Annotated in this window: 55 protein-coding genes and 1 other annotated feature (2 of these 56 running past the window's edge); of the genes, 34 read left to right on the top strand and 21 right to left on the bottom strand. The window is 37.9% G+C overall.

What is annotated here, in order from left to right; translation table 11 throughout:
• Both ACFSCX_RS00805 and ACFSCX_RS00810 read right to left on the bottom strand, forming a co-directional pair.
• Positions 1-28, bottom strand: the 5' end (the start) of a protein-coding gene (locus tag ACFSCX_RS00805; RefSeq protein WP_377926177.1) for a hypothetical protein. It extends 1517 nt beyond the left edge of the window; 28 of the gene's 1545 nt are visible here — the first part of the coding sequence; its start codon is at positions 26-28; its stop codon lies beyond the left edge, outside the window.
• Positions 29-128: 100 nt separating this feature from the next.
• Positions 129-1361, bottom strand: coding sequence for an aminopeptidase (locus ACFSCX_RS00810; protein WP_377926178.1), 1233 nt, complete (start codon positions 1359-1361; stop codon positions 129-131).
• Between the two features lie 134 nt (positions 1362-1495).
• Between ACFSCX_RS00810 and ACFSCX_RS00815 the strand changes: the two genes are divergently transcribed.
• A complete protein-coding gene (locus ACFSCX_RS00815; RefSeq protein WP_377926179.1) occupies positions 1496-1894 on the top strand; it encodes a thiol-disulfide oxidoreductase DCC family protein in 399 nt (132 codons plus the stop codon).
• Positions 1895-2029: 135 nt separating this feature from the next.
• Here ACFSCX_RS00815 and ACFSCX_RS00820 read toward each other — a convergent pair whose 3' ends face one another.
• From ACFSCX_RS00820 to zwf, 4 genes are all read right to left on the bottom strand, one after another.
• Complete coding sequence (locus ACFSCX_RS00820) at positions 2030-3289, bottom strand: MFS transporter (protein WP_377926180.1); 1260 nt, start codon at positions 3287-3289, stop codon at positions 2030-2032.
• Positions 3286-3915 carry a PadR family transcriptional regulator gene (locus tag ACFSCX_RS00825; protein WP_377926181.1) on the bottom strand — a complete coding sequence of 210 codons (630 nt, stop codon included), beginning with the start codon at positions 3913-3915 and terminating at the stop codon, positions 3286-3288. The genes ACFSCX_RS00820 and ACFSCX_RS00825 overlap by 4 nt, the downstream gene beginning before the upstream one ends.
• Before the next feature lie 148 nt (positions 3916-4063).
• Positions 4064-4678, bottom strand: coding sequence for a cyclase family protein (locus ACFSCX_RS00830; protein WP_377926182.1), 615 nt, complete (start codon positions 4676-4678; stop codon positions 4064-4066).
• Between the two features lie 130 nt (positions 4679-4808).
• Positions 4809-6299 (bottom strand): glucose-6-phosphate dehydrogenase, encoded by a 1491-nt coding sequence (zwf, locus tag ACFSCX_RS00835; RefSeq protein ID WP_377926183.1) that lies wholly within the window; start codon positions 6297-6299, stop codon positions 4809-4811.
• Between the two features lie 230 nt (positions 6300-6529).
• Between zwf and ACFSCX_RS00840 the strand changes: the two genes are divergently transcribed.
• Positions 6530-7549, top strand: a complete 1020-nt coding sequence (locus tag ACFSCX_RS00840; RefSeq protein WP_377926184.1) for a YkvI family membrane protein — start codon at positions 6530-6532, stop codon at positions 7547-7549.
• Positions 7550-7615: 66 nt separating this feature from the next.
• Positions 7616-7821 (top strand) — a binding site (T-box leader).
• Positions 7822-7876: 55 nt separating this feature from the next.
• Complete coding sequence (gene proS, locus ACFSCX_RS00845) at positions 7877-9307, top strand: proline--tRNA ligase (protein WP_377926185.1); 1431 nt, start codon at positions 7877-7879, stop codon at positions 9305-9307.
• A 128-nt stretch (positions 9308-9435) separates the two neighbouring features.
• Here the strand turns inward: proS and ACFSCX_RS00850 are convergent, their stop codons facing one another.
• Positions 9436-9930, bottom strand: coding sequence for an Hsp20/alpha crystallin family protein (locus tag ACFSCX_RS00850; RefSeq protein WP_377926186.1), 495 nt, complete (start codon positions 9928-9930; stop codon positions 9436-9438).
• A 485-nt stretch (positions 9931-10415) separates the two neighbouring features.
• Between ACFSCX_RS00850 and ACFSCX_RS00855 the strand changes: the two genes are divergently transcribed.
• Complete coding sequence (locus tag ACFSCX_RS00855) at positions 10416-11627, top strand: MDR family MFS transporter (RefSeq protein ID WP_377926187.1); 1212 nt, start codon at positions 10416-10418, stop codon at positions 11625-11627.
• A 122-nt stretch (positions 11628-11749) separates the two neighbouring features.
• Entirely contained in the window at positions 11750-12409 is a 660-nt protein-coding gene (sleB, locus tag ACFSCX_RS00860; RefSeq protein ID WP_377926318.1) for a spore cortex-lytic enzyme, read from the top strand.
• Positions 12410-12446: 37 nt separating this feature from the next.
• Here the strand turns inward: sleB and ACFSCX_RS00865 are convergent, their stop codons facing one another.
• The gene (locus ACFSCX_RS00865; RefSeq protein WP_377926189.1) at positions 12447-13274 is read right to left on the bottom strand and encodes an HAD family hydrolase; all 828 of its coding nucleotides are present in this window, start codon (positions 13272-13274) and stop codon (positions 12447-12449) included.
• 140 nt (positions 13275-13414) lie between these two features.
• On the opposite strand from ACFSCX_RS00865, the gene ACFSCX_RS00870 reads away from it, so the two are divergent.
• Positions 13415-13675 (top strand): YwdI family protein, encoded by a 261-nt coding sequence (locus ACFSCX_RS00870; RefSeq protein WP_377926190.1) that lies wholly within the window; start codon positions 13415-13417, stop codon positions 13673-13675.
• A gap of 97 nt (positions 13676-13772) precedes the next feature.
• Entirely contained in the window at positions 13773-14066 is a 294-nt protein-coding gene (locus tag ACFSCX_RS00875) for a hypothetical protein (RefSeq protein ID WP_377926191.1), read from the top strand.
• Between the two features lie 36 nt (positions 14067-14102).
• On the opposite strand, the gene ACFSCX_RS00880 is transcribed toward ACFSCX_RS00875, so the two are convergent.
• The 3 genes from ACFSCX_RS00880 to pxpB are packed head-to-tail and all read right to left on the bottom strand — an operon-like array spanning position 14103 to position 16457.
• Entirely contained in the window at positions 14103-15017 is a 915-nt protein-coding gene (locus ACFSCX_RS00880) for a 5-oxoprolinase subunit C family protein (RefSeq protein ID WP_377926192.1), read from the bottom strand.
• Positions 15014-15781, bottom strand: coding sequence for a 5-oxoprolinase subunit PxpA (locus ACFSCX_RS00885; RefSeq protein ID WP_377926193.1), 768 nt, complete (start codon positions 15779-15781; stop codon positions 15014-15016). Before ACFSCX_RS00885 ends, ACFSCX_RS00880 begins: the two co-directional genes overlap by 4 nt.
• 1 nt (position 15782) lies before the next feature.
• The gene (gene pxpB / locus ACFSCX_RS00890; RefSeq protein ID WP_377926194.1) at positions 15783-16457 is read right to left on the bottom strand and encodes a 5-oxoprolinase subunit PxpB; all 675 of its coding nucleotides are present in this window, start codon (positions 16455-16457) and stop codon (positions 15783-15785) included.
• Between the two features lie 132 nt (positions 16458-16589).
• Here pxpB and ACFSCX_RS00895 point away from each other — a divergent pair, with 132 nt between their 5' ends.
• Positions 16590-16961 carry a DUF423 domain-containing protein gene (locus ACFSCX_RS00895; RefSeq protein ID WP_377926195.1) on the top strand — a complete coding sequence of 124 codons (372 nt, stop codon included), beginning with the start codon at positions 16590-16592 and terminating at the stop codon, positions 16959-16961.
• A gap of 369 nt (positions 16962-17330) precedes the next feature.
• On the opposite strand, the gene gerQ is transcribed toward ACFSCX_RS00895, so the two are convergent.
• The 3 genes from gerQ to hemQ form a co-directional block, all read right to left on the bottom strand.
• Entirely contained in the window at positions 17331-17831 is a 501-nt protein-coding gene (gene gerQ / locus ACFSCX_RS00900; protein ID WP_377926196.1) for a spore coat protein GerQ, read from the bottom strand.
• Positions 17832-17858: 27 nt separating this feature from the next.
• Positions 17859-18284, bottom strand: a complete 426-nt coding sequence (locus tag ACFSCX_RS00905; protein ID WP_377926319.1) for a cell wall hydrolase — start codon at positions 18282-18284, stop codon at positions 17859-17861.
• Between the two features lie 223 nt (positions 18285-18507).
• Entirely contained in the window at positions 18508-19251 is a 744-nt protein-coding gene (gene hemQ / locus ACFSCX_RS00910) for a hydrogen peroxide-dependent heme synthase (protein ID WP_377926197.1), read from the bottom strand.
• Positions 19252-19451: 200 nt separating this feature from the next.
• On the opposite strand from hemQ, the gene pta reads away from it, so the two are divergent.
• The gene (pta, locus tag ACFSCX_RS00915) at positions 19452-20423 is read left to right on the top strand and encodes a phosphate acetyltransferase (RefSeq protein WP_377926198.1); all 972 of its coding nucleotides are present in this window, start codon (positions 19452-19454) and stop codon (positions 20421-20423) included.
• A 21-nt stretch (positions 20424-20444) separates the two neighbouring features.
• Here pta and lipL read toward each other — a convergent pair whose 3' ends face one another.
• Both lipL and ACFSCX_RS00925 read right to left on the bottom strand, forming a co-directional pair.
• A complete protein-coding gene (gene lipL / locus ACFSCX_RS00920) occupies positions 20445-21284 on the bottom strand; it encodes an octanoyl-[GcvH]:protein N-octanoyltransferase (RefSeq protein WP_377926199.1) in 840 nt (279 codons plus the stop codon).
• A gap of 206 nt (positions 21285-21490) precedes the next feature.
• Positions 21491-22216, bottom strand: a complete 726-nt coding sequence (locus tag ACFSCX_RS00925) for an RsfA family transcriptional regulator (protein ID WP_377926200.1) — start codon at positions 22214-22216, stop codon at positions 21491-21493.
• A 326-nt stretch (positions 22217-22542) separates the two neighbouring features.
• Between ACFSCX_RS00925 and ACFSCX_RS00930 the strand changes: the two genes are divergently transcribed.
• The 4 genes from ACFSCX_RS00930 to ACFSCX_RS00945 all read left to right on the top strand — a co-directional run bounded on the left by ACFSCX_RS00930 (position 22543) and on the right by ACFSCX_RS00945 (position 25642).
• Positions 22543-22764 carry a YuzB family protein gene (locus ACFSCX_RS00930; RefSeq protein ID WP_377926202.1) on the top strand — a complete coding sequence of 74 codons (222 nt, stop codon included), beginning with the start codon at positions 22543-22545 and terminating at the stop codon, positions 22762-22764.
• A 106-nt stretch (positions 22765-22870) separates the two neighbouring features.
• Complete coding sequence (locus ACFSCX_RS00935; RefSeq protein WP_377926203.1) at positions 22871-23434, top strand: hypothetical protein; 564 nt, start codon at positions 22871-22873, stop codon at positions 23432-23434.
• 289 nt (positions 23435-23723) lie between these two features.
• Complete coding sequence (locus ACFSCX_RS00940; protein ID WP_377926204.1) at positions 23724-25028, top strand: HD domain-containing protein; 1305 nt, start codon at positions 23724-23726, stop codon at positions 25026-25028.
• Positions 25029-25135: 107 nt separating this feature from the next.
• Positions 25136-25642, top strand: a complete 507-nt coding sequence (locus tag ACFSCX_RS00945) for a YwgA family protein (protein ID WP_377926205.1) — start codon at positions 25136-25138, stop codon at positions 25640-25642.
• Between the two features lie 193 nt (positions 25643-25835).
• Here ACFSCX_RS00945 and ACFSCX_RS00950 read toward each other — a convergent pair whose 3' ends face one another.
• Positions 25836-26021 carry a 2-hydroxymuconate tautomerase gene (locus ACFSCX_RS00950; RefSeq protein WP_377926206.1) on the bottom strand — a complete coding sequence of 62 codons (186 nt, stop codon included), beginning with the start codon at positions 26019-26021 and terminating at the stop codon, positions 25836-25838.
• A gap of 399 nt (positions 26022-26420) precedes the next feature.
• Here ACFSCX_RS00950 and ACFSCX_RS00955 point away from each other — a divergent pair, with 399 nt between their 5' ends.
• From ACFSCX_RS00955 to ACFSCX_RS00965, 3 genes are all read left to right on the top strand, one after another.
• Positions 26421-27098, top strand: coding sequence for a site-2 protease family protein (locus ACFSCX_RS00955; RefSeq protein ID WP_377926207.1), 678 nt, complete (start codon positions 26421-26423; stop codon positions 27096-27098).
• Positions 27099-27178: 80 nt separating this feature from the next.
• On the top strand, positions 27179-28294 hold the full coding sequence (locus ACFSCX_RS00960; protein WP_377926208.1) for an alpha-hydroxy-acid oxidizing protein: 1116 nt from the start codon (positions 27179-27181) through the stop codon (positions 28292-28294).
• A 72-nt stretch (positions 28295-28366) separates the two neighbouring features.
• Positions 28367-28885, top strand: coding sequence for a YwhD family protein (locus ACFSCX_RS00965; protein WP_377926209.1), 519 nt, complete (start codon positions 28367-28369; stop codon positions 28883-28885).
• Between the two features lie 646 nt (positions 28886-29531).
• Here the strand turns inward: ACFSCX_RS00965 and ACFSCX_RS00970 are convergent.
• Positions 29532-31616 (bottom strand): transglycosylase domain-containing protein, encoded by a 2085-nt coding sequence (locus ACFSCX_RS00970; RefSeq protein WP_377926210.1) that lies wholly within the window; start codon positions 31614-31616, stop codon positions 29532-29534.
• A 457-nt stretch (positions 31617-32073) separates the two neighbouring features.
• Here ACFSCX_RS00970 and speE point away from each other — a divergent pair, with 457 nt between their 5' ends.
• Both speE and speB read left to right on the top strand, forming a co-directional pair.
• Positions 32074-32904, top strand: a complete 831-nt coding sequence (gene speE, locus ACFSCX_RS00975) for a spermidine synthase (RefSeq protein WP_377926211.1) — start codon at positions 32074-32076, stop codon at positions 32902-32904.
• 50 nt (positions 32905-32954) lie between these two features.
• Positions 32955-33833 carry an agmatinase gene (speB, locus tag ACFSCX_RS00980; RefSeq protein ID WP_377926212.1) on the top strand — a complete coding sequence of 293 codons (879 nt, stop codon included), beginning with the start codon at positions 32955-32957 and terminating at the stop codon, positions 33831-33833.
• Positions 33834-33931: 98 nt separating this feature from the next.
• Here speB and ACFSCX_RS00985 read toward each other — a convergent pair whose 3' ends face one another.
• Entirely contained in the window at positions 33932-34654 is a 723-nt protein-coding gene (locus ACFSCX_RS00985) for a DUF421 domain-containing protein (protein WP_377926213.1), read from the bottom strand.
• 140 nt (positions 34655-34794) lie between these two features.
• Between ACFSCX_RS00985 and ACFSCX_RS00990 the strand changes: the two genes are divergently transcribed.
• The 5 genes from ACFSCX_RS00990 to ACFSCX_RS01010 all read left to right on the top strand — a co-directional run bounded on the left by ACFSCX_RS00990 (position 34795) and on the right by ACFSCX_RS01010 (position 39294).
• On the top strand, positions 34795-35664 hold the full coding sequence (locus ACFSCX_RS00990; protein WP_377926214.1) for an ABC transporter permease subunit: 870 nt from the start codon (positions 34795-34797) through the stop codon (positions 35662-35664).
• Complete coding sequence (locus tag ACFSCX_RS00995) at positions 35661-36701, top strand: ABC transporter permease (protein ID WP_377926215.1); 1041 nt, start codon at positions 35661-35663, stop codon at positions 36699-36701. Before ACFSCX_RS00990 ends, ACFSCX_RS00995 begins: the two co-directional genes overlap by 4 nt.
• A gap of 219 nt (positions 36702-36920) precedes the next feature.
• Positions 36921-37364, top strand: a complete 444-nt coding sequence (locus ACFSCX_RS01000) for a YwiB family protein (protein WP_377926216.1) — start codon at positions 36921-36923, stop codon at positions 37362-37364.
• Positions 37361-39031: an arginine--tRNA ligase gene (argS, locus tag ACFSCX_RS01005; RefSeq protein WP_377926217.1), complete on the top strand. Its 1671-nt coding sequence runs from the start codon at positions 37361-37363 to the stop codon at positions 39029-39031. Before ACFSCX_RS01000 ends, argS begins: the two co-directional genes overlap by 4 nt.
• An 86-nt stretch (positions 39032-39117) precedes the next feature.
• On the top strand, positions 39118-39294 hold the full coding sequence (locus ACFSCX_RS01010) for a XapX domain-containing protein (RefSeq protein ID WP_377926218.1): 177 nt from the start codon (positions 39118-39120) through the stop codon (positions 39292-39294).
• 35 nt (positions 39295-39329) lie between these two features.
• Here the strand turns inward: ACFSCX_RS01010 and uvsE are convergent, their stop codons facing one another.
• Together uvsE and cls are read right to left on the bottom strand one after the other, a co-directional pair.
• The gene (gene uvsE, locus ACFSCX_RS01015; protein WP_377926219.1) at positions 39330-40286 is read right to left on the bottom strand and encodes a UV DNA damage repair endonuclease UvsE; all 957 of its coding nucleotides are present in this window, start codon (positions 40284-40286) and stop codon (positions 39330-39332) included.
• A 33-nt stretch (positions 40287-40319) separates the two neighbouring features.
• Positions 40320-41510, bottom strand: a complete 1191-nt coding sequence (gene cls / locus ACFSCX_RS01020; protein WP_377926220.1) for a cardiolipin synthase — start codon at positions 41508-41510, stop codon at positions 40320-40322.
• Between the two features lie 367 nt (positions 41511-41877).
• On the opposite strand from cls, the gene ACFSCX_RS01025 reads away from it, so the two are divergent.
• From ACFSCX_RS01025 to pelF, 11 genes are all read left to right on the top strand, one after another.
• Complete coding sequence (locus ACFSCX_RS01025; RefSeq protein WP_377926221.1) at positions 41878-43992, top strand: (Fe-S)-binding protein; 2115 nt, start codon at positions 41878-41880, stop codon at positions 43990-43992.
• 201 nt (positions 43993-44193) lie between these two features.
• On the top strand, positions 44194-45378 hold the full coding sequence (locus ACFSCX_RS01030; RefSeq protein WP_377926222.1) for an acetyl-CoA C-acetyltransferase: 1185 nt from the start codon (positions 44194-44196) through the stop codon (positions 45376-45378).
• 91 nt (positions 45379-45469) lie between these two features.
• Complete coding sequence (locus tag ACFSCX_RS01035; protein WP_377926223.1) at positions 45470-46321, top strand: 3-hydroxybutyryl-CoA dehydrogenase; 852 nt, start codon at positions 45470-45472, stop codon at positions 46319-46321.
• Between the two features lie 45 nt (positions 46322-46366).
• On the top strand, positions 46367-47497 hold the full coding sequence (locus ACFSCX_RS01040) for an acyl-CoA dehydrogenase (RefSeq protein WP_377926224.1): 1131 nt from the start codon (positions 46367-46369) through the stop codon (positions 47495-47497).
• Positions 47498-47662: 165 nt separating this feature from the next.
• Positions 47663-48802 carry an acyl-CoA dehydrogenase gene (locus tag ACFSCX_RS01045; RefSeq protein ID WP_377926225.1) on the top strand — a complete coding sequence of 380 codons (1140 nt, stop codon included), beginning with the start codon at positions 47663-47665 and terminating at the stop codon, positions 48800-48802.
• A 113-nt stretch (positions 48803-48915) separates the two neighbouring features.
• The gene (locus ACFSCX_RS01050) at positions 48916-49566 is read left to right on the top strand and encodes a TetR/AcrR family transcriptional regulator (RefSeq protein WP_377926226.1); all 651 of its coding nucleotides are present in this window, start codon (positions 48916-48918) and stop codon (positions 49564-49566) included.
• Positions 49563-52817 (top strand): fused isobutyryl-CoA mutase/GTPase IcmF, encoded by a 3255-nt coding sequence (gene icmF / locus ACFSCX_RS01055; RefSeq protein WP_377926227.1) that lies wholly within the window; start codon positions 49563-49565, stop codon positions 52815-52817. The genes ACFSCX_RS01050 and icmF overlap by 4 nt, the downstream gene beginning before the upstream one ends.
• Positions 52818-53175: 358 nt before the next feature.
• Entirely contained in the window at positions 53176-54411 is a 1236-nt protein-coding gene (locus ACFSCX_RS01060; RefSeq protein ID WP_377926228.1) for a hypothetical protein, read from the top strand.
• Positions 54401-55333 carry a tetratricopeptide repeat protein gene (locus ACFSCX_RS01065; protein WP_377926229.1) on the top strand — a complete coding sequence of 311 codons (933 nt, stop codon included), beginning with the start codon at positions 54401-54403 and terminating at the stop codon, positions 55331-55333. The genes ACFSCX_RS01060 and ACFSCX_RS01065 overlap by 11 nt, the downstream gene beginning before the upstream one ends.
• Positions 55320-57173: a DUF2194 domain-containing protein gene (locus ACFSCX_RS01070; protein WP_377926230.1), complete on the top strand. Its 1854-nt coding sequence runs from the start codon at positions 55320-55322 to the stop codon at positions 57171-57173. The genes ACFSCX_RS01065 and ACFSCX_RS01070 overlap by 14 nt, the downstream gene beginning before the upstream one ends.
• Positions 57170-57671: the beginning of a GT4 family glycosyltransferase PelF gene (gene pelF, locus ACFSCX_RS01075; RefSeq protein ID WP_377926231.1), read on the top strand. The gene runs 923 nt beyond the window's last position; 502 of the gene's 1425 nt are visible here — the first part of the coding sequence; its start codon is at positions 57170-57172; its stop codon lies off the right edge, out of view. Before ACFSCX_RS01070 ends, pelF begins: the two co-directional genes overlap by 4 nt.

Raw genomic sequence — 57671 nt, forward strand, 5'->3', positions numbered from 1 at the left:
TAGTTAGTTTTGATAATTTTTCTTTCATCAGTACCCCCTGTATAATAGGTATATAGTTGGAAAATAATTCAATATTTTATATAGTAGCATGAATGGTAAAAAAAATACACCTGAAAAAATTTCAGGTGTTAATTTGCCCAGTTTCCATTTCTGAATAACGGTTCAATGACTCCATCAGCTGTTTCTGCGTCAATATCCATTTCGGCAGAGCCAATCATGAAGTCAACATGAACTAAGCTCGAGTTAGAACCGTTTTGCTTTAGTTCTTCGGCATTCATGTTTGTTCCGCCTTCAATACAAATTGGGTAGGCATTACCGATAGCTAAATGATTTGATGCATTTTCGTCAAAAAGTGTGTTATAAAAGAGTACATTTGTATTTGAAATAGGTGAGTGATGAGGAACTAATGCAATCTCACCAAGAAAATGGGAACCCTCATCTGTTTCGATCAATTGTTTTAGTGCGTCATATCCTTCTTTTGCTTGAAAATCAATGATTCTTCCCTTTTCAAACGTTAAAGAGAACTCATCAACAACGTTTCCAGCAAGTATTAATGGCTTTGTACTGCTAACGGTACCATTGACACCTTCCATTAAAGGTGTTGTAAACACTTCCTCAGTTGGCATATTCGGAATAAAAGGAACTCCCTTCGCATTCGTTCCACCTCCACCGACCCAAATGTGCTTTTCGGGAAGTTCGATGAAAAGGTCTGTGCCAGGTCCTCTATAATGGAGTTTTTTATACTTTTTACTATTCAAGAATTCGACCTTATTAAGCAGTTGCTTACTATGCTCTTCCCATGCCTTAATTGGATCATCGAGTGTAGCCCTTGTGCATGCGAAAATACTTTCCCAAAGTGCTGGTACCTGTTTCTCTTCGGACAGATGTGGAAATACTTTAGCCGCCCATTCAGGTGTTGGAACCGATACGACACACCAGCTGATTTGGTTGGAACGTGTCATGCTACGGAAAGATCCCATTGCTTCTGCTTGAGCTTTTCTTGTCATCGCAACACGCTCTGCACTTACACCCTTTAAAAGGTCTGGATTTGAGGCAGATATAGCTAGATAAGCACAACCGTCCTTGGCCATTTCTTCATAACCTTTTGCTTTCCATGATGGAAAATGCATTAGTGATTCTTCTGGAGCCTGCTCATATTTGATTTTAGAAAGCTCTTCATCGACCCATTCAACATGCACATTTTTAGCGCCTGCGTCATACGCTGCTTTTGCCACTTCTCTTACATATTCAGCGGATACAATCGGTGCATTGATTAATAATATTTGTCCCTTTTGAATATTTAACCCAATTTTAACCGTAATTTCTGCATATTTCTTTAGCTTTTCTTGAAATGTACTCAAGTCATTAGCCCCCTATTATCAGTTCTTCCAATTATTGTATCAAATTATTTTAAAAAAGGTGTAGTACACATTTTTATCTCTTCGCGCTTATGATAGTTTATAATAGTATTAACGGAGAGAGGGGTTGAAATAAGTTGAAAAACCCAATTGTATTATTTGATGGTGTGTGTAATTTATGTAATGGAGCTGTTCAGTTCTTACTCAAGCACGACAAAAAAGAGAAGTTACGGTTCGCTTCCCTTCAGTCTCCTAAAGGGCAAGAGCTACTTCAATCGTTTCATCTTCCAACAGCTGATTTCAATAGCTTTGTATTAATAAAAAATGAAAAATATTATGTTAAATCAAATGCTGCCCTTCAAATATGTAAGGAGCTAGGAGGCTTGTACTCACTTCTCACCATACTTTGGATCATACCTAGTCCAATCCGAAATGTACTCTATGATGGGATAGCTAGAAATCGTTACAAATGGTTTGGAAAAAAAGATCAATGTATGCTTCCTACCCCAGAATTAAAAAAGAGATTCTTAGAATAAATAAAAAGATTCCCACTTCTTCGTGTGGAATCTTTATTTTTTAAAAGTTGAACCAGTTTTTTGCGCTTATCAGACCTTAAAGCCCTTTGAACCTAGCGGTGCATGTTCGATAATTTCGTTAATCGGAAACGTGTATTACATGCCTCTTTGCTCGGTCACTATGATTAGTTTTTGTTTTAACTTTACAATGATAGGTAGACCTAATAATCCGATAAAAATAGTAATGGCCCCTGCTATGGCAATTAAAAAACCAACACCAATTATTTCTGCTATTCCAGCTCCGATAGCTGGAGCTATTAACATAGCGAAAGTTTGCGTGGATTGTGCAACAGAAGAGACTCTTCCCATCATACTTGAAGGAGTTTGGCTTTGAAGGATATATCCAAATGGAATTGTTGCCCCTGCCCCTATCGCCCCTAGTAAAAATGCCAGGGCTAGCCATACCATCAATGGTCCTAGAAGAAATTTCATACCTCCTAGTCCAATTAGAAAGGTAGTCGTACCGCTGAATATCATGGAAGTACACATGAATAATAGTGGATGTTTTTTCCATCGGGGGATATAGCCAACTAGTAGAGAGCCCAGCACGCTTCCTAAGCCGACCGCACTTATCAATAACCCGTATCCAGCTTCATTAAATCCTAAATCTTGTGATAGGAAAACAAGTAAACCGTCATATAGAAAAATAATGAACATTACAAGAGCAGTACTAAGGATGGATATTTTCAGAATAAAGTTATGATGAATATGATGTAACCCCTGCATGAAATCCGACCAAAACCTTTGATTACCTTTACGATTTATAGTCTCTATCTCACTCTCACTTTTTAAGCTTGGTAACCGTAAAAGTAAAAAGGTGGCGATGATAAATCCGATAGCCTCAATGATGAAGGGGCTTGTAGGACCTAAAATTGCTATTAACGTACCACCAATGGCTGGACCAATAACCTTCATAGAATTCATTGACAGCTGACTTAATGTTACTGCTTGTGGTAAATTTTTCTCTGAAACAGTTAGACGTATCGCCCCTTGTCTAGCTGGGTCGAAGAGCGCTCCACATGTAGATTTTACTAGAACGATTAGTAATAAAAGGTGAATATTAGGAACAAAGATAAGCGATAAGGCTAACATGGCTCGGATTATTGTGCAAATGTACATAACCTTCTTTCTTGACCATCGATCCACAAATACACTTGCAAATGGACCTACAAGTACCCAAGGAAGCCCAAGCGATATCGTTAAAGCTGCAATCCACATTTCACTTAATTCCCATGAAAATACAACTAATGTATAGATGGCTGTAAAATCAAGCCAGTTCCCTAAATCTGATAATAATTGTGCTGAAAATAGCTTACGATAGGATCTTTCCCGCAACGGAATAATTATCTGTTTCATTCATTATTCCTCATATTCTTATCCAATTCAGATAAGGCCAGTTCTCTACGCTCATTCATTTTAGGATAAAGAGAGAATTGATCTTGTTTAGGGGATTTTGCAGGTCCTTGTAACTGTTCAATTGCTTCCTCTATCCAGTCCAATTCAACCTTTAACATTTTCTGACCATATTTAATAGCCAGCATTCCATATTCGCTAATAAATGAATAATCATTCTCAGGCCATTGCTCGAGATACTTTAGCATTTCCTCCGTTTCATATTTTCGTACCCTTAAATGTTCAATAAAGGTTTGTCTTTCATCAGGAAGAGTACTTTCCCAAGAAATCATTTTTACTAACAATTCATCCCTGACTACCTTTTGAGCGGACGGTTTCCTGAGCCAATTCTCAAGTTCGAGCCATCCCTTACCAGTGAGATCGTATAGCTTTTTTTGTCGACCTCCTGATTCCTCATTTATAGTTTTAATGAGTCCTTCTTGTTCCAGCTTCTTTAATCTTGGATATATACTTCCAAAACTCATTCCCCAATAAAGGCTAGCTGCTTTATGCTCAAATTCTGCTTTAATATCGTAACCAGAACAAGGCCTTGAACTTAATACAGATAATATAGAATACTCGACTGACATATTATCCTCTCCTTAAAAACCGACTTAATATATCGGTTTGATATATCGTAATGATATATTATTTTGGAGTTGATTTCAATTATATTCCAAAAAAAAGAAAAACTGTTGATTGTATCATCAACAGTTTAAAGATATTTATTTATTTAACTTATAGTCCTTCAAATAATAGTACCCGTGCCGGGGCAGCATCTGTCCCGATAAGTTTGAGCGGAGCAGCAACCATAAAGTACTCTCCCGCTGGAACTTCTTTTAGACGAAGCCCTTCGATAACAATGATATCTTTTGAAAATAAGGCTTTATGAGTAGGGTGGCCAGGCTGACTTCTTTCAACACCGAGTGCATCAATTCCGACTCCGCGAATCGATAAATCAGCTAAATAGGTTGCTGCATCTTCTTTAATGTAAATGAAATCAAAGTTGAATTCTTCATCAAAGGAATTAGACGTTTTGAAAAGGACAAAATCATTTTTTTCGATAGTGAGTCCTTGTAAGTCATCCTTTGTAATTCCATCCTCTACTTTTGTTAAGTCAAACACCTTACAAGAACCCACAATCTTTTCTAATGGAATGGTTTCGATTGTGTCTGCGTCATTGATCATATGCAGAGGGGCATCCATGTGTGTTCCAGTATGAACATCTAAAGAAAGTCTAGACTCTGTCACGTGAGCATTGGTTACTCGGTTGAAAGTCGGCTGTTTTTCGGGTTTATTTTTATAAACAGGCATCCCTTCATAAATAGGGGCAGTTACATCATACATTTTCATCTACATCAACTCCTCATCTTAAGCTCAAAAGAAAGAATAAAATTTTCTCAATATATGTTCTTACTCAAAATTCCTCATAAAAAACGAAGCTTCTCCGGCGTCCAAAGACCTGTCACTAGCTAAATTTTTTCTAATGATCCAATGGCCACCAATGGAAACCATCTTTTTCAAGTAACATATCAGATTGAGTAGGACCCATAGAACCAGCAGCATAATTTGGGAAATCATTGGCTTTTCTCATTGCCCAAGCTTCTGAGATTGAGTCAATAAACTTCCAAGATAGTGCTACTTCATCCCAATGCGTGAAATTGGTTGCATCACCGCGTAAACAATCATATAAAAGTCGCTCATAAGCCTCAGGTGTGTTCATGCTATTGACGCTATTATTACTATAGTCCATTTTGATTGGTATCGTTCCACTTGAAGGGCCAGAGCTTTTCGCATTGATATGTAGAGTAATTCCTTCATCTGGCTGAATATGAATAACTAAAACATTAGGTCTTCTTTCTTCACCGGCAGGAAAATAAAGGTTCATCGGCATATCTTTAAATTCAATCACAATCTTTGTGGACTTTACAGTCATTCGCTTTCCTGTACGAATATAAAAAGGGACACCAGCCCAGCGGAAGTTATCAATTAGTAATTTTCCTGCAACAAAGGTTTCAGTATTTGATTCAGGTTCTGTACCATTCTCTTCACGATATCCGATCGTTTCTTTTCCGTTTATTGTCCCTCGATCGTATTGTCCACGTACAAAGTAATCATCTACTTCATCTATATGAATTCTGCGTAGAGAACGTAATACCTTAACCTTTTCACTTCTTACTTCCTCTGTTTGTAACCTACTTGGTGGTTCCATGGCGAGCAGTGCAACCATTTGAAGCATATGGTTTTGAACCATATCCCTTAGTGCCCCTGACTTTTCATAGTAGCTCGCCCGATCACCAACCCCAAGAGTTTCGCTCGAGGTAATTTGGATATTTGATATATATCGATTATTCCAAAGTGGCTCAAAAAGTGCGTTAGCAAAACGAATAACCTCTATGTTTTGAACCATTTCTTTTCCTAAGTAATGATCAATTCGATAGATTTCATCTTCTGAGAATGCATCTCTAATTTTTTCATTTAATTCCTCTGCCGAAGGGGAGTTATGCCCAAATGGTTTTTCGATTACTAATCGCTTCCATCCGGCTGTATCTGTTAATCCCTCTGACTTTAGCTTAGAAGCAATGGTACCAAAGAATTCAGGTGCCATTGCTAAATAAAAGATGCGATTTCCTCCCACTTGAAATTGTTCGTCAAGTGAGGAAAGAAGCTGATTTAAGCTTTGATAGGAATCTTTGTTTGTCACATCAAACGGATGATAGAAAAAGTGACGACAAAACTCATCTATTATTGCTTCATCTGAAACAGGGATAGATGCCTCTTGTAAGGCTTCTTTTACATTGGTACGAAACTCATCATTCGTTTTAGGTCTTCTCGCTACTCCTATAACACCAAAGTGTTTGGAGAGTTTACCGCCGATAAATAAGCGGTAAATGGATGGAAACAGCTTACGGTTCGCAAGATCACCAGTTGCACCAAATATAACAATGAGTGATTTAGGGTTTTCTATGTTCATTGAAAAGTACCTCACTTTATAAATAAATGCTATATGTACACTTTCCTTACACCTACAGCCAACTTGTAAGTATAAAGAGTATTATTTTAAAACAAACCTCCATTATTGTAACAGATTTCTACAATTAATGACATTTGTATCCTACTAATCATACCAAAAAAGCTCGTCTTTTCACCATGATTTCTTCATATAGTATATCAAATAACATTTTAAGAGAAGAAGGTGAGTAGATGAAAAATACAAAAGCGATATTACAGGTTGCAGCTACTTATATTGGTACAATTGTAGGTGCAGGATTTGCAACAGGAAGAGAGGTTGTTCAATTCTTCTCTCAATATGGCATGATTGGACTCATTGGTATCCTCATTTGTGGATATTTATTTATATGGATTGGAATTAAAATCATGCTAATCGCCAAGCGGATACAAGCAAACTCCTATCAAGAGGTTAATGAATATTTATTTGGCGAACGAACAGGCAAATATGTGAATATTATTTTTATTATCATGCTCTTTGGTGTTACTTCCGTTATGCTCTCTGGGACTGGTGCGGTATTTCGTGAGCAGCTAGGTCTACCGGCTCAACTAGGTATCTTATTAACCCTTACACTCTGTTACGTAGCGGTTATTAAAGGGATGAAGGGCTTATTATTTGTGAACTCTCTTATTGTTCCCTTAATGATCATCTTTAGCCTGATTGTATTAACAGCCTTTCCAAGTGCAACAGAATTTTACGGTGAACAGACCAGTTTGTGGAAGGTTTTACTGAGTGCCATTGCCTATGCCTCCTATAATTTAGCTCTCTGTCAAGCCGTTCTTGTACCGTTAGGTCGTGATAGTGAAAATGAATCCGTTATCAGATGGGGAGGTTTTCTAGGGGGACTTGGGTTAACCTTTATCTTGATTACAAGCCACCTAGCTTTATTAACAATAGATAACATGACCGCCTATAGTATTCCAATGGCTGAAATTATCAAGACGATTGGTACAGTTTTACATATCATGTTTGTGTTCGTAATATACGGAGAAATCTACACAACATTAATAGGTAATGTGTATGGAATTTCCCGGAAGCTTTCAGGCTCTACTAAGCCCAAAAGGTCCATTACAATAGGAATTCTTATGACTTGTTACTTTATTAGCTTAATAGGCTTTGATTCATTAGTTCGTTACATGTATCCTATCTTTGGCTATATTGGATTTGTCATATTGCTTTCATTTATGTTGAAAAAGCTGCCTAATCCTAAATAGATGGTTACCAGGTACTTGACAAGTATATAGAGATATCATTATATTTCTAGTTAATAACATCATATTTAAGAGACGATGAGAAGGATTAGTAAAGTGATAGTGTCTTTTAAGAGAGGGAACTGTTTGGTGAAAGGTTCCTATTGACACCCATTTGAACCTGCCTTTGAGTTCTGTATTGAAAAATACACGCGGACAATTCCGTTATCCATGTAGAGAGTTTAAAGCCTTGCTTTATAAATAAGGGTGGTACCGCCAAGTAATTGGTCCCTTTTATAAAGTGGGCTTTTTTGTTTATCAAATGAGAATAAGAATATGAGGTGCTTGTACATGCAAAAGGATTTTGTAAGAGAAATAACGGCAATGGATGAAGATTTTGCACAGTGGTATACAGATGTAGTAAAGAAAGCAGATTTAGTCGATTACTCAAGTGTTCGAGGTTCCATGATTATTCGTCCTTACGGGTATGCTTTATGGGAGATGATTAAGGATGAATTGGATACCCAAATTAAAAAAACTGGGCATCAAAATGTGTATATGCCACTCTTCATTCCGGAGAGTCTTCTTCAAAGAGAAAAAGACCATATTGAAGGATTTGCCCCAGAAGTAGCTTGGGTGACACATGGTGGTTCGGAAGAGCTAACTGAACGACTTTGTGTCCGTCCAACCTCGGAAGTGCTGTTCTGTGAGCATTATAAAAACATTATTCACTCCTATCGTGATCTGCCAAAGCTCTACAATCAATGGGGAAATGTCGTAAGATGGGAAAAAACAACTCGTCCATTTCTTCGTACTTTAGAGTTTCTATGGCAAGAAGGTCATACGTGTCATGCAACAGATGAAGAGGCACATGAAGAGACAACAAAAATGCTGAATGTTTATGGTGATTTATTAGAGAATATTTTAGCGATTCCAGTTATTAAAGGCCAAAAAACAGAAAAAGAAAAATTTGCAGGAGCCAAATTCACCTATACAGTGGAAAGCCTAATGCATGATGGAAAAGCACTTCAATCCGGAACATCTCATCATTTTGGAGATGGCTTTGCAAAGGCATTTGGGATCCAATATACCGATAAAGAAGGAAAGCTCCAATATGTACATCAAACATCTTGGGGTTTAACCACCCGTGTGATTGGCGCAATGATTATGGTTCATGGTGATGATCGAGGCCTTGTCATTCCTCCAAAGGCAGCACCAATTCAAGTTATGATTGTTCCAGTTGCTCAGCATAAAGAAGGGGTATTAGATTTTGCGTATGACCTAAAAGAAACCATTTCAACATATGCTCGAGTTGATCTTGATGCAAGTGATAAAAAGCCAGGCTGGAAGTTTAACGAGTATGAAATGAAGGGAATTCCAATTCGATTAGAGGTAGGTCCGAAAGACATTGAAAAAGGTCAGGTTGTGCTCGCGCGTCGTGACACGGGAGAGAAAATCTTCACACCAATTGAAGATATCGAATCAGCCATAATAAAATTATTAGATGAAATCCAGCATAATCTTTATCAAAAAGCGCTGCAACTTCGTGAAGAGAAGACAACGAAAGCAATAAATATGAAGGAGTTTAAAGAAACGCTCGAAAAAAGATCAGGGTTTATTAAAGCAATGTGGTGTGGAGACCTAGAATGTGAAGAAAAAATTAAAGAAGAAACAGGAGCAACCTCTCGATGTATTCCTTTTGAACAAGAGGAAATAACAAAAGAGTGTGTGTGCTGCGGAAAAAAAGCGGAGTCCATGGTTTATTGGGCGAAAGCATATTAAAAAAGAACGAAAGCAGGGAGCTCCCTGCTTTTTACATTGTGAAAAGAAAGACGAAGAAATAATGTGACACCAACATATAAAAAACAAGGTAGCTGCTATTTCTAGGGCTTCTGGACGCCTTAATTTTTCTATTCATCTATTTGAATACGACTTTTTCTTCTTTGTCCTCTCGGGGCACGAATCTTTAAAACGCCATTTTGATAGGAAGCTTTTACTTGTTTCTCATTAACTGGATAGGGTAAATGAACGGTTCTTTCTAAACGGTTGTATGACCGTTCGCGACGATAATAGTTATGACTATCATATTTTTCTTCACTTTCCTCATTATGTTCAACAGAGATTTTCAACACATTTCCAACGATGTCTAGAAAGATTTGTTCTCGCTTAACTCCTGGGATTTCAGCATGTACGACTAACTCGTTTTTTGTTTCATATAGATCGATAGGAATACTACCTACGAATGAACGATGGAAGAACTCATCAATTGAATCCATGACTCCTTTCAATGGTTTTGCATTAAAAAAATCATCCATTGATTTCATGAAATGATTAATGGGTTCATGACGAAAAGGAGTCAAGTGTTGTGAGTTATTCTCTTGGTGTTTGTCTTCCTTATGTGCCATCTCAATAATCTCCTTTCAGGCTAATTTCCATCTTGTTTTCCTTTTAATGTTCAAGATATTATATATAATTATTTTATTGTCTTTAAAAAAATTGGTTATAGGGATAAATGCGGATTTTTTTGGAATTCATCCACATAAAGGGTTGAACAAGAGATATAGAAAAAATCAGGGGATATCCACAATTTTTTCAATATATCCAGAAAAAATCAGGATATATCCACAAAAAATTTAAGATATCCAGAAAAATGACCGATATATCGAGAAAACTTCAATTAGAAGGGGTGAAAGGTTATGAAACGGGTGGATTGTTTTAAATGTAAGCATTTTTATACAACTTGGGATGCCAGATTTCCAAGAGGCTGCAAGGCGTTTAACTTTAAAACACCACATTTACCTTCAGTATCTGTATTCCAATCTTCAGGGCAACCATGTATGAAATTTGAAAAGAAGCAGATAAGAGGTTAACAACGAAGGGAAAATCAAAAATGAGAAAAATAGTTCAAGAGTACCATCCTATAGTTTGGACGCTATTAGCAGGAACTGTGTTTGCAAGAGGCGCAAGCTTTGCGGCGATGCCTTTTCTAGCTTTATATTTATCTAAAACAACCGATATAAGCCCGATCCTTATAGGAATTACGATCGGGATTGGTCCCTTGACAGGAACGGTAGGAGGATTTGTTGGGGGACATTTATCAGATCGGTATGGACGGAAAATTGTCATGCTGTCGACAATTTTCGTTTGGGCGTCAGTGTTTATCGGTTTTGCTCTGTCTTCGCACGTGATAGCGTTTATGCTGTTAAATGCTCTAAATGGTTTATGCCGCTCATTCTTCGAGCCGACAAGTCAAGCTTTAATGTCGGACGTAACACCAAAGGATAGACGTCTGAAGGTATTTGCAATGAGATACACGGCCATTAATATTGGGGCTGCGGTTGGACCTTTATTAGGAGCGTATTTGGCCCTGGTTTCAGCTAATTTAACGTTCATTATTACGGGCTCGCTATATTTTGTATATGGCCTTGTTCTACTCCTATTATTGAATAAATATGAGACGAAAAATGTAAATGAAGGAAAAGCGGTTGTTACAATCAAAGCTGCTTTTACCGTGATACGTAAAGATGTTTCACTGCGTTACTTTCTACTCGGTGGAATTCTTGTGAACATCGGCTATTCTCAAATCGAATCATCCTTGCCTCAACATTTAGAGTCCATTATCCTAGATGGGGTTATTCTTTATTCTGTTTTGTTATCGATAAATGCGGTAACCGTTGTCATTTTGCAAATACCATTAAGCAAATGGGTTGAAAAGTGGAAAATTATGCATGTAATGATGCTTGGAGCGATTCTCTTTACGGCCGGATTTTTCGGTTTTGCGCTTTTTACAAATTGGACGGGCCTTATTGTAGCTATGATCGTAATAACCATTGGAGAAATATTTCTGTTTCCGTCAGGTAGTGTGTTTATTGATCGAATTGCACCAGAGGAGCTTAGAGGAACATATTTCGGTGCTGCGCAACTCCGCTCCATTGGTCATTCAACAGGTCCAATATTTGGTGGATGGGTATTAAGTCAATTTAATGGTCATGTGCTATTTTTAATTATTGGCTGTGTTGTTGCAAGTAGTATCGTATTTTATCATTATGGAAATGCACGCTATGAAAAGTCATTGATAGAGAGGCCGGTCGTATCGGTTTAATATAATAAATTGAAATATGAATAATGTGGTTTCCCTTACAGAAAATAATAGTATGACATGACAAAACTGAGGGGATAAAATTGAAAAAAAACCACATAATTCTTTGTTTCGTAATAGTAATGATGGTCTGTGTCTTATCCGAAAGTCATCCAGAGGCTTTTTCGAATCAAGTAATCCAAAGGGGAGCCGTGGGCGAAGATGTCATTGAGCTTCAATCACGCCTCCAATATATTGGGTTCTATAAAGGAAAGATAGATGGCGTTTTTGGCTGGGGAACCTATTGGGCATTAAGAAATTTCCAAAAAGAATTTGGATTGCGGTCAGTCGATGGTGTTGCTGGTACCAAAACGAAACAAGCACTTGAGAGGGTTACGAAATATAATAGGCCAAATGAGGGAGCTTCAGCCTCAAACATGCCAAAAGGTTATTCACAAAATGACATACAGTTAATGGCGAATGCTGTTTATGGAGAGGCACGAGGAGAGCCATATATTGGGCAAGTGGCAGTAGCGGCCGTCATTTTAAACCGTGTAAACAGCCCTACCTTTCCGAATACTGTCTCTGGTGTTATTTTTGAACCAAGAGCTTTTACCGCTGTTGCAGATGGTCAAATATGGCTAAAGCCGAACGAAACAGCAAAAAAAGCTGTCCTAGACGCCATTAACGGCTGGGATCCGTCTGGAAATGCAATTTACTACTTTAACCCAAATACCGCTACAAGTGGATGGATATGGTCACGGCCTCAGATAAAGAAAATTGGACAACATATTTTTTGTAAATAAAAAGCAGACCTTTGTGAAGGTCTGCTTTTCCTATTTATTATTTCCATGCGTTTGCAAGTGTAGGAATAACTAACAAATTTGCCGATTCTTCATCACGATATGTTGGATGAATATATACTGCCTTCATTCCAAGTTTTAGAGCAGGAGCAATTTCATTAATGAAGTTATCTCCAATTGATACAGCCTCATCAGCTTTCACGTTATATTGTTTTAATAACTTTTCAAAGTGTGAGGATGTTTGAGTTGGTTTCATCGCAGATGGCAGAATGTGTGTGAAAATTTTATCAAGTTCAAGCTCTCTTAAAAGTCGCCCTACATCATCAATATCACTGTTTGTACATAATACAATTTGTTTTGTTTCCTTTAATTCATTTAAAAACGGGATGAGCCCAGCTGTTTTAGTTAATTGAAATTGTTCGGTGACCATATACTCTTTAGTTTTATTGTAGTTAGTGTATGTATCTTTAACCCCATAATGTTTTGCTGCAGCAAAGGGGAGCCACCATCCATCTCCAATGGCAATCATGTTCTCAAAGTTAAACTGAAGCGGGTCCTTATATAAATCTTTCACATCCAAAGGATCTACAAGTGTACCATCCCAACCATGCACTTCCGTTACTTGCAATGTCATTGGATCTAATGTGAGTACATAGTCGCGCTCCACATCATAGGCCTTTCCAATCTTTACAATATGTGAGCCTTCCTTCATTTCTGCATAGTCTTGCTCAAATCTGGCTTGTAACTCTGGGCTGTTTAGCTCATCCTTCAAAAGTTGAGCATAATAATCAAAGTGATCAGTATCTTCATAGAGTGTCCCGTCTAAATCAAAAATGACTAATTTTGCTGCCTTTAAAAAAGATCTCATACAATAAGCTCCTTTTTCTTTTCAAGTATGTACATTATTTTTCCAGTATATCATCTACATGATACCACAGATGTTTGATTCTTATGAATCCATACGATAACATTAATACGACAAAGCTTTTGGGGAAGAGGGAAAGGAAAATGGATATACCATTGCAACGTATTTTAAAAAAGATTGAACATGAGATACAGTTATCCTTAAAGGAGAGCAACCAACATCAAATAAGAGATCATCTTTTATCCATCCGAACATTATGCAATATCGTTTTGGAGCAACCTATTGAGAAAAGTGAAGAAATGATAACTACATCAAAGGCAATTACACCTATGTTCACCAAAAAGAAAGAGCCCGTTGAAACAGAAGACGAGGATGGCAACGGAGAGTCTCTATTTGATTTCTAAGCTTCCATAAAGCGTTCTGTACAACATTACCAACCATAAAACAAGGGTGTCAAGGAAACAATGAGGGTACAGAGGCTTCGCTTTAGGAGGTGAAGATATGCCGCTAATAAACGGTTCTTATGGGGATATGTTTTTAGTTAATTTAACTCAACATGCTAATTCAAAGATATCGCATGATCGTTATGATGTTTATGTAAATGGTGATTTTGTAGGTCATAAAACATTACTGACGCAGACTGAGGATATAACCGATGTTAATGATTTCTTACACTCACAAGGCTATAATCGATATGAGGCGAGTCTTAACGGTGATCATTTTGAAATAAGGGCTGAAGATGAAACAGCAACTGACTTGGCTGAAGCTCTTCAAATATATTTACAAACAAGATAAATTAACCCGCCCTCATTTATGGGCGGGTTAATTTATCTAGAAGAAGAAATTCCTTTTGACATTGAACATTTTCTTTTGAGCCTGTTCAATCGTAACCTGCTTAAAATAAACGGTTCCAAACCTTGGCAGCTGAGCAAATCTAGGAATATCAACGGATATGATGGTTCCAATTCTAGGGTATCCTCCTGTTGTTTGTCGATCAGCTAGTAAAACAATCGGATGGCCGTTTGGGGGAATTTGAATAGCTCCAAATGGGATCGGATCAGAAGGTAACTGATTGGTATTTAGAAATTTTAGAGGCTGAGACGACTGTAATCGACTTCCCATCCGGTCCCCCTGCTTGAAGGTAAATGATTGATTTTCAAAATTTGTAATAGATTCACTTTCAAAGTATTGGAGATGAGGGCCAGGAATGTAGCGAATGGTTACGGTTTCAGGAAAATTACGGATATACCTGGTTGAAAGTCCACGATTTCGTTTTAAGACAGAGGGGCTACCATATATTAAGTCACCGTTATGTAAGGTAGAGCCAAGTTCAGCTTTTGTATAGGTTGAGAAACTACCCATACTTTGTTTAAGATCAAATCCACCTGAAACAGCTAGATAAGCATATACTCCTTCGATTGGCTTGCCAAAGTTTAGAATATCCCCTTTATGAGCGGTATACGTTTTCCACGTCCGTATGGGCACATCATTTAATGTTGGTGAAAGATTGGCACCACAGATGGCAAAAGTAGCCGAGGCAGTAAATAAAAGCATAGGCCCTACTAATGTCACCTCTAAAACAGCCGAATATAAAGGGTTACCCACTAATAAATTTGCCATATTAAATGAATAACGATCCATCGCACCAGAAGTAACAACACCATATTTTTGGTAGCCATAACGCCCTAAATCTTGGAAAGTTGTATATAAACAGGATTTCTTTATTTCAAAAATGGGTGTACTCATGATTGTTCCCCTAATCCTCTTATGATGATATCGTGGTCAATCAATGTTTTTCTAAGAGCAGAAGCAAGCTCTACAGAATTTTCATGGTCACCATGGATACAAAATGTATCGGCCTCAAGCGGAATCATCTTGCCAGATGCTGTCTTTACTTTTTTATGTATGATGATTGATAAAGCTTGATTTACAGATTCTTCAATACTATGGATGGTAGCAAAAGGCAAGCTTCTAGGAGTTAGCGTCCCGTCTTCTTGATAGGTTCTATCTACAAATGCTTCAATTGCATACGGCATGTTCAAATCAATACAAGCTTGAATAAGCTCACTGTTTGCTAGTCCGTATATAATAAGTGACGAATGAAACGATTTTGTCGCTTCTACAATGGCACGGGCTATGGACGGATCTGTCGCAGCCATATTATATAGAGCACCGTGTGGTTTCATATGGTTCAGAGGTACCTGGTGATAATCACAGAATGCCTTAATAGCACCTAATTGATAGAACATTAGACTTTTTACTTCATCAATATCTACTTTCATTTCTCTTCGGCCAAACCCGTGCAAATCATCAAAGCCTGGATGGGCTCCGATTTTAACCCTTTTCTTTTTTGCCTTTTTGATGGTAGCGTTCATAATCATTGGATCACCTGCATGAAAACCGCAAGCGATATTAGCACTTGAAATAAAGCTTAATAGTTCATCATCCTGCCCCATTTTATATAATCCAAATCCTTCGCCTAAGTCACAGTTAATATCTATTGTTATCATATCAACTTCCTCCGAATTCATTACTTGTGATTGGATAAAATCTGATGAGATCTCCTGGCTGTAAAAAAAAGGGATTATCTTGGTTTCTATTAAAAATAGAAATAGGTGTTTGCCCGATAATATTCCACCCACCAGGAGACGAGAATGGATAAATTCCGGTGAAGCTTCCTCCAATTCCAATAGCCCCTCTAGGCACAGAGGTTCTTGGTGTGGATTTACGTGGTGTATAGAGCCTCTCGTGTAAACCTGTTAAATAAGGAAAACCGGGTAAAAACCCCATGAAAGCAATTGAATAGGTAGGAGTACTGTGCATGGATACAAGTTTATGTATTGATATCTCATGCAATTGACTAACTTCTTCAATATCTAATCCAAAGGGAGGATCATAGCAAACTGGGAGCTCAATGACCTTTTGCATCTTTTTCTCTATATTAGTTTTTGATTCAAGTATTGGTTTAATAAGAGAGATCATTTCTTGATAAGAATAGAAAAGAGGATTGTAATAGACAGCTATGGTTTCAAACCCTGGAACAACCTCAGCAATTTTTCCACTAAGTATATCTGTCATCTTTTCAGTAAAGAAGTGAATGATCGGTATCATTTTTTCATGATGATTGTGATGAAATTGAATTAAAAGAGCCTCATCACCTATGGGTGCAAATGAAAAGGTAAACAAAAAGAAACCACCTCGATGTTTTCAGAACATTATAAATTTATCATAACACAGATCTTGATAGGTGCTAAGCGTTGTTTTTTTTTGAAAAGTAAGGTTATGATTAGAGTAACAAAATGAAAATAGGGTGATGGAATGAAGCTGTTTATTTTACTAGGAGCACTTAATGCATTTATCGCTGTAGCACTAGGAGCATTTGGAGCACATGGATTAGAAGGTAAACTTTCAGAGCGAATGCTAGAGGTTTGGAAGACAGGGGTTACCTATCATATGTTTCATGCTATAGGTTTAGTTATCATAGGACTTTTGATTGCAAAATTCCCAAATGTCCCATCCTTTACAGTAGCCGGATGGGCAATGTTTATCGGAATTATTCTCTTTTCTGGTAGCCTTTATGCATTAAGCACAACTGGCATCAAATTTTTTGGCCCCATTACACCGCTTGGCGGAGTAGCCTTTTTGATCGCTTGGGTATTTGTGATAATTGGAGCTTTACGTTATTTATAAAAGGGAAGTGACATCTCATTTTCTGTTGGTAGTAAATCAACATCCAAGGCGAACAGAGTCTATAAAAAAGCGGAGCGTCCGAAAAGACACTCCGCTTTTTGTACATTATTAAGAAAGTATAAAAGTTTTCAGCAAGAGAATGGGCTAGTGACTTGGAATCCAGCTCCAACACCCAGATACTCGAGGGAAAGAGAAAAATCACTTTTTCCTTGGTCAAATAACCCTAAATGAGTAAAAGAGGAAAGCATCCTTTTTTCTCATTTAGGAACATTTGCTCTGCCTTAGGCTAAACGGGGTGCGTGCACCTTTTGTTCATAATAATTACTTGTTGGTAATAAGTTTGATACGGAATAATCCTGTAGTATCAGTTTATCTTGGAGGATAAGCAGCAAGTTGTGATCCTGCACCTGGGTAATTTGGATATTCATACTCTAATTCCTCATCAAATGTAACATAATCTAAATAAACCATTAATAATAAGTATCGCATTCCTGTTTGTGGGTCACTTAAAATTAGATGGTCCCGACCAGCTGCCTCAACAATGCCAGTGAATGATTTCTGGTTGCGATCACCGAAAGTTAAATAGGCAGTAGCTAATTTCCCTTTGTTTAACCGTAATATGTTTTCAATATAGGATTCTTCTAGTGGTAGCATTCCAGGAACAAACTGAGCTGGGTTTTGGATACCCACATTTGGTGCTCCGGGAGATACAAGTGGACCACCTAAAGGAGTTGAATATAATGGGTTATAGCTACTTGGATCCGTATAGGCAGGTGTAGAACCATAACCAGTTGTAGCAGGTGCGGGATAACCTGGTGCCTGTGTCCCATAATACGCATATGGATTTGCTTGTGAATACTTTTGAGCCATAAAAAAAACCTCCCTAATTTCTAAAGTTTACCTATAAACATCAGGGCAATCAGCAGATGTAGGTTTGTAGAAGCAATGGGCCTTAAATCTACCAACATTCCACTGATTAAACCACTGAGGCGGGCAATTTGCCTCTGGGCGGAAAAACCATAGAGAGAATTCCGCTGGATGAAACCGCTCTCCTTTCAATACGCGTCGAGCAAGTTCAATATCAACATCCCTTGCCGCTTGGTAAAAGTAACCCTTTTGAGTTGCCTCAAACCCACCGGGACTTTGGTAGACCATCTTTCGAATGGAATCGATTTGTTTGAAATCCAGACAAGCTGCACGGGCACGGTTTACCCCTGTGTTACCTACCATCAACATTCCTAACTTACCATCTCCTTCGGCCTCGGCACGCATTAACCTCGCTAACAACTTAACATCCTCTTCGGTATGTCTGACAACAGCCATTTTCTCCACCTCTCTTGTTAATAGAAGCATTACTAGCAAATGGGCTAGGGCCGAAAATGGTGCGAATGATTATAGGTAGAATGAATTTCATAATCTGCTACTTGATACTATGTACGAGAAAAAAAGAATATGACAAAAAAAACTCCTTGCTTAATCAGCAAGGAATTTCTTTGTCATTACGAAAGTACATGTATGTATATGAACCATATACGTTATAGACCTGTTAATTTACATGTAAAAATTTTGATATTTTTTCGGTTGGAAGAATGTTACCAACGAAAAAAGTACCAAATTCTCCGAAACGAGCACTTACTTCGTCAAATCGCATTTCATAAACAAGCTTTTTAAATTGAAGTACATCGTCAGAAAATAACGTAACGCCCCATTCATAATCATCTAATCCAACAGAACCTGTAATGATTTGTTTTACTTTACCTGCATATTGTCTTCCAATCATTCCGTGACTTCTCATCATGCTACGGCGCTCTTCCATTGGAAGCATATACCAGTTGTCTTGACCTTGGCGGCGCTTATCCATTGGATAGAAACAAATGTGGTTTGCTTTTGGTAATGCTGGGTAAAGTCGTGCTAATATTTCAGGGTTTTGATAAGGATCTTCGCCAGCTGGAAGATAGTTACTTAACTCTACAACTGAAACGTATGAATATGTAGGAACGGTATATTCAGCTAATAGCGTTTTGTTAAATTCCAATTCCATTTCATTTAACTCTTCTAGTGTAGGACGAAGTAGCATTAACATAAAATCTGCTTTCTGACCGACTATTGAATACAATGCTTGGCTTCCAGCTTTTTTGGTTTCTGCCACGCCCCATTTTTCTAATAAGCCTTGAAATTCAGATATAGCTGCTTGTCTTTCATCACTACTTAACGTTTTCCAAGCTGTCCAATTCATAGCTCGGAATTCATGTAAGGAATACCAACCATCTAATGTTTGTGCTGCTTCCATATGTAACACTCCTTTATAAGCTCTATTATGTAATCCATTACTACTATAACATAGTTTGACCAACTCTATTATTCATAAACCCATATGATTCGTTTACAATTTTGTGTCATAGAGTGTTATTATTTTCTCGTATGGGAAGGATATAGTAGATTAGAATGAATAACGAAAAGCGTATACAAAATAGCAAGGAGGAAAGAACATTGACTAATTTGTTTACAACTTTAAAAGAGACTATAAAATCAAAAGATGTAAAAATTGTTTTTCCAGAAGGACTTGATGAAAGAATCATAACAGCAGCAAGTCGATTATCTAGCGAAAACGTACTGACTCCAATCTTACTAGGACGTGAAGAAGAGATTCTAGCAAAGGCGGAAACACTTGAATTATCACTAGATGGGGTAACGATTATGAGTCCGGCTAGTTATAAATATATAGAGGATGTTATCCAAGCATTTGTCGAAAGAAGAAAAGGAAAAGTTACGAGTGAGCAAGCAAAAGAAATTCTCCAGGATGAAAACTATTTTGGAACGATGCTCGTTTTTATGGGTAAGGCTGATGGACTTGTAAGCGGTGCGGTTCACTCTACTGCTGACACAGTAAGACCAGCTCTTCAGATAATAAAAACAAAAGATGGTATTAAAAAAACATCAGGTGTTTTTATCATGGTAAGAGAAGAGGAGAAGTATGTATTTGCTGATTGTGCCATTAATATATCTCCGGATAGCCAAGACTTAGCTGAAATTGCAGTAGAAAGCGCAAAAACAGCTAAGTTGTTCGGATTGGATCCAAGAGTTGCTATGCTTAGCTTTTCAACAAAGGGATCAGCAAACTCTCCAGAAACGGAAAAGGTATCAAAGGCCCTTCAAAGCGCAAAAGAAATGGATCCATCTTTAGTCATAGATGGTGAGTTTCAGTTTGATGCTGCATTTGTCCCGTCTGTTGCAGCCAAAAAAGCGCCTGATTCTATCATTCAAGGAGATGCCAATGTATTTATTTTTCCTAGCTTAGAGGCTGGGAATATCGGATATAAAATTGCACAGCGGCTCGGTAATTTTGAAGCGGTAGGCCCCATACTTCAAGGACTGAATAAGCCAGTGAATGATTTGTCACGAGGGTGTAATGCTGAGGATGTTTATAAGCTTGCCTTAATTACAGCTGGGCAATCGTTATAAATAAAGGAAGCACTTGGATCTTCATCGTCCAAGTGCTTTTTCGTTTCGTTCAATCATTCTAGAAAGGTTCTGTTCATAGATAAGAGCCTCTTCGTCTGATAAGTGAGAGTTTACTAGTGAACCACCATGGTGCTTAATTGCTAATAGAGTATTGAACATCAAATCAGGAATGGATAGATCCACCTGGAGCAATTCGGATAACGAAGCCATGGTATTAGGAACAATCGTAGGAAAGACAACTTTCGTTTCAGTTTTTTTAAGGCTTATACTATAAAAATCCTTTATTAATTGAGCACGATTTGAACCACTGTCTGTAACACATATATATATTTGTACGGCGACTCCCCCGCGTAAACGGCGTTGTGAAATCCCAGCAAATTTTTTACCTCTTATACTTAAATCATAGCTTCCTGGGCAATACGAACCTACAATCTCTCTTGCTTCAATAATAGCAGAATAAGGAGAAAGAACTGTCTTTATGAGGTCGACCATTGCGTCATAGCCACGATTAATATCAATACCTTTTTCTGTATCGGGAAAAATAACTGATAAATTTAAGACTCCTTCGTCTAATACAACGGCTAGTCCGCCTGAGTTTCGAACGATGGTATGAAAGCCTCTTGATTGAAGAAAGGATACACCTTCTGGTAAATGAGGTAATTTAGTATCCTGAATACCAAGAACTACAGTACGGTGATGAACCCATGATCGTAAGACAGGCAAGGAATCTCCTTTGCCAACAGAAGTACAAAGTGTATCATCCATTGCGAAGGATTGCTTTGCCTCAAATGAAGAGCCTAGAGAAGATTGATCAATCAGTCTCCATTGCTTTTGTTTTAATAGACTATCTTGCTGTAGCATGAATGGGCTCTCCTTCAAAATCAAATTCACTTCACTATTATATCATACTATTTGTTACACAAATCATCTCCAGATTTGATTTATTCTATTTAAGATATACCTAATTTGAAATATGGAGAAGTTAGATTTTTTACAAACTGTCCTAACGTTCAAATTGGTCAAAAGAAAAGCAATGGCAAAGGCCATTGCTTTCATTTTGAATGTGTTTATTCAGCTAATCTTTCTAGGTTTCCATTTCTGTCCATTTTAAATTTATTGGCAGGACGTTCTTCTTCCTCAAATAGCGCTAGCTTTCTTGCTCTGTTCATAATGTTCATTAAGGTCTGATAATCTTCTTCAATTGTTTTTGAATCGTTTTCTAATTGAATAATTTGTTTTTCTAATTCCTCGTTTTTAGTTAAAAGCTTTGAATTTTCGTTACGAAGCAGTTCATTTTCTTGTTGTAATCTTGATGTTTGATAGCGATCGCCACTCATAGAAGATAGGAACTGAATGACATCATCGATTGTTATCGTTGACGAACTTGTTTCTCTTTGCGTTTGCGTCTTATTTAAATTCGGATAAGTTACTGGCGCTTGTTCATGTTTTGTCTCTAGAATACTAGTTGGCTCAATAGCGGCTTCCGTTTTGCTAGTTTCAACAAAGGTCGGAGTTGGAGGTGAATATAGCAGCTGTTTTTTTGCTGGCTTTCCATCTCCGAGACTTCTAAGACGTTGTTTTCTTTGTTTTTTAGCTAAATCTAGGGCTTTTTCATATTGCTCTCTAACAACTGCATTCCACCTAAAGCCACAAGCAGAGGCGGTACGATTTAACTTATCTCCGACTTCTTCAAATGCGTTTAATTGTGTACTACCCTCTCTTACATGACGTAATACTGTTTCTGCTAGTAATAAATCATTTTCATCTGTCCAAGCATCTTGTCTTACCTTCATCACATTCATCTCCTATAATTAATATGGTATAAGAACATCGGCTCTATTTGGTGAACGACGACCAATATCCGAGTTTTGTTTACTAGAAGTATGGACAAGATTATTTACCTTTATACTTTTTTTTATAAGGATAGTAGATTACTATTGATAAATGTTTTAACAAAGAATTAGAAGCAGTATCACTTGCTTTTCTTATATAGTGTTAAATCTGTTTTCTTTTGAGAAAGAACATGTTTTCTAGGAGTTAGAAAAGTTCGTTAACTTGCATTGTATGTAGGTAGAAGGTAAAATACCGATAGTAATTAGTGAGAGAAAGGATTGTCTTCATGGCAAACGAATTTCGTATATGTGATGATTGCCAGGCAACCAATATCAAGACATTGGTACCGCGCCTGAAGAAAATAGATCCAAATGCTAGCATCGATATTGGGTGCCAATCCTACTGTGGACCTGGTCGAAAAAAATCGTTTGCATTTGTCAATAATCGTCCTGTTTCAGCACCAACTGAGGATGAGTTAATCGAAAAAATTGAAAAGAAGATTAAATAAAGACAAAGAAGTGGTAGCACTTCTTTGTCTTTATTTATGAGAATTTAAGCAAAACTAAAAATTTTTACTACGGAATGGTGCCCAGTAATTAAGGAGTATGTACACGTTGAAATATGGCGAAAATTGTAAAGAGGTGATAAAGGTGTTGAAAAAGACATTTTGCATACTTATTTTAATGGAGCTAGGTGTTTTTGCATGGCTATTTTTGGGAAAAGGTCAAGAAGAAGCTAAAACCGAAGATCCTGCTTATTCTATGTTACAAGTTGAAGAAGTGAATGACGTTAAGGCAGAAGAATCCAAGCAGCTAGCTGTATTTAATCTAGATGGATTATTAGGAATCGATCATCTAGAGGGCAATATTCTCTCAATTATTCCGGAAATGATTAAGGAATTCCAACAGTTTGCTGTCATTCAAAAAGAATTGGTGAATAGTGACATCTTAGAAGAATTAAGTCACTATCAATTATCTGATGTTGAAGGGACCATTGGAAATATAGATGTTGTATTGGAACTGCTCAAGCAATTACAAGAAGACTCCACTAACGATCCGCAAATATCTAAGCTTTATGAGTGGCTAGAGAAGGAGTTACAAGAAAATTCAAATTCTTGGAATCGTACATTAAATGGTGAAGACTCGTTCAAAGAAGAAAGAGTATATGATATTTATTAATGCCAGGACCTCACTTTTTTTGTGGGGGTTTTTTAAAAAAATTTCCGATTCTTTCTGTAACGGTTGAACCATAGAGCAATGCTTATTCTCCTCGTTGTTTGAAAATATTTTCCACTAGGATAGTTAGAAGAAACAACGTAAAATGTCAAAAGTCGGGTTTTTTTATCGAAAAAAAGAAGCTATAATAGATTTCATACACAGAAAATAGACTACATAGTTGCATATTAAATAGTTGGAAATTAGTAGGTTTACGCTTTAGTTTAAGTAGGTAGACGGAAGGGGTAATGGAATGACCTATCCCAATGGACAGTTAAGTGAAGAAAAGGTATTTAAAGATCCTGTTCATCGCTATATTCATGTGCGTGATAAACTAATATGGGATTTAATTGGAACACCTGAGTTCCAAAGACTTAGGAGAATTCGGCAATTAGGCACTACGTACCTAACCTTTCATGGTGCAGAGCATAGTCGATTTAACCATTCTCTAGGGGTATATGAAATCATCAGGCGTATTATTGATGACGTTTTTAAAGATCGAGAGCATTGGGATAATGGAGAACGTCTACTTTGTCTTTGTGCTGCACTTTTGCATGATTTGGGGCATGGACCCTTTTCACATTCCTTTGAGAAAGTCTTCCATTTAGACCATGAGGATTTTACAAGAGCGATTATTTTAGGAGATACAGAAATTAATAAAGTACTACGTCTGATGGGGAAAGATTTCCCTAAAAAAGTGGCAGAGGTAATCGCGAAAACGTACGAAAATAAACTAGTTGTTAGTTTAATCTCAAGTCAAATTGATGCTGATCGAATGGACTACTTACAGCGTGATGCCTATTTTACCGGTGTTAGCTATGGTCATTTTGATATGGAACGAATTTTACGTGTAATGAGGCCAAGGGAAGATCAAGTGGTCATTAAACACAGTGGAATGCATGCGGTTGAAGACTATATCATGAGCCGATATCAAATGTATTGGCAGGTTTATTTCCACCCTGTTTCAAGAAGTGCTGAAGTCATTTTGACGAAGATCTTACATCGTGCAAAACACTTGCATGAAGAAAACTTTCCATTTAAAACGCAACCAGAACACTTCTATTCACTTTTCAAAGAAGAGATCAATGTAAAAGACTACTTAAAGCTAGATGAATCTGTCATCCTCTATTATTTCCAAACTTGGATGGAAGAGGAAGACGATATTTTAGCAGACCTTTGTCGCCGTTTTGTGAATCGAAACCTGTTTCAGTATGTTGAGTTTAATCCTCACTTGCAAATGCAACAATGGATGGAATTGATACAGCTATTTAAAAAAGCAGGGATAGACCCAGACTATTACTTAGTGTTAGATTCTTCCTCGGATTTACCATATGATTTTTATAGACCAGGTGAAGAGGAAGAACGTCTTCCCATTCATTTGTTAATGCCTAGCGGGGAATTACGTGAACTTTCAAGAGAATCAGAGATAGTCGAAGCAGTATCTGGAAAGCGTAGAACGGATCATAAGCTGTACTTCCCACAGGATTTAATAGAGGATGTTTCCACTAGAAAGAAAGTTAAGGAACAAATCCAAGAAATATTAAAAAAATCATACTAAAGATAATAGGATTTTAGATCAGAAACAAGAATCTTTAATCTAGTACAAAGACATAGATACAGATAAATAAATCAGATTTTTTTGAGGAGTTAGGAGATGAGGGTGGCTTGTTAAAGGATCATGTAAAAGTATTAAAGGTATTCTCAGAAGCTGGAGAAGTGATCGGACGAAAAAAACTTCAAAAGATGATATATATTGCAAAAAAATTAAACTTCCCATTTTATGAGCGTTATGACTTTCATTTTTATGGGCCTTATTCAGAGGAATTAACGCTTAGGGTTGAGGAGCTTTGTAATTTAGGGTTTGTAGAGGAAGTGAAAGAGAAAAAAGGTGGTTATAACCAATATCGCTACTTACTAACGGAGATTGGAGAGCAGTTTTTAGCTCAATCCGAAACAGATCTACCACCATTTAACGGCTGTATGGTAGAAATGAACGACCAAAGTTCTCGTTTCTTAGAGCTTGTTTCAACCGTGCTCTATTTTGAAGGTTTAGACAAGGAAGAAGTAAAGGAAAAGGTCTTCACCTTGAAAAGTAAACAGCGCTATACGGAGGAAGAAATAGAAGAGGCATACCAGTATATAGAAAAGCTGAGAAATAAAGTAACTCACTAATAGTGACAGAGAAGCACTAATAAGGTGGACTCGGAAAATCAGCAGACATGATTTCTGGATTGATGAAAGAAATAAATGCCGATTCTTCCATTTGCAATGGACGATATGGTGTTAGGATCTAAAAGACGTACAAAATGAATAAAAAAGCCTGTTGATGTATCATCAACAGGCTTTTAGTTATTATATACTGATATTATTCGTCACTCAGTCTCTTTCCACCAACAGCATAATGGTTTTTACTCATTTCCTCAATGAAAACAACAATTTTTTCAGCCGGTGCCCCAGTCGTTTCAGCAACAGCAGCGGTTACCTTCTCAGCTAAGAGCTTTTTTTGTTCTTCACTTCGACCTTCAAGCATTTTGACTGTAACATATGGCATATGTATTCCTCACTTTCACATTCTAAGTTACGAAGTAGATATAGTATACTAGTGTTAGAGTGAAACTTCAATCAGTGGTGGGTTTTTATCACTGATTGTTAGTAGAACCAATCGGGTGATTACAGGCGCTTAGCCCCCGGTATGCACCAGCAGCTAATTAATGAAGCTAAGGGCCTTCCTCGTAAGGGAAAGTAAGAGAGGGCTTAGCGCCAGTTAGAGCGGGATAAGCTGAAACTTCAATCAGTGGAGGGTTTTTACAACTGATTGTTCGTTGGGACCGACTGGATGAAGGTCACACAGACGTTGCCACAGAAGCGGCGGTTTTAGTCTGTGTTCATTTGCCGAGGTTCTGATTCGTAAGTTAGGATTTCCCTAAATTAAATGAATAAGGAGACAATAATGGAACAGTTTTTAGCCTTTTCATTAGAAGAATTCCCCTATGTATTAATTACATTACTAATTGCTTTTTCTGTACATGAATTTGCGCATGCTTTTGTTGCATACAAGTTTGGTGACTCAACAGCGAAGAATCAGGGGAGATTGACTTTATCCCCTTTAAAGCACTTAGATCCAGTTGGTACAATTGCATTGTTTTTACTTGGATTTGGGTGGGCGAGACCTGTTCCAGTCAATCGATTCTTTTTTAAAAATCCCAGGTTAGCAGGTGTATTGGTTTCAATTGCAGGACCGATGAGTAATTTTATACTTGCTTTCTTAGCGTTTGTGATTTGGTTTAGTCTAGAAGCATTGGGTGTCACAGACGGATTTTCAATCGGTATGATAGAAATGATAAGTCAGTTCTTTAATATTTTTATTTCACTTAATATCGTATTATTTGTGTTTAATTTACTACCTTTTCCACCATTGGATGGATACCGAATAGTTGAAGACCTTTCACCACCATCAGTAAGAGCTAGATTAACCCAATATGAAAATTATGGTGTCATCATTTTCTTGATTTTAGTCATTACACCGCTTGATCAATACACGATTCATCCCATTTTCCATACAGTCGTTCCATTTTTTGGTGATTTGTTATATAAGCTAGCATCTCCTATTTTGTGGATGGGGAATTAAGATATATTAAAAGAAATCACATTAACATAATAGGATTGCTTTTCAGTTGTAAATGAAAGCTAGACTAGGAGTGTGAAATCATGTCTGTTTTGAGAAGGAAACATCTATATCATTTCGAGGATCTAGAAAGTGAAGCGGCAAAAGCCATGGATCCCCATCCGTTTAGTTACGTTCAAAGTGGAGCAGGGCATGAAGAGACCTTGCAGGATAACACGCGAGATTTTAGAAAGTGGAAAATTAGGCCGAAGTTTTTAAATGATGTTTCAAAACGGGACTTATCCATTTCCATATTTGGGGAGACGTTTGACACTCCCTATTTCCTGGCTCCAATTGGAAACCTTGGTATTGTACATCCTGAGGCGGAGCTAGCTGTAGCAAGAGCCGCTAAACGATTTAATTTGCCTTATATAGCAAGTACGGTTACCACTTTTTCACTTGAAGAAATTGCAAAAGAGCTTGGCACAAATCCCAGATGGTTTCAGTTATATTGCAGTCAAGACCGCAATATAACTCAAAGTTTTATCCAAAGAGCTGAGCTAGCAGGGTATACAGCTATTGTCGTTACAATTGATACTCCGACAGCAGGATGGAGGACAGCTGATTTATCCAATCAATATTTTCCTTTAAAGCTCGGAACAGCCTCTGGAAACTACTTTGCAGATCCTGTTTTTCGATCATCTCTTATACAACCTCCAGAAAAAGATTTTGATACTGCCATCGAAAAGCAAATGGATGTATTCTTTTCCCCGTCCTTTACGTGGGAGGATATACAATTTATTCAAAATGTCACAAAGCTACCTGTCCTTTTGAAAGGAATTTTGCACCCAATTGATGCTCAGAAGGCTATGGAATACGGAGTAGATGGAATTGTGGTGTCAAATCACGGGGGAAGACAACTAGATGGATGTATTTCAACCATTGCTGCTTTGCCTGAAATAATAGAAGTGATACAGGGGAAAATTCCTGTGTTGTTTGATAGTGGAATTAGAAAGGGAGCAGATGCCTTTAAGGCATTAGCACTTGGAGCAGATGCCGTACTTCTTGGCCGTCCATATGTGTATGGTCTTGCTGTAAATGGTGAAGAGGGTGTTTCAGAAGTGCTTGGGCACTTTATTCAGGATTTAGATGTTTCCTTAGCAACAGCAGGAGTAGCTTCCGTTAATTCTCTCAATCGTTCCTTACTAGTCAAAGTATAATAAAAAAGTGTCCATTTCTTGAACTTAGGTCCTTTTGTTAGATAAAATGGAATAAATAAGAGGAGGTCGCATATGGAACAAGAAAAAAAGAAAAAAACCATTGGCTTCAACATTATAAAAAATGATCCAACAGACGGACACGGAGGCTTTGGTGCCGGAGGGGCCCTAAGTCTTGACAATATTTCACCTGTATTCGTTGATCCTGAAGCAGGGGAGGCTTTTGTTGATATTGGAGCGATGCATGCAAGAAGTGTAGTAGAGAAAGGAATTAAATTTCTTGCAAATAAAGAAGAGGTTCCGAATGGTAAGTTATATTGGTTAGTATGGGTTACGATAGAACGTGGACAACAAGGATCTTTTTACGCAGGGGTAACTAGCTGTGAAATGACCGTAGACCGCGAAATTCGACGAGGATATAAGTCTTTACCAGATCATGTTAATAAAATGGATAAGTCATTAAAGCGTCATATAATCGTTGACCATATGGATGAGCCATCCAAAAAGATATTAGCCGATTTTTTAAAGCACCACGATGCAGACATGTGGGAAAGGTCATCGGAAAAGCTAAAAATTGATTTGAATACCTTGTGAAAATCGACAGAATGACTTATCTGATCATCTATATTTTCACTTTATGACATTTTCTTGAACGTTTGTAATAAGGGTTGAGCTTTTTCTTGAAAAAAAGTAAACTATTGTATACAGTCTTACTACACTGTAAGACTAGGACACAAAGAACCGTAGGGGATATTCCTCTACGGTTTTTTGCTGGCTAAAAGAAGTCAATGTAGGTTCTGATAAATATGGAATATGTTCTGTGAAGATTAAATAGGATTCCTCTTAAAACAACAAGTGATGAGGGAAAGTTTAGCAAGGTATGTAGCGATTACTTCAAAAAGTCGATTAAATCCTGTTATTCAACTTTTCACACCGCAAACCACTTCAAAAAGTCGATTAAATCCTGTTATTCGACTTTTCACTCCGCAAACCACTTCAAAAAGTCGATTAAATCCTGTTATTCGACTTTTCACTCCGCAAACCACTTCGAAATGTCGATTAAATCCTGTTATTCAACTTTTCACATCGCAAACCACTTCGAAATGTCGATTATTAGAACCCAAACCTCAATCCTCATCAAATTCCTATAGAATCATAATGGTGGAACATAAAAAAAGACTGCCCGAGATCGTTCTCGACAGCCTGACTAGGAAAGCTTCCTAGTGTTTTTATTATCACTTTAAGGTGAGATCCACTTCATTAGTTTATCGATCCAACCTTCATCTTCTGGAACAATATCTATTTGTATAGGTGGTCCCTCGTTATTATATTGATGCGGTAAATGGTCTGTACAATATTCATCTGGTTCTGATCCTCGGAGATAATAAGTGAGTCTAGCAACGGGACATGCTTCTGTTGCTAGAAGGCCGTTATGAGGATTTACATACACTCCTACTACACCAGAGGTAGGTTTAAAGGCTTGAACTGGTTCCTCCTTCAGTGCTTCCTCCATGATATCAGCCCAAATGGTTTTAGCATATCTCTTTTCAGCTGCTAAATCCAACGTATGATCACGGTCATATCCTATCCAAACTCCTGTAACAAGATTAGGCGAGTATCCTATCATCCAGCTATCTGTACTCGTTGTTCCTGATTTCCCAGCATACACTCGAGTAAGTTTATCTTTTATTGTTCGACCAGTCACCTTCGTGTAATCGTTGAGCTTTTCATCAAACATACCTGTCATCATATGAGTCGTTACAAATGCAGCATCCTTATCTAGAATCTGCTCTTTATGTACTTTATTCTCATAGATGATTTCTCCGTGATGATTGACGATTTTTTGAATAAAGGTAGGCTCTATCCTTTTTCCGCCGTTAGCAAGAATACCATAAGCATTGACCATATCGATCATTTTGACCGTAGATGTTCCCAGTGCTAAAGATGGTACTTCAGGTAGCTTACCGGAAATACCAATCCGGCGACTTGTATCAATAAGTGCTTGCTGACCAAGTGAAAGATGAGTTTTAACCGCAAATACATTATCGGAGAGAGCAATAGCTTGTGCTAAGGTAATCGTATCATTGGCATAATAATCGTTAAAATTACTGGGAGAATATGTCAGTTCCTCTTTTTCTCCAAATCTGAAGGTCGTATACTCACTTCTAAGCTGGGTAGAAGGAGTAAAGCCTTGTTCGATTGCCGAGTAGTAAAGAAATGGCTTAAATGTTGACCCAGGCTGCCTTTTTGCTTGTGTTGCTCGGTTAAACTGACTTATTGAATAATCTCTCCCGCCTACCAGTGCCTTGACATGTCCGGTAGAAGGGTCTGTTACCATTACTGCTGCTTGAATCTCAGATTTAGGATCGATGGTAGAGGCTATTTTTTCCTCGACAATTTGTTGAACCTTCGGATCAAGGGTTGTATATACTTTTAATCCTCCCATTTGAATCGTTCGATCTGTAATCGTTGTTAAGGAACGAAGTACTTGTTTAACTGCATCTTGGAAATAAGGAGCAATATCTTGATGCTTGTTATCAAACTTTGCATAAAAGGATAGTGGCACAGCCTCAGCAATAGCCGCTTCTTCACTCGATAATAGCTTGTTTTGGACCATTGATTGGAGAATGAGTTTTTGTCTTAATTTAGCTTGTTCAAAATTTGTTAGCGGAGAATAGCTACTTGGTCCTTTAGGGATACCAGCTAGCATAGTGGCTTCACTTAGCGTGAGATCTTTTGCTTGTTTATTAAAATAAAAATTGGCAGCCGCTTCGATTCCGTATGCACCATGACCATAATAGATCGTATTTAAATAACCTTCTAAAATTTGTTCTTTAGAATAATTGATTTCTAGACGTAATGTATAAAGGGCTTCTAACACTTTTCGCTTCCATGTTTTGTCATGTTCTAAAAAGAGATTACGGGCATATTGCTGAGAAATCGTGCTAGCCCCCTGCACCTTGGCCATTGCCTTGATATCTGCAATGGCTGCACCGGCAATACGCTTATAATCAAAGCCGTTATGCTCAAAAAAACGTCTATCTTCTATAGATATGGTTGCATTGATAAGATCAGGTGAAATCTCTTGTAACTCCACCCAATACCTTGTTTGACCTTGGCTACTTTCACCAATTACTTGACCATCTGCACTATAGTAGACGGTGGATTGAGGTACAGCAAGTGGAGGGGGGCCTTGAATTTTTGCATATATTAATACACTTACCCACCCCATCATAAAAAAAATGGACATGATTAAGCTAATAAAAAATAGAGCACGTATATATTTTAACGTTTGGCGAAATCGCTGATTTGTGATGATTTCCATTAATGACCACCTACACACTATGGCATGGTTCAAAATACTCCTCAACAGTATTGAAGAAAAATCAACATTTTAAACATACAGCTACTAATTTTGTGTAAAATCATGGAGTGTGAAAATGTAAATCCAATATTTAAGAAATGATCGTTGTGGGAAATTGTGGTGTTTTGAAATGAAGAACCTTCATATTTTATTGCGGAAGAAAATGAAAGAAGGAATCATATTTTTTTCGACATTCTTTTACTTTTTACTATGCATTTTGTGTTAGTTGTTTTATACTTTGAACTGCTGTACATTATTTACTCGTTTTGTTAATTTTTCTTTTGTGTAAAAAATTTACCATTTGAATAGAAGAGGCAGAGATTTTCTATTCAATGGTTTTTAATTGTTCTAAAAGGGAACGATAGTATAGTGTAATTAAGACCAGATGTGGGAACTAGTAGAAAGGTGTGATGAACAAATGGAATTATGGTTTACAGAGAAACAAACTGAAAAATTTGGAATTACAATGAAAATTAAACAAACCTTACATACGGAACAAACTGATTTTCAGAAGCTTGATATGGTTGAGACTGAAGAATTTGGAAACATGTTGATTTTAGATGGAATGGTCATGACAACTCAAAAGGACGAGTTTGTATACCACGAAATGGTTGCACACGTTCCTTTATTTACTCATCCAAATCCAGAAAACGTTCTAGTCGTTGGTGGCGGTGATGGTGGCGTCATTCGCGAAGTATTAAAGCACCCTAGCGTAAAGAAAGCAACGTTAGTTGAAATCGATGGGAAAGTTATTGAATACTCTAAAAAGTATTTACCTGAGATTGCTGGTAAGCTTGAAGACTCTCGTGTAGAGGTAAAGGTAGATGACGGTTTTATGCACATCGCTCAAAGTGAAAATGTGTATGACGTTATTATGGTTGACTCAACAGAGCCAGTTGGTCCAGCGGTTAATCTATTCACAAAAGGTTTTTATGCAGGTATCTCAAAAGCACTAAAAGAAGATGGGGTATTTGTTGCTCAAACGGATAACCCTTGGTTTACACCTGAATTAATTACGAACGTTCAACGTGATGTAAAAGAGATTTTCCCTATTACAAGACTTTATATTGCAAACATCCCTACTTATCCAAGTGGAATGTGGACATTTACAATCGGTTCAAAGAAACATGATCCTCTGGAAGTGTCAGAAGATCGTTTCCATGAAATTGATACAAAATATTACACGAAAGAACTACATAAGGCAGCTTTCGTATTACCGAAGTTTGTAGCAGACCTAGTTAAAGAATAGTTATGGAATGGGACAGGATATCCTGTTCCTTTTTAAAAGGAGGTAAAATTATGCGCTTTGATGAAGCTTATTCTGGTAACGTATTTATTAAGAGTCATCCTAATTATGAAGAAAGTGAAGCTGTACTTTACGGTATGCCGATGGATTGGACCGTGTCCTATCGACCAGGTTCACGCTTTGGTCCAACACGTATTCGTGAGGTGTCAATCGGGCTTGAGGAATATAGTGCCTACTTAGATCGTGAATTAGAAGAAGTGAAATACTTTGATGCTGGCGATATCCCATTACCATTCGGTAATCCAGGTAAAAGCCTTGATATGATTGAAGATTATGTTGACAATCTTTTAGCTGATGGAAAGTTTCCATTAGGGATGGGCGGTGAACATTTAGTATCTTGGCCTGTCATGAAAGCAATGTATAAAAAGTACCCTGACTTAGCCATCATTCACATGGATGCTCATACAGACCTACGTGAGCATTATGAAGGGGAGCCTTTCTCTCACTCTACGCCAATTCGAAAAGTAGCCGAGCTTATAGGACCACAAAACGTGTATTCATTTGGTATTCGCTCGGGAATGAAGGAAGAATTTGAGTGGGCAAAGAAGGTGGGTATGCATATCTCGAAATTTGATGTACATCAGCCATTAAAAGAGATCTTACCGAAGCTTGCGGGACGTCCGGTTTATGTAACCATTGATATTGATGTACTAGACCCTGCTCATGCACCTGGTACAGGTACTGTAGATGCTGGTGGTATTACATCAAAGGAGCTACTTGCTTCCATTCATGAAATTGCTCATTCTAATGTAAAAGTTGTCGGAGCAGATTTAGTAGAGGTAGCTCCAATTTATGATCCATCTGAACAAACAGCTAATACGGCAAGTAAATTAATTCGTGAAATGATTTTAGGATGGGTTCCTAAAAAATAGTCTAAAAAGCTGAGACAAAACAGTCTCAGCTTTTTTAATAGAAATCAACTGGAGACATAATTTTTTCTATATAACTGGAGGACACATAGCTAATGTATTTAATGATATATAGAAGGAGTAGATAAGGATTGCTGTTTCATTGTAATGTGAATATTCTTATTTGTATCAATCGAAGCAAAAAAAATATCATCCAATCGGTTTATTCCTCTGTTGACTAATTGGTTTCGGAGCCACTCTTCGGTTAATGAGAAATCCAGTAGCACGCTCTCGTAAAGTGTTCCTTCAACAACGACGGGAAACCCAATGGTAACTGATTGGTCAGAGATCCCCAAATCTTTTCTAGTTACGGACGATGCCGCACCTTTTTTCAAAATGGATAAATTTCCACTTCCCTCGATAATCCCAAGGTGAACCTCATTAATATCAAATATATCCTTTTCCCTTAGTAACGAAAGAATATTATCAAGCGAATACCGTATTCTTTTGATATTCTTTACGACAAACTGACCGTCCTGAATCACAACTACAGGCTCAAATGTAATGGCCCTACCCAGTTTTCGATGTCGGATTTTTAAATATGCAGTAAATCTGGAAAATAGGGCAATAACGACAATGGCAAAGGCAGTGTGTAAGTGCTCAATTTTAGGATCAGCAATATCGGCACCAACAACTGCTGAGAGTGTAATGATTGTAAGGAAATCAAAAACAGGGAGTTCCCCAATTGATCTCCTTCCCATAAATAAAGTCATAACTAAAACGAGTGGCAATATCGAAACAATTCTTCCAAGAACAATTGCTAATTCTCGTAATGTATCTGTCATAAAAACTCCTCTAAAATGAAATATTTGTAAAAATTTTATTATTTTACTTCCTATTTTTCTCAAATTGTGTGATATTATTTAAAGATAAAAAAGATAGAAAAGTCACAACTTTTAGGAAACTGTTTTTAGGGGGAGCATCAATGCCACGTATTTTCGAAATTAGCATTCAATTCTTAGTGGCGTGTGTGGGGATTATCTTTGTAGGTGCCATACCGTCTTTGTTTAATACAGTTAATGGAAGCTTTGTTAACTCTACTAGCTACTATGAAACCATTAAGGAAATCATCCAAGGAATATCACAATATAAAAGCTTAACCTATGATTGGAACGGAGTAGAACGTGATCTATTCCCTTTTCTATTTGAGCCTGTTTTCTACTCTATCACGATTTTAATCTGTGCATTATTATTGGCTTATCTAGTTTCAACGCTATTTACATTTTTAACGATGCTATTACCAGCCAAACATAGAGGAAAATCCAAACTATTTATATACTTATTTGAATCGTTGCCAGACATTTTGATCGTCTTCTTAATGCAGTTTTTTATTATCTATTTTTATAAGAAAACAAATATCTTATTGTTAAACTTCGTGTCCTTACAAGAGGAAAGGGCGTACCTTTTACCTATCCTCTGTTTAGCAATCTTTCCAACCATTCAGTTATATAGGTTAAGTATGTTGTTATTTGAACAAGAGCTAACTAAAGATTACGTCTATTTAGCGAAAATGAAGGGTGTTTCATACTATAGTGTTTTACTTGTTCATATCCTTCGAAATGCAACGGTTAGCTTATTTTTCCAATCGAAGAAAGCAGTTTGGTTTATGTTATCGAATTTATTTATATTAGAATACTTATTTAATATTTTTGGAATTACACGCTTCTTAACCCAATACATGACACCAACGATTTTTACAATCGGGTTACTCTTATTTTTTATACCAATCTTTATCCTATATAACATTGCTGAATCAATAGTTAAAAATGTTGTGAGTGGAGGGGAGTCTTTATGATAAAAAGGCTGTTAACCCAACCTTTGTTCTTAATTGGATTTCTTGTTATTGTTGGACTGGTCCTTTCAAGTTTTCTGTATACCGCAATTTATCATAATGAAATTCCACAGGACCGCTATTTATATGATGATAATGGTAGGATTGTTGATTCCTCTCCCTTATCTCCAAGTAAAGAGATTTGGTTTGGAACGGATCGAGATGGATTCCACATGCTACACAAGGTTATTATCGGAGCAAAGTTTACGATCTTAGCAGCTCTTGGAATTGCCTTTTTACGAGTATTAGTTGCTATTCCAATTGGAATGATTTTAAGTTCCTATTTAACGAAATCACGAAAATATATTAATGGGTTTGTCGATTCATTTCACTATATTCCATTAAGCTTGATTGCCTATTACATTTTATACCCGGTCCTTTGGATGGGACCAGCTGGCTATCAACATACGCTTACAGAACGTGTTGTTATTGAGGTAGTGGTATTAACTGTATTAACACTCCCCATTTTAAGTGTTCTGATTGGAAATGAAGGGTCTTTCATTATGAAAAAGGACTATATCATCAGTGCTCAAACGTTAGGGGCAAGCAGGTGGCATATTATTAGAAAACATATCCTTCCTTCAATGAAGGAGAAATTTATGATTATGTTTGGGCAACAAGTTGTTCAGGTTCTACTCATTTTCTCCCATTTAGGTCTATTAAAACTATTTTTCGGAGGGACGGTCGTTTCCTATGATCCGTTATTCAGAGATCCACCGTCATCTTCAACGTTAGAATGGTCAGGTTTAATCGGTGACGCACAGCAACACTTATATACAGCTATTTGGATTCCTTTTACTCCTATCTTGTTCTTTGCGATAACGATATTTGCTGTTAACTTAATGATTGAAGGCTTTACGAAGGTTAGTACAGGAGAAACAAGATCGAAAAAGAAGAAAGAGAAAGTAAACCACAGCAAAAATCAAGAAACCGATACTACGGATGAAACAATTCATAAAAAGAGCTTTGAATTAGAGAAACAACAATCGATAGCGGGTTAATACCAGTGGAAACACTGGTTTTTTTGTTGTTATATATAAAGGATACGTTATGTTCCAATTAGGACATTGCATAAAAATTAAATAATTATTGGTTCCTGCACTAGAATGAAACAAAGTCATTCTGATTTCCCACATCTCTTATCCTTATAAGTGCGATGTTGAACTTTTCCAAAGAAATCTATATACTTATTAAGTTATAAAGGATAAGGGTGTGAAATAATGGGGCAATCGGAAGGGGTAGCAGTTCAAATCACCTTTTCTAGTGAAATAAATGATCAAGGTGAAAAAGCTCATTTTTCATTTGCGACAACAGGCTTATACTACATAAAAGGAAGAAATTCTTATCTCCGATTTGACGAAAAGTTACATAATGGGGAGTCTGTTAAAACGACAGTAAGATGGTCCAATCATGAGGCTTGGATTAAACGGACAGGGACTGTTACGATGAAGCTACCTTTTATAGTAGGTGAAACAACAAAAGGTATGTATGAAAACGTACAGGGAAAAATGGAAATGACCGCAAATACAGATAAAATACAGAGTAGCTGGAATCCGAGAGATAAACAAGGGGATTTTGAACTACAATATAGACTTAGCATGTTAGGGAATAAATTAGGCATATACCAAATAGTCATACAATTTAAGGAGGAGAACCATTCATGAATATTGTCGATCAAGTAAAAGAACGGTTAAAGGATGAAATCAAAAATGCTGTTATAAAATCGGGATTAGCCCATGAAGATCAACTACCAGATGTAGTGTTAGAGCTGCCAAAGGAAAAGGCGCACGGCGACTATGCAACAAACATGGCCATGCAGCTGGCTCGTGTAGCTAAAAAGCCACCTCGAACTATTGCAGAGGAGATTGTAGCAAATTTTGATAAGTCAAAAGGGTCAATCGAAAAGCTAGAGATCGCAGGTCCTGGATTTATCAACTTCTACATGGACAATAGCTACTTAACTGAATTAATTCCAACAATTATTAAAGCAGGGGATTCATATGGCGAAACGGCTACAGGGAATAACGAAAAAGTAAACGTAGAATTTGTTTCAGCTAATCCAACTGGAGATCTACATTTAGGACATGCCCGCGGAGCAGCTGTTGGGGATTCACTTTGTAACATATTAGAGAAAGCAGGGTTTCAAGTAACAAGGGAATATTACATAAATGATGCAGGGAACCAAATAAATAATTTAGCCCTGTCAGTGGAAGCACGCTACTTCCAAGCGTTAGGTCATGATAAACCGATGCCAGAGGACGGATACCACGGTGCAGATATAATCGAAATAGGGAACCAGCTAGCAAAAGAATATGGGGATCGTTATATCAATGTAAGTGAAACAGAACGTTTTGATTTTTTCCGACAGTATGGATTAAAGGTTGAATTAGAAAAGTTAAAGAAGGATTTAGAAAGCTTCCGCGTTCCATTTAATGTATGGTACTCAGAAACATCCCTTTATGAGAGCGGAAAAATTGATACAGCACTTCAAAAATTAAAAGAACAAGGAATGATTTTTGAAGAAGATGGTGCAACATGGCTACGTTCTACTCAATATGGGGACGATAAAGACCGTGTGCTTATTAAACAGGACGGCACTTACACATACTTAACTCCAGATATTGCCTACCACCAGGATAAACTTATCCGTGGTCATGAGAAGCTAATAAATATTTGGGGCGCCGATCACCACGGATATATACCACGTATGAAAGCTGCCATACAATCTCTTGGCTACCCTGGTGACATTCTAGATGTTGAGATTATCCAAATGGTGCAGCTTTACCAAAATGGTGAGAAAATTAAGATGTCTAAGCGTACAGGGAAGGCAGTAACTTTACGAGAACTAATGGAAGAGGTTGGAGTCGATGCCATGCGTTACTTCTTTGCGATGAGAAGTGCTGACACACAAATGGATTTTGACTTAGACCTTGCAGTCTCTAAATCAAATGAAAACCCAGTTTATTATTCTCAATATGCCCATGCACGAATTTGTAGTATTTTACGTCAGGGAGAAGAAATGAACTTGAGTTATGAGGATGAGTTAGATTTTTCTCTAATACAATCAGAAAAAGAAATCGAGCTTCTTAAAAAGCTAGGTGAGTTTCCAGCAGCCGTTGCAGAAGCAGCCATCAAACGTATGCCACACCGTATCACAAACTACGTATTTGAATTATCGTCTGCTCTGCATAGTTTCTATAATGCGGAGAAGGTATTAGATGTTGAGAAGCTTGAAGTAAGTAAAGTGCGATTTGCACTTATGAAAGCTGTTCAATCGACGCTTAGAAATGCCTTATCGTTAATTGGCGTTTCGGCTCCGGAAAAAATGTAGGTGGACAATAGTGGCAACTACAAATTGTAGTTGCCTGTTTTGTGCATACTGAACAGTAAAGAATCAGAAAGAAAGGATTGAAACGGATGAAAGAAGTAATTTTAGCATTACTAACAGGAATTATCGTAGGATTTTTATTTGCCTTACTGAGGCTACCTATTCCAGCACCTCCAGCTCTAGCAGGAGTAACAGGAATAGTAGGAGTATATTTGGGCTTCAAGCTTTTCAGCTGGATTGGTCCATTGCTCCCTTGGGTAAAATAACAATAGCTCCTTCTCATAGTATGAGAAGGAGTTTTTTACTTCCAAAAAACGGTTGCTCCTCCTATTCGTTTTACTCCCCGAATTGAAGAAATATCATCCACAAGCTTTAGCATTGCTCGATCCTTTTCCTTTGCCTCAACCATAATATCAAAATCATCCCCAATGGATTTAGCAGCCTTTAAAAATGGCATGATAAAATCTAGATCAACGTTGTCTGCGTGATGACGAAAGTTAGAAGCGGATTTGGGCGATGAAAGGTGTACCTTTGGAACCAGACCAAAATGCTCCCAAGTTTTATACACTTCAGGAAGAAGTTCCTCGAGCGGCTCTCCTGAGCAATTTGCCATGTGATGATGGTAATCAAATAGTAGGGGGATACATTGTTTTTTGCACACTTCTAGGGTCTCACTTGCCGTATATGTTTTATCATCATTCTCTAGTGTCATTCTCGATTTAATCGTCATCGGGAGAAGCTTTATATGTTGATGAAACCTTTCAATCGCTGCATGTTTATCTCCATAGGCTCCGCCAATATGTATGTTGATGAGAGAAGAGCGTTCAACTCCCATCATATCTAGAAGGTTATAGTGATACATCATATCCTTCACCGCATTAGAGGTAACGTGCTGTTTATCACTTGTAAACAGAGTAAACTGGTTAGGGTGAAAGCTGGTGCGTAGGCCATATTGTTTAATTAGTTCCCCGAGCTCGCGAAAATCAGCCTGTAAATCTTTTTTGTAATTCCACTTAACTTCTGGGTGTGTGGCAAGAGGAACGATTGAAGAGGATAACCTATAAAGCTTGATTCCATGAGCAATATTATAGTGGAGAGCACGTTTTGTATTTTCAATATTTCTTTTTGAAATCTCTATTAATTTCGGAATCCGCTCGTCTTTCTTTAACTTCTTCCAATTCGTAAATGTAATCGTTTTGGAAGTTGAGCTGTCCCACAATGATAAGGCATGGGCAACATAACCAAATCGAATCCTCATGTTTATTCCACCAGCCTTTCCGTTTGGAATTGCTTACAGCAATCCTGAAATAAGGGAAGATAATGACTCTTTTCCACGCTGAAAAAGAGAGCGATCTTCAAGCTCTTCAATCGTTAGTACCTCTGCTTTTTCAAAGTCCTTTAATAAACTATTTTTAACTCTAGCAATAAAGGCTTGATCATAAATAAAGCAATTTATTTCATGATTTAAATGTAAGCTTCTCTTATCAAAATTGGCTGTTCCAATGTCACAGACATCACTATCCATTACAATAACTTTGGCATGGAAAAAACCGTTATTATAGCGATATATCGTGCAACCAGCTTCTAATAAAGGTTTGAAATAGGGAAATGAGGCTTCTTTGACAAATGCATGATCAGCGTTCATTGGAACAATTATCGATACATTAACACCACGATTGGCTGCATTAATTAGTTCCTGAGCCATTTCCTTACCTGGTATGAAATAAGGAGAACCAATAATTAATTCCTGCTTTGCATTTTGGATAAGCTCAAGAAAGGCATGACGTAAATACGCTCCGTCTGTAGGAATTAATTTGTGTAGGATAGGTCCTGTTGTTAACTCAGGAAATAAGCCTTCTTCATCGTGTAATGATTCATTGGTTGCGTGAAACCAGTCGTTTAAAAACTGTGTTTGTAAATCTTGGACACCTTCCCCTTCTATTCTAAGATGGTAATCACGCCAATCTCCGAGCTTAGGGTCTTGTCCAATATACTCCTTACCGATATTAAATCCACCTAGATAACCTATCGAGCCATCGACCACCGATATTTTTCGATGATTTCGCATATTGAGTGAATAAAAAATAAATGGAAACCTAGGGATATGGGAGTATTGGAATTTAACACCACTTTTTTTTAAGGCACGGACCGTTTGTTTTGGTACTTTGCTGCCAATTCTATCTAGGAGAAGGCGTACTTCTATGCCCGCCTTTGCTTTCTCCATCAATAGTTTAAGAAAGGAATGACTGATTTTATCATCCTTTACAATATAAAATAAAATATGGATGTGTTTTTTGGCTTTCTTAATCTCGTAAAAGAAGTCATTATATAAATCCTGTCCAGTTTTGAATAATGTTATTTGACTATGGCGTTTCGGATATTCCCTTTTGCGTACTTTCTTTAAATGAAAAAAACGCCCAAGCTTGAAATCAATCGCAAGCCAAGCAAGTATCATTATAATAATTAGGGAGAAGATTTCCATGAATTGGTCCCTCCTAGCATGTAGCGTATTATTTCTAATGAAAACGCTGGTTGTTAGTTTCACCGGATAAGGAAAAAATGATGCATTGAAAGAATTTGTGTTGACTGAATGCTCATTCATATTATAATAGAAGTATAGAGTTAAAAGTCTGAATTTTTATTACTATTTAAATTGTTTGGAAAGGGTATTTTTCCCTGATGAACGAACTGCATTTGAAAAACTTGTCTAAAGAGTAGTCTATAGGCGTTACTGACTGAGTAGTTTTTCTGATGCGGAGTGCAATTCCGACATTATTTTTTACTTTAAACAGGCTACTTAAGGAAACAGGAACTTTACTTTCCCGATAGCCTAGGAAAGGGGTCAAACGATGAATTCACTACTTTGGATTAACTTCATTGCATTTTTGATTGTAACCGCTTACGCAGTGCATTTATTTGTTTACTTAATCAGAACGCGTATTGCTTACATTAAACTAGGAAAAAAAGTTGAATTTGATCGTAAATTCAAGGAACGACTAGATAAAGTATGGGTTAACGTATTTGGACAGAAGAAATTATTAAAGGATAAGAAAAGTGGAATCATACACGTTATGTTTTTTTATGGTTTTATCCTCGTCCAATTTGGCGCCATCGATTTTATTTTGAAAGGGCTCCTGCCAGGGTCACACCTACCATTAGGACCTTTATATCCAGGATTTACGTTCTTCCAAGAATTAGTCACTTTTATGATTCTTATTGCGGTTGTATGGGCATTTCATCGCCGCTATGTTGAAAAGCTTGTCCGACTAAAAAGAGGCTTTAAATCAGGTCTAGTCTTATTATTCATCGGCGGATTAATGCTGTCAGTGCTGTTAGGTAATGGAATGGGAATTATCTGGCATGGGCATGAACCGACATGGAGTGAACCAATTGCATCCCTATTTGCCATGATTTTTAGTGGGATTGGTGAAACAGCATCCATTGTCGTATTTTATATTGCTTGGTGGATTCATTTACTATTCTTGTTAACGTTTTTAGTATACGTACCACAATCAAAGCATGCTCACTTAATTGCTGGACCAGCAAACGTTTTTTTAGGTAGACTTTCGAAGCCTGGAAAGCTTGAGAAGATTGACTTTGAAGATGAAACACAAGAAACGTTCGGTGTTGGAAAAATTGAAGACTTTACACAAAATCAAATGATCGACTTTTATGCCTGTGTGGAGTGTGGACGCTGTACAAACATGTGTCCAGCAACAGGTACAGGAAAAATGCTTTCACCAATGGATTTAATTATAAAGCTGCGTGATCACTTAACCTATACAGGTGCTGCTGTTACATCAAAAACCCCTTGGGTACCTGCAGTTGCATTTTCAAATACAAAAGGAAATCAAATTGCAATGATGGCTGCTGGTAAAGGAGTAGAGGAGTCTGCAGGTGCGATTGACATGTATAGCCCAAGCCTAATCGGTGAAGTCATTACAGAAGAAGAAATTTGGGCATGTACAACCTGTCGTAACTGTGAAGATCAATGTCCAGTTATGAACGAACACGTTGATAAGATTATTGATCTTAGACGTTATTTAGTATTAACAGAAGGAAAAATGGATGCAGATGCACAGCGTGCAATGACAAACATTGAGCGTCAAGGAAATCCATGGGGCTTAAACCGTAAAGAGCGTGAAGACTGGCGCGAGGCTCGCGAGGACGTTCATATCCCTACGGTTAAGGAACTAAGTAAAGCAGGCGAAGAATTTGAATACTTATTCTGGGTTGGCTCGATGGGGTCGTATGACAATCGAAGCCAAAAAATTGCTTTATCATTTGCTAAGCTCTTAAATGAAGCAGGTGTTAAATTTGCCATCCTAGGAAATAAGGAGAAAAACTCAGGTGACACACCTCGTAGATTAGGAAATGAATTCTTGTTCCAAGAACTAGCGACGAAGAATATTGAAGAATTCGAAAAAAATGAAGTGAAAAAGATTGTCACAATCGATCCTCACGCATATAACATCTTTAAGAACGAATATCCTGATTTTGGATTCGAAGGTGAAGTATATCACCATACTGAGCTATTAGCACAACTTGTGAAAGAAGGTCGCTTAAAGCCACAGTTTGAAGTGAAAGAAACGATTACCTTCCATGATTCCTGTTATTTGGGACGTTACAACGATGTATACGATCCACCGCGTGAAATCTTAAAATCCATCCCTGGTGTAAACCTAGTTGAAATGGAGCGCAAACGTGAAACAGGTATGTGCTGTGGAGCGGGTGGAGGATTAATGTGGATGGAAGAGCATTCTGGAAATCGTATTAATGTTGCTCGTACAGAACAAGCTCTTGCGGTAAATCCTTCTGTCATAAGTAGTGGTTGTCCTTATTGCTTAACGATGATTAGTGACGGAACAAAAGCGAAGGAAGTAGAAGAAACAGTCCAAACATTGGATGTTGTTGAAATTCTAGAGAAATCTGTCATCGGAGATCTCAAGGAAATCGCTTCTTAATCTCAATTCTAAAGCTAGTAAACGACAAATATAGTATAGGTGAGGTGTACGGTTTGATATCGTACACCCACTTTCACGAATTGAATCGAGCGAGCGTTCAATCGATTGACTAGGTGACAGTCACTACCCGAATTTTCTCGTTTCACAAGATTGTTTCACAGCTTTGAATATAGATTAATATTTCTGATAGGGGGAGAAATCATGAGTAAAACAGTTATTTTAAGTGGAGTTCGTACACCGTTTGGTAAGTTTGGTGGAGCGTTAAGTACTTTTACAGCAGCTGAACTTGGGGGAATTGCGATAAAGGAAGCATTAACTCGTGCCAATGTTTCACCTAATGAGGTTGGGGAGGTCATCCTTGGAACTGTATTACAAGGTGGACAAGGACAAATCCCTTCTCGTCAAGCATCACGTCATGCTGGAATCCCATGGGAAGTAAAAACAGAAACCATTAATAAAGTTTGTGCATCTGGACTACGAAGTGTGACGATGGCCGATCAAATTATTCGTGCAGGAGATGAAGATGTTATTGTAGCTGGTGGAATGGAGTCAATGAGCAATGCTCCTTACATCATGCCAAAAGCACGATGGGGATTTCGTATGGGAGACTCTCCAGTTGTAGACTTAATGGTTCACGATGGACTAACGTGTTCGTTTAACGGTGTTCATATGGGGACATATGGGAATGGTGTAGCAGATGAGCTTGGATTAACTAGGGAGGCACAAGATGCCTGGGCACTTCGTAGCCATGAACTAGCTCTTCGTGCAATGGAGGAAGGAAAGCTTGCGGAAGAAATTATACCGGTTGAAGTTCCTCAAAGGAAAGGGAGCCCAATCGTTGTAAACCACGATGAAGCACCGAGAAAAGGTACATCTTTAGAAGCGTTAGGAAAATTGAATCCAGTCTTCGGCAAAGGTGGCACCATTACCGCAGGAAACGCACCAGGAGTAAATGACGGTGCAGCAGCTTTAGTCCTAATGAGCGAAGAGAGAGCAATAAGGGAAGGGAAACAACCGTTAGCATACATCCTTGGTCATAGCGCAATCGCAACTGAAGCCAAGGACTTTCCAAAAACTCCAGGTCTTGTTATAAACGAACTGCTTAAGAAAACAGGAAAATCACTTGACGAAATCGATCTGTTTGAAGTAAATGAAGCTTTCGCAGCTGTTGCATTAGCAAGTGAGAAGCTAGCAGGATTAGATTCGGAAAAAGTTAACGTAAATGGTGGGGCTGTAGCACTTGGTCATCCGATTGGCGCAAGTGGTGCAAGAATTATCATCACACTAGCACACGAACTAAAACGTCGCGGTGGTGGAATTGGAATCGCTTCCATTTGTAGCGGTGGCGGTCAGGGTGATGCAATTATGATAGAGGTACCACGCTAAGAATTGTTTCGATGATTTTACCGAAGTCTCTACAAAGCACATACAAAGCAGGATCACAAGTTCAGTTTTTCATAAAAAAGGAGGAAACAAAATGAATGTCCAAAAAATTATGGTAATTGGTGCAGGGCAAATGGGCTCTGGAATTGCACAAGTATGTGCAATGGCAGGCTATGATGTAACTCTTCATGACCTGAAACCTGAATTTGTTGAAAGAGGACTTGGAACAATTAATAAAAACCTGTCTAGACAAGTAGAAAAAGGTCGTATGTCTGAGGATGATAAACTGTCAATCGTTAATCGTATCTCAAGCTCAACCGAATTATCAAATGCAGGAGGTGTAGATCTAGTCATTGAAGCTGCTGTTGAGAACATGAATATTAAGAAAAAGATTTTCGAACAGCTTGATGAGATTACACCTGCACATACTATTTTAGCAACAAATACATCTTCTCTACCAATTACGGAAATTGCCGCTGTAACGAAACGCCCTGAGCAGGTGATTGGGATGCATTTTATGAATCCAGTACCTGTTATGAAGCTAGTAGAAATCATTCGTGGTCTTGCAACAACAGATGAAGTGTATAACACAATTGAAGAGATAACGAGAAAGCTAGAGAAGGTACCGGTAGAAGTAAATGACTTCCCAGGATTCGTTTCTAACCGAATTCTAATGCCAATGATTAACGAGGCTATTTACACCGTATATGAAGGTGTTGCATCACCAGAGGCGATTGACGAAGTCATGAAACTAGGAATGAATCACCCAATGGGACCTCTTACATTGGCAGACTTTATCGGCCTTGATACGTGTCTTTATATTATGGAAACATTGCATGAAGGATTCGGTGATGACAAATACCGTCCATGCCCACTACTACGTAAATACGTGAAAGCAGGCTGGCTAGGACGTAAAACAGGTCGAGGATTTTACTCTTACGAATAAGAGTATGAAGCTTAGCGATTTTGACCATGAGGAGGTTGCAGCGAGATGGATTTACGATTTACTGAAGAGCAGGACATGATGCGGAAAATGGTTCGAGATTTTGCTCAAGCTGAAATTGCTCCATTTATTGAGCAAATGGAAGCAGGAGTATTTCCAAAGCATATCTTGAAGAAAATGGGCGAATTAGGGTTGATGGGAATTCCCATTCCTGAACAATATGGCGGAGCAGAGATGGACTTTATGTCCTATATTATTGCCATTCATGAGATTTCAAAAGTGAGTGCCACTATGGGGGTTATTCTATCCGTTCATACATCTGTTGGAACAAATCCAATTCTATATTTCGGAACGGAAGAACAAAAGCAAAAGTATATTCCAAAACTAGCGTCGGGTGAATATTTAGGTGCGTTTGCCCTAACAGAGCCAGGAGCAGGTTCTGATGCAGCTAGTTTAAAAACTCGAGCTGTGAAAGATGGAGATCACTATATAATAAATGGTTCGAAAGTGTTTATCACAAACGGCGGTGAAGCAGATACGTATATTGTATTTGCTTCCACAAATCCCGAAGAAGGAAGTCGCGGGGTATCGGCATTTATTGTTGAAAAGGATACACCGGGCCTTATCATTGGTAAAGATGAACATAAAATGGGGCTTCACGGTTCCCGTACAGTCCAGCTGTCTTTTGAAGATGCGAAAGTCCCAGCTGAAAATCTTTTAGGGGAAGAAGGTCAGGGCTTTAAAGTAGCAATGGCTAACCTAGATGTAGGACGTATAGGTATTGCGGCACAGTCTCTTGGTATTGCAGAAGCAGCCCTAGAACACTCTGTTGCCTACGCAAAGGATCGAAAGCAATTTGGTAAACCTATTATTGACCAGCAAGGGGTAGGGTTTAAAATTGCAGATATGGCGACTACTATTGAAGCTGCGAAGCTATTAACCTATCGAGCGGCGTTCTTAAGAATGAATGGTCAACCTTGCGGAACAGAAGCTTCAATGGCAAAGCTATATGCATCTAAAACAGCAATGGAAGTATCAACAGAAGCCATTCAAGTATACGGTGGATATGGATATACAAAAGACTACCCTGTAGAACGCTTTTTCCGAGATGCAAAAATTTGTGAGATATACGAGGGTACTAGTGAAATCCAGCGTTTAGTTATTAGTAAAAAGCTTTAGGTACTGGAAATGAATGGCAAATGATAGAAATGTAAGAAAAAAAAGTCGAAATAACATGTAAAATGGACCGAATCCTTTTAAAAAAGTTGAAAAAACAAAAAAAGAAGATCGAATTGTTGATAAAAAAGTGATTATAACCAAATTTCCTTACAGGAGGACGTAAAAATGAATTTCAAACTTTCAGAAGAGCATGAAATGATTAGAAAAATGGTACGTGACTTTGCAAAAAATGAAGTGGCACCTACAGCTGCTGAACGTGACGAGGAAGAGCGATTTGACAAAGATATTTTTGACAAAATGGCTGAGTTAGGCTTAACAGGAATTCCATGGCCAGAGGAGTATGGCGGAATTGGAAGTGATTATTTAGCATATGTAATCGCAGTTGAAGAGCTTTCTCGCGTGTGTGCATCAACAGGAGTTACTTTATCTGCTCACACATCACTAGCAGGATGGCCAGTGTACAAATTCGGTACAGAAGAACAAAAGCAAAAGTATCTTCGTCCAATGGCAGAAGGAAAATCAATCGGTGCTTACGGTTTAACGGAACCTGGTTCAGGATCGGATGCAGGTGGAATGAGAACAACGGCAAAAAAGGATGGAGACCACTACATTCTTAACGGTTCTAAAATCTTCATCACAAACGGTGGTGTCGCAGATATTTACATCGTATTCGCTCTAACGAATCCAGAACAAGGGACAAGAGGATCTACTGCGTTCATCGTTGAGAAAGACTTCCCTGGCTTCTCCGTAGGTAAGAAAGAAGCAAAATTAGGTATTCGTTCATCACCTACAACTGAAATTATTTTTGAAGATTGCAGAGTTCCTGTAGAAAATGTACTTGGTGAAGAAGGTATGGGCTTCAAAATTGCGATGATGACACTAGACGGTGGACGTAACGGTATAGCGGCTCAAGCGGTTGGTATCGCACAAGGTGCTCTTGATGCTGCTGTTGATTATGCGAAAGAGCGTAAGCAATTTGGAAAGGCAATTATCGACCAACAAGGTATTGGCTTCAAGTTAGCAGACATGGCAACAAGTGTAGAAGCTGCTAGATTACTAACATACCAAGCTGCTTGGTTAGAGTCAGAAGGTCTTCCTTATGGAAAAGAGTCAGCAATGTCTAAGCTTTTTGCTGGAGACGCTGCAATGAGAGTAACAACGGAAGCTGTACAAGTATTTGGTGGTTACGGTTATACAAAAGATTACCCTGTAGAGCGCTACATGCGTGATGCGAAAATTACTCAAATTTATGAAGGAACGCAAGAAATCCAACGCTTAGTTATTTCAAGAATGCTAGCGAAATAAAACATAGAGGTGAAAGAGGCTGAAATCCCAATTGGGTGGATAAGGTGCAACGTTAAAGTAGTGGGTTGCTCCTAAATAGTAAGCCTCACTTCCTCTAGGGTGGTGTGCCAAAGATGAGAAAACAAAATGTGCCTGCATCAGTAAAGGATGAACGGTTAATCGAATTAAGGCGAAATCAAATGATCAAAGGAGCCGTTTCCTTATTTAAAGAAAAAGGGTTCCATCGCACAACAACTCGAGAAATTGCCAAGGCTTCTGGTTTTAGCATTGGAACACTATATGAATATATTCGCAAGAAAGAGGATGTTCTCTATCTTGTGTGCGATCGGATTTATGATCAAGTTCGAGATCGGCTGAAGAAAGACATTGGTACAAAGTGTGGAAATACAGAAAGTCTAAAATATGCAATTTCCTCTTATTTTAAAGTAATGGATGAAATGCAAGACGAAGTACTTGTTATGTATCAGGAGGCAAAATCACTTTCAAAGGAAGATCTTCCTTACGTATTAAAAAAAGAGCTCGAGATGGTCGAAATGTTTGAAGAGATATTAACGAGCTGTGTAGAAAATGGAGAGCTATCGGTAGGTCTAAAAGAGCGAAAGCTTATCGCGCATAACATATTTGTGCAAGGGCAAATGTGGGGCTTTAGACGATGGGCCCTTCAAAGGCTCTATACACTTGAAGAATATACAGACCTACAAATTCAAAATGTCTTAGAGGGACTTTCAAAAAACCCGCAAAATCTAAAGGAGGGTAATGAATGACGACAGTGGAGATTTATAAACCCAAAAATCATATCCGTTTTGTTACAGCATCTAGCTTGTTTGATGGACATGACGCATCCATCAATATCATGCGTCGTATCATCCAAGCAAGTGGGGCTGAGGTTATACATCTAGGTCATAATCGTTCAGTAGAAGAGGTTGTTTCAGCAGCTATTCAAGAGGATGTTCAAGGTATTGCCATTTCATCGTACCAAGGTGGTCACGTTGAATATTTCAAATATATGTATGACCTGCTTAAAGAAAGAAACGCTTCCCACATCCGTATTTACGGTGGTGGTGGTGGTGTAATTATCCCTAGAGAAATCAAGGAGCTTCATGATTACGGCATTGCACGAATTTTCTCACCCGAAGATGGCCGTAAGTACGGTCTTCAAGGAATGATCAATCAAATGATCGAGGACTGTGATTTTCCAACGGTTACTTCCATTACGAATGAGCTTGATGGGTTAAAAGAAGGCAAGATTCAAGCGGTTACAAGACTTATCACACTTGCAGAAGGTCAAGTCGGAGCGACGGATGAGGCAGCTGCTGCGGCAGAGACAGTATTAGAAAAAGTAAAAGAGCTCGAGCTAGAAGTCCCAGTAATCGGTATCACAGGTACTGGGGGAGCAGGAAAAAGCTCACTAACTGACGAACTCGTTCGCCGTTTCCTAAATGAAATCAAGGACATTAAGATTGCGGTTCTTTCCGTTGATCCAACGAAACAAAAAACAGGTGGAGCACTGCTAGGAGATCGTATTCGTATGAATGCTATTTTCAATCCACGAGTATTCATGAGAAGTTTAGCAACACGTGGATCAAGAACTGAGCTATCTCTTGCCATTAAAGATGCTATTTCCGTAGTAAAAGCTGCAGGCTTTGATCTCGTTATCGTTGAAACGAGTGGGATCGGTCAAGGGGATGCTGAAATTCGTGAAATTAGTGACATCGCGATGTATGTGATGACTAGCGAATTCGGGGCTCCTTCACAGCTAGAAAAAATAGATATGATTGATTATGCTGACTTAATTGTTATCAACAAGTTTGAACGTAAAGGATCTGAAGATGCAAAAAGCCAGGTTCAAAAGCAATATCAACGAAGTCATATGGCATTTGATCAAGACCTATCAACCATGCCGGTATACGGGACAATTGCCAGTCAATTTAATGACCAAGGAACAAACTCTCTCTTTGCTGCATTAGTAGATCTTATCAATAATAAGGCAAACAAGAGTTGGGAAACATCCTTCAACAAAGAGAATTTAGTTGAAAAGCAAAATGTCATTATTCCAAATAATCGTCGCTACTATTTACGTGAAATCTCTGATTCTGTTCGTACCTATCATAAAAAATCGGCTGAACAAGTAGAAGTAGCACGTAAGCTATTCCAGCTAGAAGGTGCAAAGGAAGCCGTTAGTGGAAATGATCAAGCCGTTCAAGCGATTGAAGACGCAAAACAAGAATTTGAGTATAGGCTCACACCAGAATCTAAAAAACTATTAGAAGGCTGGTCAGCATTAAAGGAAAAGTACGCTGGAAAAGAATTTGTGACGAAGGTTCGTGACAAAGAAATCATTACAAAACTAACGACAAAGAGTCTTTCAGGATTAGATATTCCGAAGGTTGTGTTACCAAAATTTGTGGATCATGGAGAAATTTTACGTTGGGTTTATAAAGAAAACGTCCCAGGTGCATTCCCATTCACTGCAGGAGTATTCCCATTTAAACGAGAAGGAGAGGATCCAAAACGTCAATTTGCTGGTGAAGGGACACCGGAAAGAACAAATCGCCGTTTCCACTATTTATCAAAAGACGATGATGCAAAGCGCTTAAGTACAGCCTTTGATTCCGTTACACTTTATGGTGAAGATCCAGATTACCGACCTGATATTTATGGGAAAGTTGGGGAAAGCGGAGTAAGTGTATGTACCCTAGAAGATATGAAAAAGCTATACGCTGGCTTTGACCTATGTGCACCATCAACATCTGTGTCCATGACAATCAATGGTCCAGCACCTATTATTCTAGCGATGTTCTTCAATACGGCGATTCACCAACAAGTAGAAAAGCGTGAAACCGAACTAGGAAGAATCTTAACAGTAGAAGAGTACCTAGAAGTAAAGGAGAAAACCCTTCAAACTGTTCGCGGTACCGTTCAAGCGGATATCTTAAAAGAGGACCAGGGACAAAATACTTGTATCTTCTCTACAGAATTCGCACTTCGTATGATGGGTGATATTCAAGAATACTTTACACTTAAGAATGTAAGAAACTACTATTCTGTATCCATTTCTGGCTATCATATTGCAGAAGCGGGAGCAAATCCAATCTCTCAATTAGCGTTTACGCTAGCGAACGGATTCACATACGTAGAATACTATTTAAGCCGTGGATTAAAAATTGATGACTTTGCTCCAAACCTATCATTCTTCTTTAGTAACGGTCTAGATCCTGAGTATACAGTCATTGGACGTGTAGCAAGAAGAATTTGGGCTATCGTTATGCGTGATAAATATGGTGCGAATGAACGTAGCCAAAAACTGAAGTATCACATTCAAACAAGTGGACGTTCACTACATGCTCAAGAAATTGACTTTAATGATATTCGTACGACCCTTCAGGCATTAATGGCGATTCATGACAATTGTAACTCACTTCACACAAACGCTTATGACGAAGCGATTACAACACCGACAGAGGAATCTGTACGACGTGCAATGGCTATTCAAATGATTATCACAAAAGAGCATGGATTAACAAAGAACGAAAACCCATTGCAGGGTGCATTTATCATAGAAGAATTAACAGACCTTGTAGAAGAAGCCGTCTTGCAAGAGTTTGAGAGAATAAATGACCGTGGCGGAGTACTTGGTGCAATGGAAACGCAATATCAACGCGGGAAGATTCAAGAAGAATCCATGTACTATGAGATGAAAAAGCACAATGGTGAACTGCCGATTATCGGAGTAAACACATACCTAAATCCAAACCCACCATCAGATGATGATTTAAATAACATTGAGCTTGCCCGTGCTTCTCAAGAAGAGAAAGAGCAACAAATTAAAAATCTTCGTGAATTCCAAAGCCACCATGAAGATAAAACAGAAGCAGCTTTAACAAAATTAAAGCAGGTAGCCGTTTCAGGTGGAAACATTTTTGAAGAACTTTTAGAAACGGTAAAGGTTGCGAGCTTAGGGCAAATTACTCGCGCATTGTACGAGGTTGGCGGACAATATAGACGTAACATGTAAGAAAGGGCAGATTTTTTGCCCTTCTTTTTTTTATTATGATAGTATAAAAGTTTTCAGCAAGAGAATGGCCTAGTGACGTGGAATCCAGCTCCAGCGCCCAGCCAAGATGAAATGGCGACGATTTTTGCCATTTCATCCTACTCAAGGGAAAAAGAAAAATCACTCTTTCCTTGGTCAAATGTTCTGTCATGCATAAAAGGGAAACCACCCTTTTTTCATGACAGAACATTTTTCTGCCTGAGGCTAAACGGGGCGCCCTGAGCCTTTTGTTCTTCAATCTACTTTCCATCCTTGGTTAAGAGAAACAATTTTGATACTATCAGTAATAGAGAGAAAATAAGTATGTTTGAGGTGCAGGATGTTTTATCAACAAGGGAGCACGATACGAAAGCTAATTGAACTGTTTGTCCTATTTATCCTCATTTTTATAATAGATTCTATCGTTGAATTTGAACTAATAGACATACAGCCAAGTCCATTTATTCTTGTTTTACTATTATTTAGTATACGGTATGGGTGGAGGATTGGAGTTCTAACTTTTATTATAACGATTGTTTATTTTGGTTTACGCACATTGATTTCGGGTGAGGATCTATTTTTATTGTTTTTTGAAACGGAGCGAAGACTCCAATTCATCATTTTCTTTATCATCTCCATAATTGCGGGTGCATTTTCTACTTCACAAAGAGAGAGATATGAGGATCTTCATTTTCGAAATGAAGAACTTCGCAGTACTTTGGAGAACATTGAATCTACCATTAAGGATTTGTCGTTCACGAATAAAGTGTTAGAGGAAAGGGTTATTGAATCGGAAACAAGTATTGCTTCTGTCTATCAAATGACAAAGCTGCTGGATCAAGACAATCTAGAGATTATTACAGATGAAGCCATCAATATCTTAATGAATTACTTTCATGCAGAAACCTTCGGAATCTACCATTTGGATCGGTCATTAAGATCAATGAGAATAAAGGTGAGAAAAGGGAATATTGACGAGTTACCTCAGTCGATTTTGTTAGCTGATTCAAAAGATTTTTATGAAAGACTCTTAATGGAGAAAAAAATAACGATAAAAAAAGCTTCGGATCCAAAAAGTGCTCCTGTGATTGCAGGACCAATCATGAGGAACGGAGAAATTCGTCAAGTTCTCATTATTAAACAAATTGATTTTTACCGTCTATCAGAACATGGAATTCAACTTTTGTACTGGCTGCTACAAATTATTTCTGATAGTTATGCAAAAGCGGAAGCAAAAAGTGTGATGCTGAATCGAGTTAAAATGTTTGAAGGTACAAACATATATTACAAGGATTACCTAGATGAGTACATAAGAATTGAGAGAAAACGAGAGGAAAACTTCAAGCAGCCTTTTGCCCTTTTAGAAATAAAAATGTCATCCAGCTCATCCTATTTCTTGAAAGAAATTAATTATGAAATATTTAACGAGCTAAGAGAAGTAGATAAGGTTGGTTATGATGAAGATAAGAATATGCTTTATATTCTTTTGCCAGGAACAGATCCAGCTCGAATCGACAATTTAAAAAAGAGAATTTTCAAAAGGCTTGAAGAATGGATGGTTTCCTATGACGGATAATTTATTACCAATCATCCTTATCACTTATTTAGTTTATGCAATCGTATTAACGATATGGTTAAAACAGATAAATAAACGAATGATAGAAGACAAAAAAGGAATTTACTTTCTAATTGTTTTTTTAGGTTATTTTATTCCTGTTGCTGGAATAGTACTAGGTTTCCTCGCACTTTTCGCCTCGCATTTTAATAAAAAGGATTTGACTGATAATTATCAGGACTATATAGACTTTGATGTTGCAAACTATGAAGAAGTTAGAATGGAAGCTGTAAAGGATTTAAATTTAATATCGTTCTCAAGCAGCCTTGATGCAGAGAATTCAAACGTGAGAAAAGAGCTAATTGTGCGCCTACTCGAGTCGGATATCATGAATCAAGGACAGTTTTTACAAAAAGCCTTAATGAATAAAGATAGTGAAACCGTACACTATGCCGCGACAACAATAAATTTTTTAAAGGAAAGATTTGAAAAAGAAATTAGTCAAATAAAAACTGAGTTTTCAAATGTTGATATGAGAAGCTTTAAACGGTTAAGTAATGTTTATCAACGATATTTAGAAAGTAATATCTTAAATGAATTTATGAGTGAAACGATTCGTAAGGAATTTAAAGAACTAACCGAGAGAGCCATTGCGCAATTTTCTACCGAATTCTCGTTTCACTTACAATATGTAAACATCTTACAAAAAGAACAGAAGCTGCATGAGGCTATTCAATATAGTGAAAAAATGATCGAGCAATTTCCGCATAAGTTCGAGGGCTATTTAAAATTAATGGAGCTATCCTTCACAGTAGGAGAATATCAAAGGTTAAAGAAAACACTCGAGAAAATGGACCAAATGATCGATGAGGAGGAAGTACCTACAAACATGAAACCGCTTCTTTCCCTAGTAAGGAGAATGGTAACAGATGATGAAGCATAGCAGAAGGTTAATGATGATCGTTCTAGGGATGACATTTTTACTAATAGTAACCCTTCAATTCTTGAAGCCTGAGGTTTTGTATCGAATATTTACGATTTCAACAAAAAATGAATTCAAAGTAGAATTGATGTCTGACGAGTCAGATCATGTGCCAAACGGTGAAGAGTTAATGGTTTATATAATTGGTGAGGCATTTGATGTTGAGAATAGTCTGCTACTAGAAAATATCTCTTACTCACTGCATTATAGCAAAATACGCTATGGCTTTATTAAGGCCAACCAAATAAATGAATTAGAAGCCACCCCGTATAATGTAGTAATGCTTACAGGAGGAGATGCTTCTCATGTAAAGTTAGAGGATATTACACGTTTTGTAGATCGTGGTGGGAGCCTTTACATTTCCTCCCGTTTCTATGATCCAAATTGGGCTAGTTTACTTGGGATTGAGGAGAATTTTGGGTATTTTCCAGAGCCAAGCTATGGAATTCATTTTGAAACTACATTCTTTCCGGGCTATCCAAACGTTGCTAGTGATGAATCCTCGATTTCCAATAGCATGCTAGACCTCACATTAAATGAGAAGGCAAACGTGTATATAAGGTCAGAGGAAACCCCGTTATTATGGACATTTCAGTATGGGGAAGGGACTGTTTTATATTGGAATGGTACATTTCTAACAGACAAGTTAGCAAGGGGATTAATTACCCATTCTCTTTCGTTGCTTATCCCTTCCTTTGTCTCAGGGCAAGCGGCAATCAAAGTGATGTTTATTGATGATTTTCCTTCACCTGTACCTTTTGGAACAGCTTGGTCCATTAAGAGAGACTATGGACTTTCAACTGAGAAGTTTTATAAGCAGGTCTGGTGGCCAGATATGAAAAGGCTTGGAGAGAAATATCGCTTTTTATATACAAACGTATTAATCGGAACATATCGGGATGATATGGAATTGAGTGCTGATGAACTTATTACATCAAACGATTATCATATGGTGTACTACGGGCGTGACTCTCTTAGAAATGGCCATGAAGTGGGGTTACACGGTTACAACCATCAATCGTTAGTGTTAGAAAGTGAATCAACAAACCCACAATTAGGCTATGTACCATGGCCGTCTCAGGAGAGTATGGAGGAAAGTATTCGCCGCGCTAGGGAAATGTTTTTACACTTCTTCCCGGGCTCAACATTAACGACGTATGTTCCGCCGTCTAACATTATCGGTGAAACGGGAATTCATGCCCTTATGAATCAGCTTCCCGATTTAAAAGTGCTCGCAGGTTTATATGTAGGGAACCGTCAAACAGGTGACTTAGTGCAGGAGTTTGAATTCGACTCTATGTACGAAGACCTTTTTCATTTCCCTCGGATTACGAGTGGCTATGATTTAGATGGTGAAATAGACTACTTTATCTTAAATGATGCGCTTCTTAACTTTGGAGTATTTTCTCACTTTATTCACCCAGACGATGTGTTAGATGATTATCGCTCAAAGGGGCGTAGCTGGGAGGAGATGAAACACCAGTATATTCAACTACTTGATTACTTACAGGAACAGCATCCGCAGCTAGAACCTTATACGACAGCACAAGGAAGAGATAGGCTTATCTCCTATTTGAATTCAACATTGAATGTGTATCATGAGAAAGACCAAATTACGATTAAAGGAACACAAATACCAAGCCCAACCCATGTCTTTGTTCGGACACGGGAAGGGAAAATGTTAGAAGACGGGGAGTACGAAGGTTACTCTGTTACGTCTCTGAAAAACACTGACAATCTCTATACAGTGGAAATAAAAAAGCCATATGTAACGATAAAACTAAAGGATGAAGCACGATGAGAATTGGAATTGTTGCAGAGGGAAGCTACCCGTATGTTCGCGGGGGTGTGGCAAGCTGGGTCCACATGCTCATCGCACAAATGCCGGAACACACGTTTACGATTATTTCCATTATGCCTGGAGATTTTAAAGAAGTAGGAACGTATAAGTATGATCTCCCGAGTAATGTCGATGAAATTATAACCTACCGCCTTGGAGAACCGACATTTGAAAACATAAATACAAACTTAACAAAAGAGGAGGAACAGAATCTATTAGAGTGGTTTCGTTTTGAAAGGTATGGAAGAGGTGCGTTTTCACTTCTCGGTAATGTTCATAAACTAGGAAGTATGGACGAGTTTTTTCACAGTCGTTCCTTTTGGGAAATCGTCCAAAAAAGCTATGAAGCTGAAAAGCAATCTAGTTCATTTCTTGAGTATTTCTGGATGTTTAAGTCCATGTATACCCCAATCATTAACCTGTTACAGAGGACCTATCCAAAGGTTGACGTGATTCATT

Origin of the sequence: Bacillus salitolerans, assembly GCF_042680805.1 — a bacterium.
Classification (GTDB): domain Bacteria; phylum Bacillota; class Bacilli; order Bacillales; family SA4; genus Bacillus_CJ; species Bacillus_CJ salitolerans.

Excerpts from the sequence above, each read along its gene's own strand:
- ACFSCX_RS01070 (WP_377926230.1), top strand. The coding sequence starts at position 55,320 with ATGATGAAGCATAGCAGAAGGTTAATGATGATCGTTCTAGGGATGACA.
- speB (WP_377926212.1), top strand. The coding sequence starts at position 32,955 with ATGCGCTTTGATGAAGCTTATTCTGGTAACGTATTTATTAAGAGTCAT.
- ACFSCX_RS00990 (WP_377926214.1), top strand. The coding sequence starts at position 34,795 with ATGCCACGTATTTTCGAAATTAGCATTCAATTCTTAGTGGCGTGTGTG.
- ACFSCX_RS00885 (WP_377926193.1), bottom strand. The coding sequence starts at position 15,781 with ATGATAACAATAGATATTAACTGTGACTTAGGCGAAGGATTTGGATTA.
- hemQ (WP_377926197.1), bottom strand. The coding sequence starts at position 19,251 with ATGGAAGCAGCACAAACATTAGATGGTTGGTATTCCTTACATGAATTC.
- uvsE (WP_377926219.1), bottom strand. The coding sequence starts at position 40,286 with ATGAGGATTCGATTTGGTTATGTTGCCCATGCCTTATCATTGTGGGAC.
- ACFSCX_RS01010 (WP_377926218.1), top strand. The coding sequence starts at position 39,118 with ATGAAAGAAGTAATTTTAGCATTACTAACAGGAATTATCGTAGGATTT.
- argS (WP_377926217.1), top strand. The coding sequence starts at position 37,361 with ATGAATATTGTCGATCAAGTAAAAGAACGGTTAAAGGATGAAATCAAA.
- ACFSCX_RS01035 (WP_377926223.1), top strand. The coding sequence starts at position 45,470 with ATGAATGTCCAAAAAATTATGGTAATTGGTGCAGGGCAAATGGGCTCT.
- ACFSCX_RS01060 (WP_377926228.1), top strand. The coding sequence starts at position 53,176 with ATGTTTTATCAACAAGGGAGCACGATACGAAAGCTAATTGAACTGTTT.
- ACFSCX_RS00970 (WP_377926210.1), bottom strand. The coding sequence starts at position 31,616 with ATGGAAATCATCACAAATCAGCGATTTCGCCAAACGTTAAAATATATA.
- ACFSCX_RS01025 (WP_377926221.1), top strand. The coding sequence starts at position 41,878 with ATGAATTCACTACTTTGGATTAACTTCATTGCATTTTTGATTGTAACC.
- ACFSCX_RS00930 (WP_377926202.1), top strand. The coding sequence starts at position 22,543 with ATGGCAAACGAATTTCGTATATGTGATGATTGCCAGGCAACCAATATC.
- lipL (WP_377926199.1), bottom strand. The coding sequence starts at position 21,284 with ATGCTACAGCAAGATAGTCTATTAAAACAAAAGCAATGGAGACTGATT.
- ACFSCX_RS01040 (WP_377926224.1), top strand. The coding sequence starts at position 46,367 with ATGGATTTACGATTTACTGAAGAGCAGGACATGATGCGGAAAATGGTT.
- ACFSCX_RS01065 (WP_377926229.1), top strand. The coding sequence starts at position 54,401 with ATGACGGATAATTTATTACCAATCATCCTTATCACTTATTTAGTTTAT.
- cls (WP_377926220.1), bottom strand. The coding sequence starts at position 41,510 with ATGGAAATCTTCTCCCTAATTATTATAATGATACTTGCTTGGCTTGCG.
- ACFSCX_RS00925 (WP_377926200.1), bottom strand. The coding sequence starts at position 22,216 with ATGAAGGTAAGACAAGATGCTTGGACAGATGAAAATGATTTATTACTA.
- proS (WP_377926185.1), top strand. The coding sequence starts at position 7,877 with ATGCAAAAGGATTTTGTAAGAGAAATAACGGCAATGGATGAAGATTTT.
- gerQ (WP_377926196.1), bottom strand. The coding sequence starts at position 17,831 with ATGGCTCAAAAGTATTCACAAGCAAATCCATATGCGTATTATGGGACA.
- speE (WP_377926211.1), top strand. The coding sequence starts at position 32,074 with ATGGAATTATGGTTTACAGAGAAACAAACTGAAAAATTTGGAATTACA.
- ACFSCX_RS00965 (WP_377926209.1), top strand. The coding sequence starts at position 28,367 with ATGGAACAAGAAAAAAAGAAAAAAACCATTGGCTTCAACATTATAAAA.
- ACFSCX_RS00850 (WP_377926186.1), bottom strand. The coding sequence starts at position 9,930 with ATGGCACATAAGGAAGACAAACACCAAGAGAATAACTCACAACACTTG.
- ACFSCX_RS00940 (WP_377926204.1), top strand. The coding sequence starts at position 23,724 with ATGACCTATCCCAATGGACAGTTAAGTGAAGAAAAGGTATTTAAAGAT.
- ACFSCX_RS00820 (WP_377926180.1), bottom strand. The coding sequence starts at position 3,289 with ATGAAACAGATAATTATTCCGTTGCGGGAAAGATCCTATCGTAAGCTA.
- ACFSCX_RS01000 (WP_377926216.1), top strand. The coding sequence starts at position 36,921 with ATGGGGCAATCGGAAGGGGTAGCAGTTCAAATCACCTTTTCTAGTGAA.
- ACFSCX_RS01030 (WP_377926222.1), top strand. The coding sequence starts at position 44,194 with ATGAGTAAAACAGTTATTTTAAGTGGAGTTCGTACACCGTTTGGTAAG.
- ACFSCX_RS00855 (WP_377926187.1), top strand. The coding sequence starts at position 10,416 with ATGAGAAAAATAGTTCAAGAGTACCATCCTATAGTTTGGACGCTATTA.
- ACFSCX_RS00995 (WP_377926215.1), top strand. The coding sequence starts at position 35,661 with ATGATAAAAAGGCTGTTAACCCAACCTTTGTTCTTAATTGGATTTCTT.
- ACFSCX_RS00840 (WP_377926184.1), top strand. The coding sequence starts at position 6,530 with ATGAAAAATACAAAAGCGATATTACAGGTTGCAGCTACTTATATTGGT.
- ACFSCX_RS00875 (WP_377926191.1), top strand. The coding sequence starts at position 13,773 with ATGCCGCTAATAAACGGTTCTTATGGGGATATGTTTTTAGTTAATTTA.
- ACFSCX_RS00870 (WP_377926190.1), top strand. The coding sequence starts at position 13,415 with ATGGATATACCATTGCAACGTATTTTAAAAAAGATTGAACATGAGATA.
- ACFSCX_RS01050 (WP_377926226.1), top strand. The coding sequence starts at position 48,916 with ATGAGAAAACAAAATGTGCCTGCATCAGTAAAGGATGAACGGTTAATC.
- ACFSCX_RS00880 (WP_377926192.1), bottom strand. The coding sequence starts at position 15,017 with ATGAGTACACCCATTTTTGAAATAAAGAAATCCTGTTTATATACAACT.
- zwf (WP_377926183.1), bottom strand. The coding sequence starts at position 6,299 with ATGAACATAGAAAACCCTAAATCACTCATTGTTATATTTGGTGCAACT.
- icmF (WP_377926227.1), top strand. The coding sequence starts at position 49,563 with ATGACGACAGTGGAGATTTATAAACCCAAAAATCATATCCGTTTTGTT.
- ACFSCX_RS00960 (WP_377926208.1), top strand. The coding sequence starts at position 27,179 with ATGTCTGTTTTGAGAAGGAAACATCTATATCATTTCGAGGATCTAGAA.
- ACFSCX_RS00865 (WP_377926189.1), bottom strand. The coding sequence starts at position 13,274 with ATGAGATCTTTTTTAAAGGCAGCAAAATTAGTCATTTTTGATTTAGAC.
- ACFSCX_RS00905 (WP_377926319.1), bottom strand. The coding sequence starts at position 18,284 with ATGGCTGTTGTCAGACATACCGAAGAGGATGTTAAGTTGTTAGCGAGG.
- sleB (WP_377926318.1), top strand. The coding sequence starts at position 11,750 with ATGGTCTGTGTCTTATCCGAAAGTCATCCAGAGGCTTTTTCGAATCAA.
- ACFSCX_RS00955 (WP_377926207.1), top strand. The coding sequence starts at position 26,421 with ATGGAACAGTTTTTAGCCTTTTCATTAGAAGAATTCCCCTATGTATTA.
- ACFSCX_RS00895 (WP_377926195.1), top strand. The coding sequence starts at position 16,590 with ATGAAGCTGTTTATTTTACTAGGAGCACTTAATGCATTTATCGCTGTA.
- ACFSCX_RS00950 (WP_377926206.1), bottom strand. The coding sequence starts at position 26,021 with ATGCCATATGTTACAGTCAAAATGCTTGAAGGTCGAAGTGAAGAACAA.
- ACFSCX_RS00825 (WP_377926181.1), bottom strand. The coding sequence starts at position 3,915 with ATGTCAGTCGAGTATTCTATATTATCTGTATTAAGTTCAAGGCCTTGT.
- ACFSCX_RS00830 (WP_377926182.1), bottom strand. The coding sequence starts at position 4,678 with ATGAAAATGTATGATGTAACTGCCCCTATTTATGAAGGGATGCCTGTT.
- ACFSCX_RS00985 (WP_377926213.1), bottom strand. The coding sequence starts at position 34,654 with ATGACAGATACATTACGAGAATTAGCAATTGTTCTTGGAAGAATTGTT.
- ACFSCX_RS01045 (WP_377926225.1), top strand. The coding sequence starts at position 47,663 with ATGAATTTCAAACTTTCAGAAGAGCATGAAATGATTAGAAAAATGGTA.